Source organism: Paenibacillus mendelii (assembly GCF_024498075.1).
Classification (GTDB): Bacteria; Bacillota; Bacilli; order Paenibacillales; family Paenibacillaceae; genus Paenibacillus_Z; species Paenibacillus_Z mendelii.
Genome location: NZ_JANHOF010000003.1, coordinates 173,015 through 230,685 on the forward strand (window position 1 = coordinate 173,015; position 57,671 = coordinate 230,685).

The 57,671-nt window shown below is 51.4% G+C and carries 35 protein-coding genes (2 of these 35 running past the window's edge); 23 read left to right on the top strand and 12 right to left on the bottom strand.

Annotated elements, in window-relative coordinates; genetic code table 11:
* Nucleotides 1-753: the 3' portion of a Gfo/Idh/MocA family protein gene (locus NNL21_RS11615; RefSeq protein WP_204819142.1), read on the top strand. The gene continues 231 nt to the left of window position 1, outside the view; only the last 753 of its 984 coding nucleotides appear in the window; its start codon lies beyond the left edge, outside the window; the stop codon is at nucleotides 751-753.
* 401 nt (nucleotides 754-1,154) lie between these two features.
* Here the strand turns inward: NNL21_RS11615 and NNL21_RS11620 are convergent, their stop codons facing one another.
* Complete coding sequence (locus NNL21_RS11620) at nucleotides 1,155-2,264, bottom strand: GntR family transcriptional regulator (protein ID WP_204819143.1); 1,110 nt, start codon at nucleotides 2,262-2,264, stop codon at nucleotides 1,155-1,157.
* A gap of 243 nt (nucleotides 2,265-2,507) precedes the next feature.
* Here NNL21_RS11620 and NNL21_RS11625 point away from each other — a divergent pair, with 243 nt between their 5' ends.
* The 7 genes from NNL21_RS11625 (at nucleotide 2,508) to NNL21_RS11655 (ending at nucleotide 17,824) form a co-directional block, all read left to right on the top strand.
* Nucleotides 2,508-3,398, top strand: coding sequence for an ABC transporter permease (locus NNL21_RS11625; protein ID WP_256555178.1), 891 nt, complete (start codon nucleotides 2,508-2,510; stop codon nucleotides 3,396-3,398).
* A complete protein-coding gene (locus NNL21_RS11630) occupies nucleotides 3,392-4,336 on the top strand; it encodes a carbohydrate ABC transporter permease (RefSeq protein ID WP_204819144.1) in 945 nt (314 codons plus the stop codon). The genes NNL21_RS11625 and NNL21_RS11630 overlap by 7 nt, the downstream gene beginning before the upstream one ends.
* 65 nt (nucleotides 4,337-4,401) lie before the next feature.
* Nucleotides 4,402-6,012, top strand: a complete 1,611-nt coding sequence (locus NNL21_RS11635; RefSeq protein ID WP_204819145.1) for a type 2 periplasmic-binding domain-containing protein — start codon at nucleotides 4,402-4,404, stop codon at nucleotides 6,010-6,012.
* 122 nt (nucleotides 6,013-6,134) lie between these two features.
* Nucleotides 6,135-8,897 carry an alpha-mannosidase gene (locus NNL21_RS11640; RefSeq protein ID WP_204819146.1) on the top strand — a complete coding sequence of 921 codons (2,763 nt, stop codon included), beginning with the start codon at nucleotides 6,135-6,137 and terminating at the stop codon, nucleotides 8,895-8,897.
* Nucleotides 8,898-8,963: 66 nt separating this feature from the next.
* Nucleotides 8,964-11,570, top strand: a complete 2,607-nt coding sequence (locus NNL21_RS11645; RefSeq protein WP_204819147.1) for a glycoside hydrolase family 2 protein — start codon at nucleotides 8,964-8,966, stop codon at nucleotides 11,568-11,570.
* 151 nt (nucleotides 11,571-11,721) lie between these two features.
* Nucleotides 11,722-17,031 carry an S-layer homology domain-containing protein gene (locus tag NNL21_RS11650; protein ID WP_204819148.1) on the top strand — a complete coding sequence of 1,770 codons (5,310 nt, stop codon included), beginning with the start codon at nucleotides 11,722-11,724 and terminating at the stop codon, nucleotides 17,029-17,031.
* A 7-nt stretch (nucleotides 17,032-17,038) separates the two neighbouring features.
* On the top strand, nucleotides 17,039-17,824 hold the full coding sequence (locus NNL21_RS11655; protein ID WP_204819149.1) for a phytanoyl-CoA dioxygenase family protein: 786 nt from the start codon (nucleotides 17,039-17,041) through the stop codon (nucleotides 17,822-17,824).
* A 208-nt stretch (nucleotides 17,825-18,032) separates the two neighbouring features.
* On the opposite strand, the gene NNL21_RS11660 is transcribed toward NNL21_RS11655, so the two are convergent.
* On the bottom strand, nucleotides 18,033-20,804 hold the full coding sequence (locus NNL21_RS11660) for a CehA/McbA family metallohydrolase (RefSeq protein WP_204819152.1): 2,772 nt from the start codon (nucleotides 20,802-20,804) through the stop codon (nucleotides 18,033-18,035).
* A gap of 395 nt (nucleotides 20,805-21,199) precedes the next feature.
* Between NNL21_RS11660 and NNL21_RS11665 the strand changes: the two genes are divergently transcribed.
* On the top strand, nucleotides 21,200-22,513 hold the full coding sequence (locus NNL21_RS11665) for a neutral/alkaline non-lysosomal ceramidase N-terminal domain-containing protein (RefSeq protein ID WP_204819158.1): 1,314 nt from the start codon (nucleotides 21,200-21,202) through the stop codon (nucleotides 22,511-22,513).
* 112 nt (nucleotides 22,514-22,625) lie between these two features.
* Here NNL21_RS11665 and NNL21_RS11670 read toward each other — a convergent pair whose 3' ends face one another.
* The gene (locus NNL21_RS11670) at nucleotides 22,626-23,075 is read right to left on the bottom strand and encodes a hypothetical protein (protein WP_204819160.1); all 450 of its coding nucleotides are present in this window, start codon (nucleotides 23,073-23,075) and stop codon (nucleotides 22,626-22,628) included.
* A 166-nt stretch (nucleotides 23,076-23,241) separates the two neighbouring features.
* Between NNL21_RS11670 and NNL21_RS11675 the strand changes: the two genes are divergently transcribed.
* Nucleotides 23,242-24,405 carry a sensor histidine kinase gene (locus NNL21_RS11675; protein ID WP_204819162.1) on the top strand — a complete coding sequence of 388 codons (1,164 nt, stop codon included), beginning with the start codon at nucleotides 23,242-23,244 and terminating at the stop codon, nucleotides 24,403-24,405.
* An 11-nt stretch (nucleotides 24,406-24,416) separates the two neighbouring features.
* The gene (locus tag NNL21_RS11680; RefSeq protein ID WP_204819163.1) at nucleotides 24,417-25,088 is read left to right on the top strand and encodes a response regulator transcription factor; all 672 of its coding nucleotides are present in this window, start codon (nucleotides 24,417-24,419) and stop codon (nucleotides 25,086-25,088) included.
* Nucleotides 25,089-25,236: 148 nt separating this feature from the next.
* On the opposite strand, the gene NNL21_RS11685 is transcribed toward NNL21_RS11680, so the two are convergent.
* Both NNL21_RS11685 and NNL21_RS11690 read right to left on the bottom strand, forming a co-directional pair.
* Nucleotides 25,237-26,154 (bottom strand): DsbA family protein, encoded by a 918-nt coding sequence (locus NNL21_RS11685; protein WP_256555179.1) that lies wholly within the window; start codon nucleotides 26,152-26,154, stop codon nucleotides 25,237-25,239.
* Between the two features lie 37 nt (nucleotides 26,155-26,191).
* Entirely contained in the window at nucleotides 26,192-26,512 is a 321-nt protein-coding gene (locus tag NNL21_RS11690; protein WP_204819612.1) for a winged helix-turn-helix transcriptional regulator, read from the bottom strand.
* A gap of 365 nt (nucleotides 26,513-26,877) precedes the next feature.
* Here NNL21_RS11690 and NNL21_RS11695 point away from each other — a divergent pair, with 365 nt between their 5' ends.
* The 3 genes from NNL21_RS11695 to NNL21_RS11705 all read left to right on the top strand — a co-directional run bounded on the left by NNL21_RS11695 (nucleotide 26,878) and on the right by NNL21_RS11705 (nucleotide 30,062).
* Nucleotides 26,878-28,257 carry an ABC transporter substrate-binding protein gene (locus tag NNL21_RS11695; protein ID WP_204819165.1) on the top strand — a complete coding sequence of 460 codons (1,380 nt, stop codon included), beginning with the start codon at nucleotides 26,878-26,880 and terminating at the stop codon, nucleotides 28,255-28,257.
* Between the two features lie 70 nt (nucleotides 28,258-28,327).
* Entirely contained in the window at nucleotides 28,328-29,215 is an 888-nt protein-coding gene (locus NNL21_RS11700) for a carbohydrate ABC transporter permease (RefSeq protein WP_204819166.1), read from the top strand.
* A gap of 19 nt (nucleotides 29,216-29,234) precedes the next feature.
* Nucleotides 29,235-30,062, top strand: a complete 828-nt coding sequence (locus tag NNL21_RS11705; protein WP_204819167.1) for a carbohydrate ABC transporter permease — start codon at nucleotides 29,235-29,237, stop codon at nucleotides 30,060-30,062.
* A gap of 120 nt (nucleotides 30,063-30,182) precedes the next feature.
* Here the strand turns inward: NNL21_RS11705 and NNL21_RS11710 are convergent, their stop codons facing one another.
* Nucleotides 30,183-31,034: a helix-turn-helix transcriptional regulator gene (locus NNL21_RS11710; protein WP_204819168.1), complete on the bottom strand. Its 852-nt coding sequence runs from the start codon at nucleotides 31,032-31,034 to the stop codon at nucleotides 30,183-30,185.
* Between the two features lie 554 nt (nucleotides 31,035-31,588).
* Here NNL21_RS11710 and NNL21_RS11715 point away from each other — a divergent pair.
* Nucleotides 31,589-33,055, top strand: a complete 1,467-nt coding sequence (locus NNL21_RS11715; protein WP_204819169.1) for an arylsulfatase — start codon at nucleotides 31,589-31,591, stop codon at nucleotides 33,053-33,055.
* A 177-nt stretch (nucleotides 33,056-33,232) separates the two neighbouring features.
* Here NNL21_RS11715 and NNL21_RS11720 read toward each other — a convergent pair whose 3' ends face one another.
* From NNL21_RS11720 to NNL21_RS11730, 3 genes are all read right to left on the bottom strand, one after another.
* On the bottom strand, nucleotides 33,233-34,144 hold the full coding sequence (locus NNL21_RS11720) for an SDR family oxidoreductase (RefSeq protein WP_204819170.1): 912 nt from the start codon (nucleotides 34,142-34,144) through the stop codon (nucleotides 33,233-33,235).
* A gap of 185 nt (nucleotides 34,145-34,329) precedes the next feature.
* Nucleotides 34,330-35,112 carry a hypothetical protein gene (locus NNL21_RS11725; RefSeq protein ID WP_204819171.1) on the bottom strand — a complete coding sequence of 261 codons (783 nt, stop codon included), beginning with the start codon at nucleotides 35,110-35,112 and terminating at the stop codon, nucleotides 34,330-34,332.
* A gap of 216 nt (nucleotides 35,113-35,328) precedes the next feature.
* Complete coding sequence (locus tag NNL21_RS11730) at nucleotides 35,329-36,081, bottom strand: phosphotransferase family protein (RefSeq protein ID WP_204819172.1); 753 nt, start codon at nucleotides 36,079-36,081, stop codon at nucleotides 35,329-35,331.
* A 322-nt stretch (nucleotides 36,082-36,403) separates the two neighbouring features.
* Between NNL21_RS11730 and NNL21_RS11735 the strand changes: the two genes are divergently transcribed.
* The 6 genes from NNL21_RS11735 to NNL21_RS11760 all read left to right on the top strand — a co-directional run bounded on the left by NNL21_RS11735 (nucleotide 36,404) and on the right by NNL21_RS11760 (nucleotide 45,246).
* A complete protein-coding gene (locus NNL21_RS11735; RefSeq protein ID WP_204819173.1) occupies nucleotides 36,404-38,206 on the top strand; it encodes a sensor histidine kinase in 1,803 nt (600 codons plus the stop codon).
* Nucleotides 38,181-39,806, top strand: coding sequence for a response regulator (locus NNL21_RS11740; protein WP_204819174.1), 1,626 nt, complete (start codon nucleotides 38,181-38,183; stop codon nucleotides 39,804-39,806). The genes NNL21_RS11735 and NNL21_RS11740 overlap by 26 nt, the downstream gene beginning before the upstream one ends.
* A gap of 150 nt (nucleotides 39,807-39,956) precedes the next feature.
* Nucleotides 39,957-41,666: an extracellular solute-binding protein gene (locus tag NNL21_RS11745; RefSeq protein ID WP_204819175.1), complete on the top strand. Its 1,710-nt coding sequence runs from the start codon at nucleotides 39,957-39,959 to the stop codon at nucleotides 41,664-41,666.
* Nucleotides 41,667-41,804: 138 nt separating this feature from the next.
* Nucleotides 41,805-42,662 carry an ABC transporter permease gene (locus NNL21_RS11750; RefSeq protein WP_256555229.1) on the top strand — a complete coding sequence of 286 codons (858 nt, stop codon included), beginning with the start codon at nucleotides 41,805-41,807 and terminating at the stop codon, nucleotides 42,660-42,662.
* Nucleotides 42,663-42,679: 17 nt separating this feature from the next.
* Nucleotides 42,680-43,576 carry a carbohydrate ABC transporter permease gene (locus NNL21_RS11755; RefSeq protein ID WP_204819176.1) on the top strand — a complete coding sequence of 299 codons (897 nt, stop codon included), beginning with the start codon at nucleotides 42,680-42,682 and terminating at the stop codon, nucleotides 43,574-43,576.
* Nucleotides 43,577-43,641: 65 nt separating this feature from the next.
* Nucleotides 43,642-45,246: an ADP-ribosylglycohydrolase family protein gene (locus NNL21_RS11760; protein ID WP_204819177.1), complete on the top strand. Its 1,605-nt coding sequence runs from the start codon at nucleotides 43,642-43,644 to the stop codon at nucleotides 45,244-45,246.
* Nucleotides 45,247-45,687: 441 nt separating this feature from the next.
* Here NNL21_RS11760 and NNL21_RS11765 read toward each other — a convergent pair whose 3' ends face one another.
* Nucleotides 45,688-45,972: a hypothetical protein gene (locus NNL21_RS11765; protein WP_204819178.1), complete on the bottom strand. Its 285-nt coding sequence runs from the start codon at nucleotides 45,970-45,972 to the stop codon at nucleotides 45,688-45,690.
* Nucleotides 45,973-46,020: 48 nt separating this feature from the next.
* Nucleotides 46,021-47,955: a hypothetical protein gene (locus NNL21_RS11770; RefSeq protein ID WP_204819179.1), complete on the bottom strand. Its 1,935-nt coding sequence runs from the start codon at nucleotides 47,953-47,955 to the stop codon at nucleotides 46,021-46,023.
* Between the two features lie 806 nt (nucleotides 47,956-48,761).
* On the opposite strand from NNL21_RS11770, the gene NNL21_RS11775 reads away from it, so the two are divergent.
* Together NNL21_RS11775 and NNL21_RS11780 are read left to right on the top strand one after the other, a co-directional pair.
* Nucleotides 48,762-53,267, top strand: a complete 4,506-nt coding sequence (locus tag NNL21_RS11775; RefSeq protein ID WP_204819180.1) for a DUF5722 domain-containing protein — start codon at nucleotides 48,762-48,764, stop codon at nucleotides 53,265-53,267.
* 349 nt (nucleotides 53,268-53,616) lie between these two features.
* Nucleotides 53,617-57,312: a DUF5722 domain-containing protein gene (locus NNL21_RS11780; RefSeq protein WP_204819181.1), complete on the top strand. Its 3,696-nt coding sequence runs from the start codon at nucleotides 53,617-53,619 to the stop codon at nucleotides 57,310-57,312.
* A 161-nt stretch (nucleotides 57,313-57,473) separates the two neighbouring features.
* Here the strand turns inward: NNL21_RS11780 and NNL21_RS11785 are convergent, their stop codons facing one another.
* Nucleotides 57,474-57,671 carry the final stretch of a MarR family winged helix-turn-helix transcriptional regulator gene (locus NNL21_RS11785; protein WP_204819614.1) on the bottom strand. The gene runs 273 nt beyond the window's last position, so only the last 198 of its 471 coding nucleotides appear in the window; its start codon lies off the right edge, out of view; it ends in the stop codon at nucleotides 57,474-57,476.

Genomic DNA, 57,671 nt, shown 5'->3' on the forward strand with positions numbered 1-57,671 from the left:
AGCCACTATGAGGCAACGCTGCAAATCATTCAAGCCGGCATCCCGTTGTTTGTCGAGAAACCGTTGGTATTTGATATAAAAGAGGCGGACACACTTCTGAACGAGGCGGCCAAGCGCAATCTGTTCTTCGCCATTAATTTCAACCATCGGTATGCCAAACCGGTTCAGCTGGCGCGCGATGCAATTATGGCAGGCAGGCTTGGCGAGCTTACTTTGGCGACGTGGCGATTCGGCGGGGAAGGGGGAAGCGATCATTCGCACGCCAATCTGATCGAGACGCAATGCCATGGTATCGACATGCTGGAATATCTGTGCGGTCCGATCGAAGCTGTGATGGCCGAGATGACCGATAAGACAGGAGGCGGATTGCGGACAATCTCGCTCGCATTGCGATTCGCAAGCGGTGCCGTCGGCAGCCTGATCGGAACCTACGATTCCTCCTACGCTTATCCGGATACGCACCGGGTCGAGCTGGACGGTACGGCAGGCCGGGTCGTCATTCACGATACGGTCAAGCGGTACGCCTATCATCCCAAAGGAAGCGAGCTTGGCGAGGTATGGGAAGCCGGCTATTTTAATGATACAGACCGGGAATTCCACCGCACGTTCGATAAGCATTTCGATGCCCTGCTTGCGGCCTTCAAAGCTGGAGAACAACCCCCGGTTCACGCTGAAGCCGGGCATCGGGCTTTGAAGGTCGCGGATGCGGCTATTCGGTCGTGGAAGACGGGAACCAGGGTTATCGTTCAATAGGTCTGTTCCCTAATAATCAGAACTGACATCGAGAAAGCGAAAGGATCCGCCCGCGGCGGATCCTTTCGCTTTCTGCGCGGCTTTATTGCATTAGCGATATAGCTGAAAATGTATTTATTTCCTAAAATAGTATATTGTCTCTGCTTGCTGAGGATGGTTTTCCCGTTGACTTGCTTATTGGATCAACTGATCTGCCCATAGTAGAGTGTAGAGAAGCTGCTGGATCGAGTACCTCGGCTGAAGGCGATCGTCGATGAACTTGCGTTTCGGATTTTGGCGGAAAGGAACGGGAATCTTGGACCGAGCGAACGCGATCGATTGCCCGATTCGACCATACGGCCTGCAAGCTCTCGAGTATGGCAACAGGGTCCGTTTTTTCTGCAATCCTTGATCCGTATCCGTTAGGTCGTCCTTCCTTCAATTAAAGACACGGGAATGACGATTTTCCGGAGCAGGGCGGGGTCTTTAATCACCTCTAACAGCAGATTGATGGCTTCTTCGCCCAATTTGCCTTCCTGCTGTTGAATATGGCTGAACACATGGCCCTGATAATCACGGATATAAGGGGCGTCAAAGGAGAGAATGGCCAGATCCTCCGGTATTTTTTTGCCAATGGCCTGGGCCGCTTCCGCGGCGCGAACTGCCAGAATGTTGGAGAACGTGAAGACGGCTGTGATGTCCGGCTGAGCTTCCAGCCAGTCCTTGATCATAGTATGAGTGGTTGCGGCATCCATATAAGTGAATTCATCGGTTCTTGTTAACCAGTGGGCAGGCTCGATTCGGAGACCTGCTTCTTTTGCCATGTCCAGATACCCGGTGAAGCGGTCCTCGGAGCTGGATGTCTTGGATTTGCTCCCCGACAATATTCCGATCTTCTCATGGCCTTTATTGATCAGATACTCCGTCCCCAAATATCCACCCTGATAATTATCGGAATAGACGGCATTGGTATGAATCCCCGGCAAATAGCGGTCGATCAGCACAAATGGGATTTTGTCCGTCTTCAAATTCAGTATCGCTTCACTGTATGCCTCGCCATCGACGGGGAAAATCAGAAGGCCGTCAACGCCTGCAGCACACAGGAACCGGATCCCTTCTTTCTCTTCCTTCTGCGTCGTAGCCGTGCGGATGATCAAGGCGACATTCTGCTCCTTGCAGGCTTCTTCTACTCCCTGAAGCAAATGAAGGGAAAATTCGTCGTTGGTCAGGGGGCTTTGGTAGCCAATTTTTATCATCGGAACGGCGGAGTCGATCTCTTGTGCAAGCAGAGCATCTGAGCCCTGCGGGTCAGATACGAAGGTGCCTTTGCCGGCGATCCGATAGACAAGTCCTTCTTCGACGAGCAGCTTCAAAGCCCCTTTAATCGTTATGCGGCTAACGCCATACTGCTGGATCAATTCAGCCTCCGTAGGAATCTGATCACCGGGTTGAAGCAGGCCCTGTTCAATCTTTTCTTTGAGCATCCCTCTGATTTGAAGATATAGGGGGAGATTGCCTGATGTCTGCGACATAAGAATTCCTTTCATGATCAAAAGTTATAATTGTATTATAACATTATAAACGGATGACTATCAACAAACAATGTATAAAAAACAGTTTGAATAAGGAGAAAAGAAACTAATAGATAAAAGGTATAACTTTATACATTGACCTAATACAAATATAATAAATAGTTATTGACATATAACAAATGGTAATTTATTATAACCTTATTCAAGGAAGCGCATACATTTCTAAATTGGGGGAACCACATTTTGCGGAAAATTTGGCATTGGCGGTACTTTTATTTGTTACTCGCGCCCACTCTTCTTTATTTTCTGGTGTTCAATTACATTCCTTTCTATGGCATTGTCATCGCGTTCAAAAACTTCCAGCCGTTCAAGGGCGTCTGGGAAAGTCCATGGGTAGGCTGGAAAAATTTCGACACGATGTTCTCGTCGGTTAAATTTCCGGAGCTGATCCGCAATACGGTACTCATCAGCTTCTACCGCCTCCTGTTCGGGTTTCCGGTGCCCATCCTGTTTGCTCTGATGCTGAACGAGGTCCGGACCATGTGGTTTAAGCGGACGATTCAGACGATTACCTATTTCCCGCATTTTCTGTCCTGGGTTGTGTTCGGCGGCATTGTGTTCAATGTCATCGGTCCTTCGGGAATCGTAAATCTGGTTCTGGGCAATCTGGGTTTTGAACCGCTTAATCTGGCGGCAAATCCCGAGGTTTTCCGTTCTCTGGTTGTCGTGACGGGCATTCTGAAGGAATTCGGCTGGGCGGCAATCATTTACTTGGCGGCCTTAACTGGAATCGATCCGCATTTATACGAAGCGGTCAAGGTGGATGGAGGCGGCAAGCTAAGGCAAATCTGGCATATTACGCTGCCTGGAATCAGGCCGATGATCGCCATGCTGCTAATTCTGCAGCTGGCCAGCATCCTTGATGCCGGCTTCGAGCAGATTCTCATCCTCTCCAATCCCGTTGTTTACAGCGTGGGCGATATTATCGATACCTACGTGTATCGGGTCGGCTTGCTGGAAGCGAATTATGGCCTGGCTACCGCGGTTGGGTTGTTTAAAGGCGTGATCGCTGCGGTCTTGATCGTATCGGCCAATCATATTATCCGCCGGACAGGAGAGAAATCATTATGGTAACCACACAGGAACAGGTTGAAGCAAATGACCTGAGGCTGATCAACAAGCCCAAAGCGTTGGACCGCAATCCGGTCTGGGTGCAGGCCATCATTACGCTGGTCCTGACCGCGCTTGCGCTGATTACGCTGCTCCCGATTCTGAACGTGCTGGCGATGTCGCTGAGCGAAGCGCATGCCATCTATGAGCATCCTCTGATGCTTGTCCCATACAGCGTAACGCTGGATGCCTACAAATATATATTTTCGACCTCTGTACTGCTCAAGTCATTTGGCGTGACGGTCTTCGCCACGGTAGTAGGCACCTTCTTTAATCTGCTGGTCACGATTACCGGCGCTTACGCCCTGTCCAAGACGAAAATGCCTGGCAGCCGGATGCTGCTGTGGTTCTGTATTTTCCCGATGCTGTTTGGTCCAGGACTGATTCCGACTTATATTTTGCTGAAAAATCTGCATCTGCTGAACAGCGTCTGGGTACTGGTCGTGTCCGGTCTGGTTGTGCCCTTCAATCTGATTCTGATGCGCAATTTCTTCTGGAGCATCCCCGAGGAGCTGGAGGAGGCGATGCGGATCGACGGCGCAAGTGAAATGGGCATTTTATGGTGGATGATCATTCCGCTCTCCAAACCGGCAATCGCAACCATCGGCCTGTTCTATGCGGTCGGCCACTGGAATGATTTTTTTACCGGACTCTTCTTCATCACCGACAACACGAAGTGGCCGCTGCAGGTGCTGCTCCGTTCCATCGTTATCGATATGAATGCGCTCAATATGCGGGGCGTATCAACTACCATCAGCCAGGATGCCAGCAAAATTATGCTGACGCCGGAAAATATCAAAGCTGCGAGCATCATATTCGCCGTCGTGCCGATCCTGCTCGTTTATCCGTTCCTGCAGAAATATTTCGTGAAAGGCATTATGCTCGGCTCCGTGAAAGGCTAAACGAGTTGGGAGATCCGTCAAGGATTGCTCATAGAAAACAAATCCGTATAAGAGGTGAAAGAAACATGCGAAGAACAACGAAACAAAAAAGGGGAATCATTCTGCTCGTCTTTCTCATGATGGTGATGCTGCTGGCCGCCTGTTCGAGCAATAAAGACAATGCTCCGAGCAATGAAGGCGGAGGAGGCAGCTCTGCCACGGAAGGAAATGACGGCGGAGCGGCGGCAAAGCCGGTCAAGTTCAGCTATGTACGGCCTGTTTGGGGGGCGGCGACCTATACGAAGGGAGGCCCGTACGAGAAGGAATTGTTCAAGCAGGGGAATGTGGAAATCGATGCGCAGATCATTCCGGTTACGGAGTATGACACGAAGATCATGACGATCATCTCCTCCGGAGACATTCCCGACGTATTCTGGGCGGCGGGTCCTACGGATAAGAAGTTCAAGGAAATGCAAGACCAGGGCGCTTTCATGAAAATCAATGAATATCTGGATAAATACCCGGCGGTGAAAGAAGCGGTGCCGCAATCCGTCTGGGACACGCTAACCGACGAGAAAGGCGATATCTATTTCATTCCGAACGTGTCCAATCCGCTAGTGCCGATATTTACGTACTACCGGCAGGACATCTTCGAGAAGCTCGGCATAGCCGAACCCAAGACGGTCAAGGAATTGGAAGCGGCGCTGGCCAAAATTAAAGAAAACGATCCGAAAATGATTCCGATTACGGCGCAGGATACGATCTGGGGATTCGGCGGGCTGTCTACCTCCTTCGGATTCTCCCATTACGCCTGGGGCCCGGCAAACGGCGATAACCGGGATAATCCGGAAAAAATCGTTCCCTGGTATTTGACCGATGGCGGCAAAAGCTATTATTTCTGGCTCAAAAACCTGAAAAAAGAAGGATTGCTGGACAATGAATTCCTGATTGCCAAGAACTGGGATCATGCCAAACAAAAATTCACTTCCGGCAAAGCGGCTGTTCTGGGCATCAACTGGGGGTACGGTCCGGAAATTATCTCGACGATGAAAAAAACGGACCCGTCTGCCAAAGTTGGCATTCTGCCTCCATTGGAAGGCCCTGATGGTTCGATGGGCGGCATACGTCCTTTCGGGGCATGGGACCGCGGCATGTATATTTCCGCTAAAATGAAGGATCCCGACGGGTATTTCGGTTATCTGAACTGGCTGTTTACGGATGGCAGCGATTTTAGAAGATATGGTATTGAAGGCAAAACCTACAAAATCGAGGATGGCAAAAAGCTGCTGCTTGCGGATGACGACAAGGAAGCGGACTATAAGAACGGTCAAATCGAACCGCTGCAGATGATCACCCCTATGTCCGAAGCGCTGAACTGGGAATCAGAGGAAGCAAAATACGAAGGCGCGGGCGTCGGCGAATATTTTGCGGAGGCGAAAACGAAATTCGATGCCTATAACAAGGTGCAGTACCCGGAATACCGCAATCCTACAATCTTTTCGCCGCTTGAAGTGGAGCAGGGAGCCCAGCTCTATAACGATTATTTGCAGTCTGTGATAGACGGAGCCATTATTAACGACAAAATTACGGAGCAGGATTGGGATGCGGCAATCGACAAATATTTGAAGGCAGGCGGCCAGAAAATCATTGACGAAGTAAACGAGCTGCAGACAAACAAAGTCAAACCGCAATATTAAATGAATGCAGCTAAATAACAGACATGGAGGGCAGAGAAGGGAACATCGGTCCGTTCTCTGCCTTTGCTTATGATTCACAGGGTATTATAGAGGCGCGTAAAGAACAGGAGGTTTATTAAATAATGACACAGCAGACAGAGAGAAGGATATTAAAGAAAATAGTCGTTGTTTCACATACGCACTGGGACCGGGAATGGTATGAGGATTTTCAGAATTACCGCACGAGATTGGTGTATTTCATGGATGAGCTGCTTGACCACTTAAAGGCAGACGCTTCATACCGCCATTTTATGCTGGATGGGCAGACGGTGGTGCTGGGGGATTACACGGCGATAAGACCGGAACGCCAGGAGGAGCTGAAGGCGTATTTGCAGGAGGGGAGACTCGCCGCAGGGCCGTGGTATGTCATGCCGGATGAATTTCTGGTCAGCGGGGAATCGCTCGTCCGCAACCTCTTGACCGGCTTCAGGCAGTCCAGGGCGATGGGGGCCGAGCCGATGAAATCCGGTTATGTAACCGATATATTCGGCCATAACAGTCAGATGCCGCAGATATTCAGCGGCTTCGGCATCGATAATGCCGTGCTGTTCCGGGGATTTCACGGTGACGGCGACCCGTCAGAGCTGTGGTGGGAGGGCGCCGACGGCAGCAGGGTGCTGGCCTTGAAGCTGGATGAAGACAGAGCTTACAGCGACTTCTATTTCTTCCTCCGCTGGCCTTTTGTCGAGCGGGATTTTCAGTACGATGAGGAAGAGCTTCTCAGGCGGGCCAAGGAGATGATCGCATATAAGACCGAGCGGATTACGACCGACATTGCGCTTGGCCTCGACGGCTGCGATCATGTCGAGATCGAGCCGCGCCTTGGCTGGATGCTGGAGCTGCTTAACAACATGGATGCCGGTGTGGAGTGGGTCCACAGCAGTTTGGAAGAATATTTGAACGAACTGCGGGGCAAAGTCGGCGGCATTGAGGTTCTGCGCGGCGAACAGCGGATCCCCGGGTATAACGGTGTCAATAACATGGTGCTGTCGAACGTGCTTTCTTCGCGGATTCATCTGAAGCAGCTGAACCAGTCAGGCGAATATTTACTGACAGGCTGGGCGGAGCCATGGAGCGCTTTTGCTGAGCATGACGGACGGGCATATCCGAAGCCTTTTCTCGGTGAAGCCTGGAGACATCTGCTGGAAAATCATCCCCATGATTCCATCTGCGGCTGCTCCATCACACCGGTGCATGAGGACATGCTGTACCGCTTTGCGCAGAGCCGTTCAATCGGCGAGCGGATGACTGGCGAAGCGCTCGCGTTCATCAGCGGCCATATCGATGAGTCGGCTCTGCAGGGGCGTCATGCGGCGATTCTGTTTAATTCGTCCCAGCGTTCTGTGAACGGTGTTATCCATTTCGAGCTGGAGCTGCCTGCGGGCACGACGAACCCGTCGCAGTTCCCGGAAGTGGCCGGGACCAATTTCAAGCTTCTGGATCATGAAGGGCGCGAGGTGCCGTTCCAAATCGTCGGCCTGCAGAAAAACAGCATCAAACGCTGGCGTCCCTATCGCGATATCCCGCGCGGACGGGCGGTCGACCGGTACACCATCGCCCTCTCAGCAGATATTCCCGCTTTCGGATACACGGCCTATACCGTAGAGATGCATCTGTCCGAGGCGCCGGGAGCTGGCGAATATGCGTTTCGCAAGGCGGCGGAGCCTGTGCGTTACCCCGGTGCGCAGCAGACGTCTCCGACAAGCTGGGAGAATGGGAGAGTACGTATCGATATTGCGGCAAACGGAACCCTTGCCCTGCGCGATTTGACTACAGGCTATGAAACAAGCGGCCTATTGACCTTCGAGGACGAAGCGGATATCGGCGACGGCTGGAAATTCATTGCTCCAGTCAGCAATGAAACGGTCAATTCCGCAGCTGGTCCGGCCTCGGTATCCGTCATGTATGACGGGCCGCTGGAGACCTGCCTGCGCATCGCCCTCCGGCTTGATGTACCGGAATCCGCTGCGGCCGATCAGACGCGGCGCTCCGCAGTCCGGACCAGCCTGCCGATAACGACTTTCGTGACTCTCCGTAAGGATGATCCCATTATCCGCTGCCGGACGGTCGTGGACAATCATGTGCGGGACCATCGTCTTCGAGTGCTGCTGCCTACCGGAATAGACAGCGGTGAATTCACAACCAGCACACCTTTCGATTTGGTCCGGAGGAATGTCGTGAAGCCGGATTACAGCCGGCATATCGAGAAGGACAGCGGTATCGTTCCTTACAACGGTCTGCTTTCCATCGATAATGGGCAGCATGGACTCGCCATATTCAGCAAAGGGCTTTATGAAGTGCAGGTCAGGGAAGACAGGGCGAGAACGGCAGGGCTCACTTTATTCCGCAGTACTCGCAGCGAGGTGTTGAGCGATGGTGGCGACGGCGGAAATCTGCTCCAAACGCTAGAATTCGAATATGCTTTCCGGCCATTCGATCCCGCTGCTGTCTCAGGCGGAGATTTAATGATCGAGAAGCTGCAGGTTGCGCTGGATATCCGCAGCATTAACCGCCCGGTGGGCAGGGTTGCTCATGAAACGCTGCACAGAAGGCCAGCCGATCTGCCGGCGCGGCGTTCTTACCTTGACATCCAAGGCAGCGGGCTGGTTGTCAGTTCCTACAAGCAGGCTGAGGACGATGCGGATGCCTGGATTGTTCGTCTGTGGAACTGCTTGGAGACAGCGGAAACCGGAGAGATCAGACCGCTGGCTCAGGTTAGCCGGGCGGAGCGGGTGAACCTGGATGAACAGACGCTCGAGCTCCTGGAAGCGGGAGTAGACAATAAATGGACGGTTACGGTGCAACCGAAGGAGATTGTAACACTCAAGTTCTGGTACTCGTCGTAAGAAAAGCTGTGAAGCGCAAGACTGTCCTTGCAGGCTTTAAACATGATGGCGGGAGATGAGCAAGGAATGGAGAAAGGAAGAGAAGCATACCTGGAATTGAACGAGAAGTGGGAGCTCAGCGGTTTTTACCCCGGCTTCTGGGCATTTGGAAAAAGCATGGAGCTGGGACTGGAATTAAAAGGCGTCGTGCCGTGGATTCCCGCTTCCGTGCCGGGTAGCATTCATTGGGATCTGCACCGCGCGGGATATTTGCCGGATCCCTATTTCGGTGCCAATGCGGCGGCTTGCGAATGGGTGAACGCCAGGGACTGGATGTACAGGACCTCGTTCCAGGCGGATCCATCGTGGGCGGGCAAACGGATACGCCTTGTTTTGGAAGGGGTCGATCATTCCGCGAGAGTTCTGCTCAACGGTAAAGAATGCGGGGGTCATACCGGCATGTTCAAGCCCGGTCTGATTGAACTGCCGCAGGACAGCCTCCGGCTCGGGGAATCCAACACGCTCGCCATTGTGCTGGAGCGCTCGCCGGAAGGCGTAGCGCAGCTGGGCCGGACGGATGAAGTCGACCATCTCAAGAGCCGTTTCGGCTACAAATGGGACTTCTGTCCGCGGCTTGTCCATATCGGACTGTGGAAGAAGGTAGGGCTGAAGATTTCGGACTGGTGCTCCTTGGACCATGTCGGGTATGAAGCGGTGCCGACCGCAGACGGGGCGGGGCTGCTGAAGGTAAATGCCGTTGTGGAAAGCATTAATAGCGGCCTTGTCCGGCTGGAAGCCGAGCTGTATGACCCGGATGGAAAACCTGTCGGCTCGGAGTTGTATGAGGGCACCGTCAACCCCGGACTGCAGACCATCCGGCTGCATCTGCCGGTGGAAGCGGTCCGGTTGTGGTGGCCTAACGGGTACGGGGATCAGCCGCTGTACCGGGTGGTGGTGAAGCTGCATCATCCGGACTCCACCAGCAATATAAGTGATAAGGATACGGCGTCGGTCGGTTTTCGGATGTTATCCTTCCATGCCAATCCGGGAGCGCCTGCCGACGCCCTGGCATATACGGTCGCGGTCAACGGGAAGGCGATTTATATGAAAGGCTGGAACTGGGTTCCCGCCGATCAGTTATATGGAAGAGATACAGCGGATAAGCTGCGCCGGCTTATTTCCCTGGCGAAACAAGCCAATGTCAATCTACTCCGTATCTGGGGAGGCGGACTGATTGAAACGGAGCTGTTCTACAGCCTGTGTGATCAGGCTGGCATTCTTATCTGGCAGGAAATGATGCAATCCAGCTCCGGCTTCAATAACGAACCTTCTGCTGCACCGGCGTTCCTTCACACCTTATACGATACGATGCGCCATGTGATCCGCGAACGAAGCAGCCATCCTTCGCTGGCTATATGGTGCGGGGGCAATGAATTAACCGAAGGCGGTCATCTGGACAGCCGGATGAAACCATTAACGGACCGCCATCCCAATATGCAGCTGCTGCGGAATCTGGTCTCCGATCTTGATGACACCCGGTATTTTCTTCCGACTTCTCCGTCGGGCCCGACATTCTTCCTCAGCGCGGAAGATGCCGGGAAAGGGATCATGTACGATGTACACGGGCCGTGGAAACATTCAGGAGAGGAAGGGCACTACAAGCTCTATAATGCCAGCGATGCGCTGCTGCACAGCGAATATGGCGGAGACGGCTTCGCTTCGCCGGAGAGCCTGCGCCGCTTTCTTCCGCCGGAGCGGTTGAGCCCGGAGCAGTCCGGTTCCATCGAATGGCAGCAGCACGGGTATGAGTACTGGAACATGGATGACCAGCTGCAGTCCCTGTTCGGGGGGCCGTTCGATACGCTTGCGCGCATGTCGGAAGCGGCGCAGTGGCTGCAGGCGGAAGGGATCCGCTATGCGGTCGAAGCGAACCGGCGGCGCGCTCCGCACTGCAGCGGCAGCTTGCTGTGGCAGTTTAATGAGCCTTATCCCAATGTGTCCTGCACCAGCTCCGTCGACTACTATGGCGATCCGAAGCTTGCTTACAGCTGGGTCGCACGGGCGAACCGCAACCGGCATATTTTGCTCCGGTATGAAGCCGTTGCTTATCTTCCCGGAGAGGATTTTACAGGATCGGTGTTTCTGACGCGCGATGGAGAAGGGGCCGATGGTTCCATACAGGTTGAATGGATCGCTTTAGATGCATCGGGAAGGGGCCTGGCAGCCGGGGATTTCACCGTGGGAGAAGCGCCGGAGGCGGAAGCAGTCCTGGCAGGAGAGATGGTTTTCAAGGTACCGGCGGCAGATGTGTTTGTTGTGCGGCTGAAGGCAAGAGACGCGAAAAACTGTCAGCTTGTGGCGGATAATGAGTATACATTTGCCGTAAAGGCCGATGAGAAAGCTCCTCCTCTGGAGGCTTTCCGTTCGCTTGCGGCAACGGCTTTACGCTGGGAGACCGCGGTGGAGAATGGCGGAACCCGGGTTACCGTAACCAACACGGGCGATACAGCTGCGCTTTTTGTAAGAGTGCGGGGATTGGAAGTGGAGGCGGAAGCTGATGGAGCTTCGCAAACCACGCCGTCAAGGCCTTTGAACGACGGTTTTGTGGTATTGCCCGGCGAAACGGACTCGTGCCATGTGGAAGGCGTCCTGCCGGAAGAACGCAGATGGCTCGTGACTTACCTGAATGGCTGAAGCCGGCTGCATTATTTTTTCAATCCATCTGAAAAAGCCTGAATAATTCTAAGGAAGCGTCGAAGGAACATGGAAAGTCGATTTTTCGCCGCTTCTCCTTGTGTTTTTATTTTATATTCCCGGGTTATCCAAAAGGAGGAATGATTATATTATGAAAACTAAACTTATTCCCTGTCTGCTCGCCGCAGTGATGCTGTTCTCTGTTCCGACATACGCGCAGGGAGAGCCTGTGGTGAACGATGTGGTCCGCACGACATTTCAGACGGCGGCTGCCGGGGAAGATGAGACCTCGCATGTGCTGGCGGATTCCGTCATGGTATATATAAGCAATCCGGCATCACTTGAGTCGAAAATTGGCGCTTGGACAGGCAAAGGTTATCAGGTGGATGTGATGATGGCCGTGAACCGGGACATGAACGATTATGTGCCCGGCAATTTCGATGGACAGAATCATGAGGACGAAATCCAGCTGGATAAAGACGGCAACCGCTTTACGCATCCGACCGATGTTCATGTGCCTTATATGGTGCCGACCGAAAATTGGAACAAATATGTATATGAGCTGTCCCGCCGCAGTATCGAGGCAGGCGCCAAACGCATCGTCTTCGAGGAGCCCGATGTATTCCTCAAATCGGGGTATTCCGAAGCGTTCAAAAGAGAATGGCAGACCTATTACGGGCAGCCATGGGTGGCGCCGGATTCCTCCCGGGACGCGGAGTATAAGGCGCAGAAGCTCAAGGTCTATTTAAGCTACCGGACGTTCAAGGAAGTGTCGGAAAAAATCAAAACCCATTCTCCCGGAACCGAGGTGCTGATTGCTGCCCATACGGGGATCAGTTATCTGATGTACGGCATCACGACTTCCAATTACGATTATTACAACATTCCGACGATCGACGGCTATATCGGTCAAGTATGGAGCGATACCGCATTGGTGCCGGTCCCTTACGCTGGGAAAAGCGAACGGAGGATGTTTGAATCCGCTTACATTGATTATTCCTCGTTTGCCAACTTAAAGCTGGGCAATGACGGCAAACAGCTGTATGCGCTGGCCGATCCCAAAGCTGACAGCGGCTCATATGGCTGGCAGGAATATGAAGATTTCTACAAAACAACGATCGCGGCGCAGCTGATGCAGCCGCAGTTCAAGCAGTTTGAAGTGGTCCCGTGGGCGGAACGCGGCTTTGCTCAGGCGCCGGGCTCTTACAAAACGGTGCAAACGAACGTTTTTCGCGCTCTGCAGGACATGTACGATAAACCGGCAAGCGTTGAAGCAGGGACTTCGGGAATCGGAGTGCTGTATTCGGATACCATTTCGCAAATGGCTTCGTCTGGAAGCGTAAATTCCTTCTATGGTCCGATGGTGCCGCTTGTGGCCAAGGGGCTTCCGATTCAGGTTATTCCAGTGGAGAATTTAACCAAAACGGGTGCATTGTCCGATACAAAGGTGCTGTTCGCCAGTTACGACGTCTGGAAAGCGGTTGATGGAAACGGCAGCCCGCAAACCGGTATTAAAGTGAATGAAGCGATCCGTGATTGGGTAAACGGAGGCGGCGTTCTTGTTTACACTGGCGGATCGGGCGCCAGCGACAGCCTGTCCGAATGGTGGCAGGACCAGAATATGCCGTCGCCGAAGCAGGATCTGTGGAATAAGCTCGGATTGGCCGTCACCAAAGAGAAAACCTCCACGGGTACCGCGGATGTGGAGCTGCAGGCTGCATCCGCCGCAAACGGAGCTTTCGGCGGACGCGGATCGGTTGTCATTCCCCGTCATTTCACCGTCACATCGGCTGATCTCGGAGCCGGAGCGGTTCCGTTATATACAGCGGGTGGGAAAGCTGCCGCCTACGAACAGCCTGTCGGCAGCGGAAAAGTGATTGTGGTGGGCGTTACGCCTGCGTATTTCGCAGCCAGTCAGACTGCTTCCCAGCTTATCCGCGATATTGCCAAGTATGCGGTGGAGCAGGCAGGGGAGACATATACGGAAACGAATGTGATGAAGGCCGTCCGCGGCCCCTATACCGCGATTCAAACGCTTGAGCAGCCGGCGCAGATTCAGCTTCAGGGCTCGTATATCGACCTGTTCGACGATCGGCTCCCGGTCGTCGGGGGCATGACGGAAATGATGGCGGAATCCAATATGCTGGTGCTGGATATCTCCGGCAAAGCGGCGGTAAAACCGGAAATCCTGTTCGCCAGCGGCAGCTTGACAGATGTCGGGGAAATGCCGGACACAACGGAATATACGCTTTCCGGAACGCCGAACTCCCGGGCCAGCACGAGAATTGGTGCACCCGCCGGTGTGTATCCGCAGGCCGTGGGGGGAACCGATAAAAACGGCAGCCCGGTAACCGTGTCCTGGGAATGGGAAAATAGCTCAAAAACGCTGCTTATCAGGCATGACCACCGGAAGGACGGTGTTAAAATCAGCGTGCAATGGTCCGATGAGCCGCTCGCTGATTCAATTCCGGTCGACTTCATGGACAAAATCGTCAAAACGAACCAGGACAATCTGGATGCCGCTTATGTGGTGAAAAATACCGGCGGCGCGATTGCGGATTTCCGGTTTATGGATCATGACGCAGAGCTTGTCTATGGATTCGACTTAAACCAGAACGCGAAAGCGCGGGTTTCGCTTGATGTGGCCAATAATTATATCATCAGCGTCTCCCCGGATAATGTGAACTGGACGGAGCTGTACAGAGCGCCGGACGAACGGGGCCGAGCGATAAAAACCATCGATTTGTCCGCCTATGCCGCTGAGGGCGGCAAAGTGTACGTCAAGATGGAGAATGCTGACAAAACGACCGGCAACGGGCCGGTTATCTATGGCTTTATCCTTAGTCATGAACAGCGCATTGCGCCGTTTACTGTACGTTCCAATCGCTCTCTGGAGCTCGGGCCCGGTCAGACGGGGTCGCTGCAGCTAGCCATTACGAACCGCGATCCAGAGCCGCGGAATGTGGACATGACCTTATCGCTGAATGCAGAAGCGCAGCAGTTGTCCTTTAAGACGGGGACGGAAGGAGAAACCCCGTATTTGTTTGCCAATAGTGGATCGGAGCTGACCGGTGACGGAAGCAGATATGCCGATTCGGACCATTATTTTGTCTATCGGCTGCCTGTTACGCAGGATATGATCGAGCCGTCAGTGAAGTTAACGCTGGCTAACCGCTTCGAGGTCTCCATCTCTGCGGATGGGGAGAACTGGATAGTTGCCGATGTCGAGGGCCAGCCGGTCGAGGGGCAAAGCAACAAAGCGGAACGCAGCTATCCGCTTGAGCCTTACGTCAATGACAGCGGATATGTTTACGTGAAGATCGGAAACAGCCAAAAGACGGGTGGCTGGGGCGGCATGTTGCAGAAGCTTGTGCTGACCGCGCAAAGCGAGGGGGAATTATCGGCTGCATTCCCGGACAACAACATCGCCTTGCTCCCGCACCAGACGCGGCTGATCCGAGTCGAGGTGACAGCAGATGCCGGTATTCAGACCGCGCAGCCCGCTCAGATGATCCGGTTCTCATCCGGGGAGGCGGTCACGGAATTTATGATGCCTGTGAAGATCAGCTTTACCAAGCCGGAATACAAGGCTGCCTGGGCTTCCACACCTGTTACGATCAACGGGCAGGAAGGCGGGAATGAATGGAGCGATGCGCAGATTATCGAGATAAGCGGATCTGCACCTGAAATTCTGCGTTACGGCATGATTTGGGGCGACTCCAGCAGCTTGAAAGCAAAGTACCGGATGAAATGGGACGCTCAAAATCTGTACGTACTTGAAGAGCGCGAAGACAGCGCCTTCGCTTTTACGGAGACGGGAGCCACAATGTATGCGTCGACTGCCTCGATGCTCTTCCTGGATATCGATCACAACAAGAACGGGGCGACGTATGGCTCGGGGGATTATGCCCTCTTCTTTACGCCGAGCGGTCCGGATTCCCAGCCACATGTCTTTATGCGACGGGGCAGGGACTCCGGCAAAGAGGAGGAGGCACTGACCAGTGCCGTCATCCAATCATCCGTTGATCAGGAAGCGCATAAATATACCGTGGAAATGGCGATTCCCTGGAGCGCGCTGCAAACGATCCCATTCGTACCCGCCAATGGCACAAAGGTAGGGATGACGGTTGCCGCTACCCGTAATGCCGGACCCGGGGTCTGGGGCCAGGTCATGTGGGTCGGAGACGGTGACGATCAGGCCAAATGGGCCGATATGAAGTTTACAGGCAAGCCCGACGGCGGAGACGGCGGTTCGGGTGGGGGCGGAGGAACAGTCGGCCCCGGAGGTTCCGGAGTTCCTGAGGGGAACGGCAGTACAGGAAATGCAGATGCAGGAGCGGACGGATCCTCTTCCGTGCTGAAGATGAGCCTAGAAGAAATACGGAGCAAGCTAGGGAAAAGCAGTCTTGTTCTAACGATGAAGGAAGCCGGCGGCACGGTTGAGCTGCCGCTGCAGGCCGGCAGTATCCTTGAGAATCAGGACGTGCAGCTGAATGCCGGCAGATTCTCCGCTTCATTCCCGGCAGCCCTGCTCCGGGCATTAACCTCACAGCATGAATCGGCAGCGGAGGGTACGGTTGCTCTATTATTCAACCGGATCAGTGATGAACTGACGGCTGAGACTATGAAGCAGGCGGTTGTTCCAAAACATGTTCAATTGAAGCTCCGGTCTCCGTTATTTGAAGTGGGGGCGCAGGTCACAACCGGTGACCGTACATCGTCAGCGGAGCATTTTGCCGAGCCGGTGAAGCTTGCGTTCGAGCAGATATCAACAGACAAGGTTGGACCGGTCTATCTGTACCGGATTTTGCCGGATGGCAAATTAACGTATATCCCGGCTCATAAGGAAAACGGCAAGTATACGGCAGAGATTATCGAACCGGGCATGTATGCGCTTCTTGAATATGACATCCGCTATGAAGATGTGCCTTCCGGGCACTGGGCTTATGAAGTGCTGCGCGATCTGAGCGCCCGCCAGATTGTGGAAGGCATGCCAAGCGGCCGATTTGAACCGAAGGCGGATGTGACCCGGGCGGAATTTGCCGCCATGCTGGTACGGGTGTTCCGTCTAGAAGCCGGAACGAATGCGGGATTTGCCGACGTGCAAGAAGACAGCTGGTATGCCGGACCGGTAGCGGCTGCGTTTAAAGCGGGTATCATTACGGGAATAACGACTGAGGAATTTGGCCCCAATCAAGTCATAACCCGCGAACAGATGGCCGTCATGCTGGTAAGGGCACTGCTCCACAATACACCCGACGGAATGGCGGGAGACGGGCATGCCGTGTTCAGGGATATGAAGAAGGTCAGCGGCTGGGCTAGCGAATCTGTGAACGAAGCGATTCGGCTTCAGCTTATACAGGGAAGGGCTGATGGAAGCATCGCGCCGCTCGACTCGGCTACCCGGGCCGAAAGCGCCCAGCTGATCTACAACGGGCTAAACAGAATGATGGGCGGATGATGAAGGTATGAATGAATCAGGTCTGAAAACCTTGAAAAAACAATACGATGAAGAAGGTTATGCCGTATTTGAAAATGTGCTGGACGCCGGGTTAATGGCGGAAGCCAAAGAACATATCGAATGGCTGATGCGCAAAAATCCGGGCGTCCGTCCCGAGCAATTGGGCAATATGTTTATTACGGACGATCCGTTCTGGGTGAGGCTGATCGGCGATGACCGTCTGCTCGATATTGCGGAGCAGTTTATCGGACCGGATATTGCGCTGTTCGCTTCGCATTATATCAGTAAGCCGCCTTTTGACGGCAAGCCGGTTCTGTGGCATCAGGACGGGAGCTACTGGCCGCTCGAGCCGATGAATGTTATTACGCTGTGGCTTGCGGTTGACGATTCACTGCCGGAAAATGGCTGTATGCGCGTTATTCCGGGCACACAGACGATGAATCTGCATGAAATGAAGCGGTACACGGATGTCGACAGTGTACTGGAATCGGAGGTGGATCCCGCTCTGATCGATGAGTCCAAAGCGGTGGATCTTGTGCTGAAGTCGGGAAGCGTCTCGGTGCATCATCCCAATATTATTCATGGGTCGGAAGCCAATCTCTCTCCCTTGCGCCGCTGCGGCTTAACGATTCGCTACATTCCGACCTGCACGAGGATCAAAGCGGAAACGTGGCCTAGCGCTTTTCTGCTTCGAGGTGAGGCTGTTCCGGGGGTTAATGAATATCTGCCGAAACCGAGGTACATCGAGGGCGTTCACATGCCCTTTAAGGGCAAAAATAATATAATTCGTTAAAGTGGTAAAATCTAACAACACGTGTGAATAGAATAATCATCCGCAACAGCAGCACAACAAATCAAAAAAACAGTCCGTCAACCGCGAATACCTGGATGACAGACTGTTTTTTTATATATTACTTCCAAAACGGCAGCAAGTGCACGAATCTCTTCTATTTACTGGAGGTATGAATTAAATACAGACCCAGAATGCAACACGTGTTCAGCTAGCTGATGGGATCACCGTCATCGTGAGCGCTAGAATCTTGTCCATGGCTGTGGTGTTCATGATGTTCATGTCCGTCGCCATGATCGTGCTTGTGCCCGCCATGTCTATGAATGCTGTTATTCTTAATGCCGTAACCGGAAATCCGTCTGATCCGGCTGCGCTGCGAAGCATGATGATTCATTGTGCGGCCTATCGCATGATGGTGATGGTCATGCTGGTCAACGGCGGAGTGCTGGTGCAGGATCCCGTGCTGGTGCATCCGGTTGTGCAGTGCCCGGTGGGCGCTTGTCAGCGTCATGAGCATCCGTTTGTACGTTTGCTCGTCGGCTCGGGTAGCTAGCGTTTTGATATAGGCGGTGGAGCCTTCGATCTGCTCTAGAATGGTGACGGCGTCGGTCGATTTGAAGCAGGATTTGCCATCGACGATAACGGTTATCGCGCTGGAATGAGCGGCGATCATCTCCGATTGGTCATGGTACTTGCCGCGAATGCGCAGGGCGAGCCAGCAGCTTTCTTTCACCGGAATGGACCAATGGCCGGCGTATTGGCCGACCTCCGGATCGACGGTGATTTCCTCGCGCAGCAGGCCGCTTACGACAAGCTCAATCTTCGTCACCGGAACGGTAACGGATGAGACTTGCCAGACGATATCGAGCGTACCGCCGGAACCAGGAAGCTGCATCAGCGAGCCCATTACGCAGCCGCCGATCTGGAACTCGAGCAGGGGCCCTAGCGTGACGAACGTATGACCGCTGCGGATAGAGCTCATCCACGTGTCGTACGTGAACGACACGCTGCGGACAAGCGAATAGGTACGGATCGTCCCGACAGCGGTTTGCTGCGACATTTTGTCGGTACCGCCGACCGCAGGAGAATGATAACCGCAATTCAAATACCGGTACCAATCGGATAACGAATACGGATTAATGCCAACATTCTCGAAGGAGCACATTTCCACCGCATCGATTTCCCCGAGTACGAGCGCGGCAGCGCCCTCCGCCCGCGGATTGGGCAGATGGGGCATGACAACGAGCCCGTTCTGCTCGCGGCATTGCCTGGCCCATTCCGTGATTGTCGCTTCCAGCGGATCGCCCAGGCCCGACTCGTCAGGACCTCCTGTGCATAAAGGCACGATCATTTTGCCTTCATAGCCGAGCAAGGAAATATGCCCGAGCACGTGCTGGCGGTTTTCCGTTCCGACACGCACCAAATATTCGCCAGATCCGCCGTTTTCCCGGCTGCCGATCGTCGTTTTGCCATCAAAATCGCCCAGGTTGCTGAACATCTCCCCCCACTGGCTTGTTAGCAGGTTGACGACGTTGACACCCTCGGCGTTGCCTTCCAGCAGCGCCGTCTGGGGCGAGAGGAAATGGACATGCGTATCTGCAGTCACCCAGCCTTTGTGCCTCCAGTTCAGCACGCGTTCGAGCTCGATCGTAATCACATTCGTTTCCGAGGTAATCGTGAAGTGCTTGCGCACCGGTCTGATCTCGAAGCCCTTCGTCACCTCGATATATACACTGCCGAGCGGCAGCTTGTATTCGGCTTCTCCATCGATGTAAGCACTGTAGTGAAAGTCCTGCACATATTCCGTCCCGTAATCCTCGAACCAGTGGGCATTCGGGAGCCGGTGTCCGTTCAAGGGGGCGATATATTCGCCGAACGCCCCATGTACATGAATTTTTGCAGCCACCTTGCTGCCGGAGGATTGTTCCGTAATGCGTACAGTCACCCTGCGCAGCGTATGCTCCATCAGACTCCATTCAGAGCTGGCGGACAACTCACGCAGCGGAATCGCCGCCGGCGATTCGCCGCGAATGAGAAGATGGGCGTCGGGATGGGCGGTATATTCCACAATCCATTCATGTTGTTTGGGAGCAGGCAGCGGTGGATTCGGATTATCCAGCCAACTGGCGTGATTGTACTCAAGCGCAGGTGCTGCGGAAATAATCGCGCCTAGATCGATGCCGATGTTGGCGTTATCCCCGAATGGCTGCGGCACGAATCCGGGTGCGGATACATATCGCGCTTTGCGGCGGGCATCCCAGCGAAATGGATTCGTGGCAAGCGATGTTCGGGTAATGCCAAAAATGAACGCCGTACCGTCGGCCGGGCGCATGACCAGGCGTATGAGCTCTTTATCCGGATGCGGATTGTTCAGCGCGTACAACCAATGATGCATGCCGCTGCCGAAGCCGGGGAACGTGGTGCGAAGCTGGCTCTGGCCCCAAGGAATCGCTGGAGCTTCCTTATGCAGAACATCGGAGTTTGTGACCATCGTGCGGGGCTTGATGTGTGGGAACGATTCGAAGCTGTTTTCTCCCCATTTGAGCTGAAATTCACTAATCTGGTACCGGCGGCGGATGGGAAACGCGGCCTCGGTGCCGTCCGAATAATGCAGCACATACTCGCATACGGTTTCTCCGAGACGCGGAGTGCCCATCATCGGATTGATTATTCCATCAGGAGACGTGAAGCTTTCCTTGAAATCCGCAGCATGCACGAACAACAGCTGGCGGTCGTGAAGCGGCTGCGGGAGGATGAGCTCTACCTCCTGATCCTTTAGCAAAATGACGTTGTTTGCGCCGTCCTGGGGGCCAAGCATAAAAGGTACTCCCCATAGCTCCTGCCTTCCGGTAAGCAGCTTATCCTTATGCGTGAGCACAGCGTCCGAGCAATCGCCGTGTCCAAGGCTGGCGATTGTCCAATTGTACGCGGCCTGTATGGGGAGCGGAACGAAACGGTGATCGTGGGGCGTCATCGAATTCATGGTTTTATCCTCCTCAAAGCATTCCGAAGGAATGCTAGCTTCGAAAGCATGGGCAAAGCATTCCGAAGGAATGCTAGCTTCGAAATCGTAGGCAGAGCCGCGGGCCGCGAGTATTTGTGTGTAAAATCTATTAATAAGAGTAAAATTATACCATTATCATACTTTTAATTAATGATTAAGTAAATACCCATGCAAGGGAAAACGGACTAGAAGAAAGGCATTCTTGGAAGGGCAGGTGCAAGCAGCATGGTGAGGACAGATTGTGCTCTTCGTTGTCCAGATAATGGCCTATTAAGAAGTGCAAATTAAAAGATCGAAGAGACAAATACTCTCTTTTATATACAAGCTATAATGGAGTATAACCATATTATCCCAAGATAAGAGACGAGAGAGGAATGACGAGGATGATCCAATGCGGTGTTAGTGAACTGAACATCACGCCTCCCCTGGGCAGCTCGATCCCGGGATATTTTGAGGACAGAACATCTACGGGGATTAAAGACGAGCTGTTCGCTAAATCGCTTATCATCGAATCAGCGGGAAAGACGCTTGCTATCCTTGCAATAGACTGCATTGATTTGGATAGCGACATCGTGAAACGGATTCGCGATCGTGTATATGCTTATACCGGTATTCCTCCGTCCTGTGTCATGGTCTCGGCTACTCATACGCACACAGGTCCGCCTGTACAGGCAGGATTTGTTGACAGCTACGACGCATCTTATATTTCGTTCATGGTGCAAAAAGCGGCAGATGCCGCCATATTAGCCTTCAACAGCCGGCGGGAGGCAAGAATCGGCTTCGGGTCTGGACAAGAGGGGAGTATCGCCTTTAACCGGCGTTACTTCATGAAGGATGGCCGCTTTGCAACGAATCCTGGTGTTCTTAATCCACTCATTGACCGTGCCGCAGGTCCGATCGACCCTGAGGTTGCGGTCATCCGGATCGATGACATGGCGGGAAATCCGATTGGCATCGTGACCAATTATGCATGCCATACAGACGCAGTTGGCGGTACCGAATACAGTGCGGACTATCCTGGCAAGCTGGCAGCTGTGTTAAAGCAGCTGTTGGGAATAAATACGGCCAGCTTGTTCCTGATGGGCGCCTCGGGGAACATCAATCACATCGATGTCAGCGGACAATTCCCTATCGTACCAAACCATTACCTTACAATGGGCACCATTCTCGCAGGGGAAGTCATGAAGGTACGTGAAGCGGTTATCCCTTCCGGGCAGGCCATAACTTTGGCAGCCAAACAAGTCTTTTTCTCTGTAGCACACAGGAAACCTTCCCAGCCGGATATCCAAGCCGCCCAAGAGCTGCTAAAGGCAGGAACAGAAACACGGATTGAACAAATTTTCGCCCAGTTAGCACTTGAGGTGGATGCAAGCGAAGAAACCTGCTCTGAGGTCGAGCTCCAACTATTACGGATCGGCGAGCTTGCCGTAGTGGGCCTTCCTGGTGAGCTGTTTGTTGAATTCGGGCTTGAGATCAAACGAAAATCTCCATTCAAATACACCATCGTCAATGAATTATGTAACGGTTCTGCTACCGGCTACGTCTCTACCCGCGAGGCTTACGAACAGGGCGGATACGAGCCGCGAATAACGAAGCGAAGCAAGCTCGCCGTAGAAGCCGGGGAGCAATTCGTCCAGCAGGCAATGAAGGCGCTGCATGAGCTTAGAGGTATCAGACACTCAACTTAGCAAAGGGATACTTGAACAGCTTCAACGACGCAGGCTGCCAGCATCAACGGCAGCCTGTTCTGCTAACGTGCAGCATAGCTCAATTGTGTCAGAAGGGCAGCCTCTGCGCGTGTTACATGAATATCGGTGCGAGCAAAAAGGCTGCAACAAACAAATCAAACACCGCACAAAATTCCGCATACCCTCGCCAGACGATCTTTCCGGAGCGAAAGTGGGCAATGTCCCAGATCGTATGGCCAATATAACCTGCCGCAAGCAGTATCAGTCCTGCTTCTCTGTTGACGTAGATGGACACTAATGAGATAACGCCGAATAAGACTAATGCGGTCGCCTGTATGAGGATGGTGCGAACCCCGCGGAGATGCCCGCGAATGGCACCTGATATCGGGTAGAAAAGCGCTGCAAGAAACAAGATCAATGACATGGGGTCCGTTGAAGCGGGAAGTCCAGAGGCTGCCACGGCCAGCGCGACCAAAGACGGCCATCGTTTCTTAACCAACTCTACAACAAAAAACTTCTTTCTTCCTTTCGCTTTGACTTCTTCTTTTTCGGCCAATTCCATATCAATCACTCCTCGTTTTTCTTTTGCACACCAAAAATATCACAAGGCCATTTCTTTTACGTCTATCTGTGGTTGATTTTTATGGAGCGTCTATATCGAACGATTGATGAGGAAGACGGATTGATCTGTTATGATGAAGTAAACCAACCGATTGAAGGAACAAAGAATGAATAAAAACGTATTTCGGTATCTTGATACACGCGCCGCGCATATCACGTTTATCGTTGCCTTTTTCATATTGATCTTGCCTGAGTCCCCGTTGCTGCTTATCCACGTACTTTTCGTTTACGCTGCCTTCGCGGCTTGTTACATTTGGATGGCGGCAGCGCCTAAAGGATGGTGGGATGCTAAGAGGTACGCAATTGCGGTTTGTGTTCTTGCCGGCATAACCGTCATCATTCGCACCGTTCATTTCGATTACCCTGATCACCGCATTTTCTGGCCGTTGTTGTATATGCTGGGTGTAGCTGATGCGAGATGGAATCGTTGGACCGTTGTTCTTGCTGCCGTTACCGTTTGCATGATTTTTGGTATGATGATGGTCGACGGTGTTTCTTATGGCGCTCTTATAGCAGCTGTACTGATGTATATCGCGGTCAGAAACCAGAACCTGCTTCGCGAAGCGGATCGAACGAACCGAAAACAGCTAGAACAATTGAATGCGGCGTATTCCGAATTGCAGCAAACGACCGTCCAGGCTATGGGTTATGCGGCGTTGACGGAACGCACAAGGCTGGCACGCGACATTCATGACGGACTCGGACATCAGATGACCTCGCTTATTGTTCAACTTCAAGCCTTGAAACTGATGATTCCGAAAGATACGCTTGTAGCGTCTAATAGCGTAGATGAAATTCTGAAGGTGGCTAGGAAAGGGATTGATGAGGTAAGGTTTGCAGTTAAGGAATGGTCGGACGATGAGAAGGGCCTGGGACCGATCGCATTGAAAGGCCTAATCTCCCAGATCGAAGCCAATTCTCTGGTGAGAATACAATACAAGGAAATAGGACCTATCGGGGAGTGGCCGGTTGAATGCAGCGTAATCCTCTACAGGATTTTGCAAGAAGCGTTAACGAACATCCTCAAGCACGCTGATGCAAGCCAGGTTGACGTTTCGGTGGAAGAAGAGAATGAACATGTAAAGCTCCTCATCACGGATGACGGCAATTTCCGCAGTGAGAAACCTTTAAATTTCGGATTCGGCTTAAGCGGTATGATCGAAAGATGTGAAACAGCCGGAGGAAGCATCGCTTTCTCCTCAAATTCGCCGAAGGGTTTAAAGATACAAGCGGTGGTTCCGCTTGATATTTCATCAAGTACGCCGGATTAAGGAGACATGTCATGCAGACCGGAAAAAAGATTCGAATCTTGATTGCGGATGACCAGCCTTTCATCCGAAAAGGGCTGCGTTACATTTTGGATATTCAACAGGATATGCAAGTGATCGGCGAGGCCTCAACCGGTGAAGAAGCGATTGACGTTGTTATGCAAACGGTTCCGGATATTGTCTTGATGGATATCCGGATGCCCGGTGGAACGGGGATCATGGCGACAAAAGCAATCGTTGAAGCTTTGCCCGATACAAAAGTCGTCCTATTAACGACATTCGATGTTGAAAAATATGTGTTTGACGGCATTCGGGCGGGGGCGGCCGGCTATTTGCTGAAAGATACGGATACCGATGAATTACTGAGCGGCATACGTGCGATGCACCGGGGAGCAACCCTCTTCAATAGCAGCACAGCCAAACGCGCCCTGGACCAATTACTGACTTCAGGCAAGGAAGAAACCGATTTATCCGGGAAAGAACGGCTACTTGGCACCTTGACGGAGCGTGAAACGGAAGTTTTACAGCTGCTGGCTTACGGTAAGCGAAATCATGAAATATCTGCGATTCTATGTATTTCCGAAGGCACAACAAAAACGCACATACACCATATCATTCAAAAGCTTGGGGCGCAGGACCGCACTCAGGCCGTGGTTACTGCAATTCGAATGAAGCTTGTAAAATAAAGGACAATCAGAAACCCTTTGTTTGCTGGATCACGGCATATGCCTTAGGCACCGCATGAGCTTCTATAACCTCAATTGAAAACAGAAATCCCCGCAATCATGAGAAAAGCCAATGACTGCGGGGATTTCTTCGATTGTACAGCCTGCCTTATTGTTTCACAAAATAAACTTCATCCATGATTTCCTTCTGTACATATTCATAGGTCGAGAGCTTGGCATGAATATAAGCTGGAATATCCTCTTGCTTCAGATCGTACATGACCTCGACTTCTTTGGAGAATAAAAGGCCTTCTTGGACAAGCAGCTTGGAGAGGGCAGGCTGCGGCTTTGGCTCAAGCTCTTCTGTGGTAGGGAGAACCTGCTTGAGTCCATTCACATAATTATCGAGTGAGAGAGCTCCCGCGATTCGCGTACCTTTATGATTGGAATTGAGCATAATGACGGTTGGGAATCCTCTAACTCCGAGTTTCCCCGCAAGCGCGAAGTCCTGATCGAGAAGCTCTTGGCTGCTAGGAAGACCGGCTTCTTTCACGATTCGATCTCCATCAAGCCCCATATGGTTTACAATTACCTGCAGCACTTCATCATCCCCAATGTTCTGGTTAAAGGCGAAGACAGCTTCCCGTGCCCGGCGTAAGAAAGCAGCTGCCAGAGGCTCACTCTCTTTCTGAATGACCTTGAAGACGCGGGATGGAATATAGGAGGATTGGATGGGATTATCAAGCCACAGGGAGCCGTCGATTGGCATGCGGGAATGGACACCAACCTCTCTCCAGTGAGCCGCTACATCGGAGGGCTGGCTAATGCCATTCTTCACGTCGGCGAAGCCATCCCAATTCTTGAGAAGTCCACCCATTACGGTATGGAAGTTAACGTATTGACCATACTGTTCCACAAACCTCCGAAGGACCGGTTCAAGTGCCCAACAGTGCGAACAGATCGGATCCGTTACGTAATAAAGGTCGATCATCTCTTGAGGTTTACTGAGATCAATGAGCTCCATCGCTTCATCTCCGCCAACTCCGCAAACGCCTGTCTCTAGGTCGCAGATCATCTTGTTATTCATGCTTATTCTCCTCCTCGTTTCTGTTCTTGCTGGATCCTCAGGAGTCCGTATTTACATAGGACTGTGCCCATGTCTGCAGAGGCTGAAAGGAAGCCACAAGCGTACGTCCCTTCTCTGTTAATTCATAGGAAATCGATACTGGTGTTCCTCCGGAAACCTTCTTCACAATCAATGCGTGCTCGAGCAACTCGGACAGCTTAGATGAGAGAGCTTTAGGCGTAATATTCGGAAGATCCCGCTTGAGCTCCGAGAAGTGGGACGAGCCATTCTCACAAAGCGATAAATAGTGGAGAATCAATCCGTTCCATTTCCTTCCGAGGATTTGGAGCGCATATTCCATGTAGGGACAAACGTTCAGATGAATCACCTCATATCTATAACATAATTATATCTACTATAAAAAATAAATCAAGTATAATAAATATACTGAAAACGAAAAGGTTCACTCCCGCTTCCCTCATCATTTTACTCTTGATGGTCATTTTGATTACCGGTCAGTTGATCGCCAGCGAGATTACAGCGGAGAAGAGCCCAGCGTTATGGGAATTCCGATCACAAGCGTTTCCAAAATCCTCAGTATGTTCGATCGCGCATGATTCGAATTAATGCTTATTAAATCAATTTCAGATATCAAATGGATAGACTGGTGCATTTTATTTTGTAAGCGAATTCAATACAATGGTCAGTATTACAAATCTATCATTCGAAGAAAGGCGGATCGCATTGAAAAACCGACGTGCTATGTTTCTCTTAATGCTTGTTCTTATGTTAGCGGCAACCGCATGTACGCCAAATATGGGGGGTGGAGCCGGAAGCAACCAAAGCGAGGGCAATATTAAAAGCGGTGCCAATAACGGCGTAACCGGGGAAACGGACAACAAGAAATTGACGATCTGGGTATTTGCCGATCCGCATAAACGGTTTCTCGAGGCCGTTAACGAAGAATTCAAGAAGACCCATCCCGATGTCACTGTGGACGTCAACTTGATGGATGCGAATGCTATGACCGATAAGTATATGATTCTCTCCCGATCCGGAGGAGATGGCGCTCCCGACTTGTTCGATATGGAGCAAGGTCAATTTCCGAACTTTATTCGCGGAGACGTTCCTTTCGAACCGCTGGATCAATACTTGGAGGTTGACGGTTTGAAAGAGGCAATGTCCAAGGGCCGGCAGGCGTTATATACAGTGAATAACAAGCAGTACGGAATCGAACACGCGGCGACCGCCTCAGCGCTTTATTATCGTAAAGATATATTCGATGAAGCGGGGATCAATGTTGCTGAACTGAAAACATGGGATGCGTTCACCGAGGCGGCAAAAAAGCTTACTGGTAAAGACAAATATATTTTCCCGGCAGATTCGGAAACGAGAACAGGTAGTGACCGCACATACTTCGAACTGCTCATTAAGCAGGAAGGCGGTGACGTCGTAACCACTGACGGCGGTATCGGCCTTGACTCCCCAGAAGCAATTGCGGCTTTAAAACGGATGCACGACTGGAAGAAGGAAGGCATCATGGACACGCGATATTTTGAGGGACCGAGTTTTTGGGATCGCTTCAAGAACGGTACGTATGTCGCCGCTTTCGGGCCTGACTGGTGGGTGAATTTGCTTGTCGACAACGTTCCTGAGCTTAGTGGCAAATGGGCCGCTGTGCCGATGCCGCTCGGGGGGCCGAGCTCGGTGCCGACAACGGTCATGGGCGGAACTGGAATGATGATATCCAAATTTTCCAAAAATAAAGATTTGGCATGGGAATATCTCAAGACGGCCCAACTGACGCCGGCCATGTCGGTCAAACGATTCGAGATCATTAACCTGTTTCCGGCGCTGCTAACTTCCGTCAACGAAGCCGGACTGCATGAGACTAGCAAGTATACGGAATACTTCGCAGATCAAGACCTCGGCGATTTGTATGGAAAGCTGGTAGCGGACGCTCCGAATCAGAATCAGGCTTGGTGGCGCCCTCTTATTACGCAGGCATGGGACAAACACCAATTCGATTATGCGGAAGGCAAACTGACGCCGGAGCAATTTTTACAAAAAGTTCGGGAAGAGCTTGAGCGGTTGATAGAGAAGGAGAAAAAAGTAGCGGAATAATAAATAATCTCTAAAAATGAGCTTACAAGGAGAGAGTCTTGAATTTTCTTCAGCAGCTGGGGGAGTGTTCATGCCTTTTAAATCATCTACTGGGATAAAAATTGCGCCTTTTTTATTCATTCTGCCATTCTTTTTGCATCAGGCTGTTTTCAATTTGTATCCGACAATATACGGGTTCTGGATCAGTCTCTATTCGGGGGTCTCAAAGCTGACCTTCGTATGGTTCCAAAACTATGCTTACGTGCTGGAGGACGAAAGGTTCTGGAAGTCGATGTTGAACGGCGTGAAGCTTACCTGCGGAAGCCTGTTCATCGTCCTGCCGATTGCGCTTGGCGTGGCGCTTTTGATCAATCAGCCTTTTGTCGAGCGGAGGAAGGGCATGTTCGCAACCTTCTTCTTTACGCCTAACATTACGTCCGCTGTTGCCGTAGCAATTGTCTTCAGTTTTATTTATAACCGGGAAATCGGCATTCTGAATTCGTTTCTCGGCCTGTTCGGGGTTGAATCCATCGCTTGGCTAGAGAGTCCGAAGTGGACGATTCCGGCGCTCATCATTATGGTGACATGGCGGTATCTGGGCATCAATATCCTGTATTTTCTGGCTGGGCTGCAAAATATACCGCATGAGCTAATCGAGGCGGCGAAGATCGACGGAGCAAATGCGATTCAGCGTTTGTGGCACATTACACTCCCGCTGCTGCGTCCGATCATGACCTTTATCGTGTTCCAGGCTATCATCGGCTCCTTCAGTATGTTCGCGGAAGCTTATCTGCTTGCGAACAACGGAGGGGGACCCAACGACTCGCTGTTGTTCCCGACAATGTATATGTATGAGCAAGCTTTCCGGTTCCAGAAGTTCGGATATTCATCGGCAATTGGCTATGTATTCACTTTGATTCTGCTGATCGTCGGCCTAATCCAGATCAAGCTATTCCAAGAGCAAGACGACCGACGGTAAAGGGGGGGGCTGCAATCCAATGACAGGAAGAATGTTTCACAGGTTTTTCATTTATGCATCTTTGGCTATACTGAGCTTCTTGTTCTGCGTTCCTTTCCTGTTTATGGTAGGTACCTCCTTCAAGAAGTACGACGATATCGTGAGAGCGCCGCTGAATCCGCTGCCTCTGGCGCCGACGCTGGACAATTTTATACTGTTGTTTCAGAAGCTGCCCTTCTGGACGCAGTTTTTCAACGGAATGTTCATTGCGGTATCCGTCGCCGTGCTTGCCATGGTGCTTAATGCGCTGGTGGCCTTCGGGTTCTCTCGGTACGATTTTAAGTTTAAAAATGTGCTTTTTACGATTGTAATCGCCACTATTCTGATTCCCGCCCAGATGACGCTGGTTCCGGCGTTCGTCATGTTCCGCAATTGGGGTTGGTTGGACACGTTTTATCCGGTCATCCTGCCGGGGGCTGTATCGGCTATTAACATTTTTCTGATTCGGCAGGTGATGGGTTCCGTTCCCAGGGAGCTGTATGAAAGCGCCCGGGTCGACGGAAGCTCAGAGCTTGGAACGTTTCTGCGCATCGCTGTTCCACTGTCGATGAGCGGAATCGGCATTGTCGGCCTGCTCAGCTTTATGGCTTCTTGGAACGATTACCTCGGACCACTCATCTTTTTGACGTCTGAGCATAAAATGACGCTAGCCGTCGGCATCACCACTATGAACAATCCCTATAAAGAGGATTACGCCTCGCCGATCACAGGCGCGTGCCTTATGGCGATTCCCGTACTTATTCTGTTAAGCGTCGTCGGGCAAAAGTATTTCGTCAGCGGACTCTCGGCAGGCGCAGTGAAAGGGTAACAGCATACGTCTACAGGAAAAATAAGCGGTAAACAAACAGTCCGTACATGCAGCCAGATGCTGATGTACGGACTGTTTGTTCCGGTGCCGGCATTCGCCGACCGGCCAAGGCGGGAAAGGCTACAGAGTTCTCCAGCTTTCCTTACGGATTTCACTTGGTGTTCTTCCGGTGTAAAGCTTGATCGTCCTCGAGAAATGGTATGACGTTTTAAACCCTACCTGGTCGGCAATTTCGCCAATGCTTAAACCCGTCCCCCGCAGCAGATCCAAGCCTTGGCTCAACCGATAACGCCATAAATATTGAGTAGGCGTCATGCCCTCATCACGCCGGAACAATCGAATTAAATGCTCCGGCGTATTGTTCGTCATCGACGAAATCATTTTCAAATTGATCGATTCGCCGTATCGTTGATGAATTTCCTCTTTCGCGATCATGACGGCTGGATGCTTCCTTCGCTCGGTACTCATATGGATGCACTCCGTAAGAAACAGCAAAATCGCCGAGCGGCCAAGTGCTGCTCCAACGTTGCCATATATGTCGGAATCATCCGATTTTTGCACAGCCAACATCAGGTCGGTAAGCTGATTCATCCTATTCGAAAGGGGGATGAAGGTCGGAAGCCGTTCAAAATACTGTTGTGCCTGCTCGCACAGCGGTTCCGTCGTGACATCGATCCAGCGATGCCACGTTTCCTGCTTCTCATCAAAAGTAAAGTGCTCCTGATGGCCTGGTAGAAGGAGTGCAACATGACCGGGCGGAACCGAATGCTTGACGTCGTCTATTTTTACTGTCATGGAGCCGATATGGAGCATGACCAACTGCAATTGCAGTTGAACCCGGGGACCGAACGAACCGCCGGGAGGATAGACAACTGAGCCCGATTCGGAATCGCTTACAACAAATGGCGGAATCGCTTCCGCCCTTAACGAAGTGTCCATATCCGTACCCACGTCCCTGAAGTTTCTTGTCATTGCTCCAGAGAAATTATGCGTTATAAATCATCCCTCCTTGAATACCGTGTAACCGTTCCTTTGATACTGGCTGGCTGGTTGGTTTGTTCGTCCGTCCGATAGTGGTTTCAATAGTCAGTATTGCTGCCGAATACTCATGACCGTATCTTCTTGTGCGTGTTTCTTATCATCAGTGTAGAGGAACGAAAGCGAAATAAAAATGCTTACACATAATCATTTTGTGTCTGTAGTTGATAATTCCTAAAATGGACTACCTTGCGCTAAGATTGCAAAACGGAGAAAAAACGAGCTGTCAGCCATGTATTTAGGAAAACGGCGCCTGGTATTGGGCGGAATCGAGCGAGTACAGACAGGTGGCAAACGGGTAAATAGTCGTGCCTGACAAGAAGAGTACATTGCGATCGTTTCCTCTGGATCAGAGGAATATTCAAGTGGATATGATGATACTTGATTCTAACGTAATAGATATTACTGGAGATAATTGATATTATAATATCGATTCTAATCGTAAATTAGTAGATTCATTACCCGGCAAGCCGTAAAGGAGATCTAACATGAAACCGAACGTTCTATTGATTACCGTCGACCAGATGAGGGCGGACTGTCTTCACTTCCTGGGGCATCCCGTCATTGAAACGCCGAACCTGGACAATTTGGCTAGAGGCGGGGTTGCCTTTACAAGCGCCTATACGGCGACTCCTTCCTGTATTCCAGCCAGGGCGGCTATTCTGACCGGAATGGGTCAGCGCAATCATGGCAGAGTAGGTTATGAGGATAAGGTGCCCTGGAATTACGAGCACACGATGCCCGGCGAGTTCGCGAAGGCTGGATATCATACGCAATGTGTAGGCAAAATGCATGTTTACCCTACCCGGAATCTGTGCGGATTCCATAACATTGTGCTGCATGATGGCTATATGCATTACAACCGCGATCGCTCCCATTCGACCGCACTGGAGTGGTGGGATCAATGCGACGATTATTTAGTCTGGCTTAGGGAGAGAGCGGGATCGCAGCAGGACATCATGGACCATGGCCTGGATTGCAATGCTTCGACAGTTGCAAGACCGTGGCACTTGGACGAATCGCTCCATCCGACCAACTGGGCGGTTACCCAATCCATTGATTTCTTGCGGCGGAGAGATCCGAGCAAGCCGTTCTTCCTGTGGACGTCCTTCGTTAGACCGCATGCCCCTCTGGATCCTCCGCAAGCTTTCCTGGATCTGTATGAAGGGATCGATTTGCCGGAGCCGCCAGTCGGAGAGTGGGCGCGGCGGGACGATCCGAATCGGGAAGGCCTGAATCCGACGACCGGGGGAGGGATCGTGCATGAGCGGATGCGCAAGAAAGCGCTCGCGGCCTACTATGCGCTCATTACCCATATCGATAACCAAATCGGACGGCTGCGGAATGCCTTGTTTGAATTCGGGGTAAGCAGCAATACGATCATTCTCTTCACATCCGATCATGGCGACTTGATGGGCGACCATAACTTGTATAAGAAGATATTGGCCTATGAAGGCAGCGCCAAAGTACCGTTTATTCTGAATGATCCGACAGGCACTGTAGGCCTTGTTCCCGGGAAGCGGGTAGAGCAGGTCGTGGAGCTTCGGGATATTATGCCGACCCTGCTGGATGCTTCCGGGATTCCGATTCCAGACTCCGTTGATGGTACAAGCATCGTTCCACTCGGCGGGCGCGGAAGCCAAGCTGAGTGGAGGGATTACATCCACGGCGAGCATGCCTACGGGGTGCTTTCCTCTCATTACGTAACAGACGGCAAGCAAAAATATATATGGTATTCTCAGACGGGTGAGGAGCAATTATTCGATCTTCAGACCGATCCTCAGGAGTGCTGTAACCTGTCGAATTTGGCGGAGTACGCGGAAACGTTGGGGAGCTGGCGAGAGCGTCTGGTGCAGGAGCTTACGGGCAGGGAGGAAGGCTACACGGATGGCGTCAGCCTTGTCGTGGGAAGGCCTCCGCAATCATGTCTCCAGCATATCCGAACGACGCATTAACAAGTAGTCTGCGATTTATTTACTAGGGACTACCTGTATGAAAATCAAAAACCATTAAGGGTTCCACATAGTAGTCATGCCTAAGTCGTGGAACCCTTTATGGTTTGTTATCGTTCTTCGGTAATTGCATCGTTTAAACGCTATAGAACGCTTGAATTCCGTCTTTCTTATTGAAGATTAGCGGTAACCAGAAGCATTCGCCGGCTTGCCTGTATCCTGCACTTCTACAAGATACCGCCAGCAGTCTGGCTGTGAGCCGTCAATATCATTAAAACCATACACTTGTGCGAGCTCACCGCTTGAAACAGAATGACCGTTCCATCGGGCAGCTTCCGGGTCTCCAGCTAGCGCGGCAACGGCACGCGCTACATAACGGGGCGATTCGGAAATGATGAAATGAGGCTCCTTCACAGCAGCATCACGCCAATTCTCTTCCGTAACACCGTAGTGATCAAGCATGATTTCAGAACGCATCCAACCCGGAGTCACTGCTACCGCGGTACATTTATAGGGTGAAAGTTCTTGGGCCAGAGACTTAGCCATACGAATGACGGACGTCTTGGCTAGGTCGTAGAATAGGGATAAACGGTAGTTTGTATCGTTGTATTCAGCCGTGCCGTCTGTGATCTCAATGACCAGCCCATTCGGGTTTCGGATTAATAGGGCGAGTGCAAAGTGGCTGGTAATAATATGTGTGTCAATCGCAAGTCTAAGCTGGCGAAACCCCCGTTCAAGGGAATGCTCCCACACAGGCACGTTCCACTGTGTCAAATATTCCCCACCCCACACATCGTTAACCAGGATGTCTAGTCTCCCCTGTTCATTCTCAATCCGAGCCATTAGAGACTGAACCTGATCCGGATCCAGATGATCCACTTGAACCGCTATTCCTTGGCCCCCCGCATCACTTACAAGCTCAGCGGTTTCTTCAATCGTTTCAGGACGATTGTACTCAGAGCGTTGTGTTCGTGTCGTGCGTCCTGTCACATAAACAGTAGCTCCAGCCGCTCCTAATTCGATTGCTATTCCTCGACCAGCGCCGCGTGTTGCACCTGCCACCAAAGCCACTTTTCCATCTAGAGGTTTCATGATCGGTTACTCCTTTCGTTGATCTACCTCCCATTATAGACCTTTAACATGACAACCTATGTCATATAGAAACAACAAAGGTGTATTTTTACTAGTGGCTGAGGCGGCAGTTACAGGTCTTTGTCTAATTCAGCAACAATCATAAGGATATCTTGCAGAACTCATAGCTATGGCCTCATGTTTTATTACCTACGCCATGCCGCGCGTTTGCGGCGGACTACGTCCGGTTTCGCAGATTTCATTTTAGCGGCAATGACTTTATTAAGTCTTTTCACCATTTGCGGATTACTTTTCAATCGATTTCGATTTCTACGGGCGCGGGCAACATTTACCATAACCAACTTGCTTTGTCTAGCTACTGAACATTGATCGGAGTTAATAATCGGATTCCTTGCAGGAACGAAACTATTCATAAGATTCTGAGGATTATCGCTGTGTATATCTCCAGGGTTTGATGGGTCATCCGTTGTAAAACTGATCGTATCGTTGAAAGTTACAAAGCGGCCGAATAAGCCATGCCCGGCTTCATGCGCAAATATATACGAATTGAGGGCTCCGCCCGCCAACGCAACTTGTCCGTATAATTCGTAATCGGTCGTGCTCCGGAAATTTTTAAATAAGGCTCCGCCCTCACCGTCGGCGCCGTCGGCAAAGTTATTTCCGCTTACATAAACGACATAGATGGCTGTAGCATTGTTTGTCGCTCTTCTGGCAGCATTCACTAAATTGCTAATTTGTGGATCGTCAAAGCGATCCACCGTACTGGCGTCTATGGTTAAATTCGATTGATAAAACCGTCTCAAGAAAACAAAGTTCAAGCCGCAGGCAACTCCCGGAAAAAAGCCGCTCCCCCAAGCTTGGTTTGCCCGGGCGATATCGTCATTAAATCTTGCGGTGCGTTGGGCTCTCGTAGCGCTTGATACTGCGCCGTTTGTGAAAATGCCGACGACAGGAACTGTAAAAGACAATTCTCAACATCTCCTATTCAATGGATTTGGTTTCACTGTATAGGAAATGCGGCTTGCGGCCGGTTGGCGACGGCACACACTGCGTGTGGGAGCACTGATTTTCTGGATGAAATAGTAGTCTCCGCCAATGGGTGATGACGGATGGCATCATTCTGAATAAACCGGTGACCTGGCCGGAATGGCAGCATCTCCGTTCTTCGTTAGGCTGATCCCTCACTAGAAAAATTCGTAGAGACCATCCTTAAAATATGTATATTCCTGCTCACCTATCAACTTTGTGCCATATCCTTCAAAGAAGATGTCAATCTCCGAGTCGATTTCAAAAGCGTTAGGCTTTGGACGAATCGCTAATGCAGCATCGTATCTGGGGTCACCGAACGCTCCGTCGCTCCAATCGATAATGGCTGTTATTTTTCCATCCCGAACTAACACGTTATCTATCGTGAAATCACCGTGGATAAATGTATTTTTGATTGGCGATGGTTTGTTGTTCTTTATAAACGCCAATAAATCCGCTGTCCCTTCAGCCGAGTAATGGTGAAGGTTAAATTCCGCGCGGCGCAGCATTTCATCCAACCAATCCGAATCGCCGATTAATTCAGGGGGACACGGAGTTGCATGTATTCTTGACAGAATCACTCCGAAATTGAATATCATTTCATGCCTTTTATCTGTATTCGTTTCATTAGAAAGTGATTGTCTTAAGGTCTCACCTTCAAAATAGTGCATTAACGCCCAGTTCTGATTGTCATGTTTTTGTTCTACAGCTTGATAAACGATAGGGACAGGTAACTTTGTGTGGCGTAAAGCATTCAGAACCCGCACTTCTTGCGATAGCCAGGAGCAATACTGCTCGCCCCTTGTCCGTTTTATAACATAACGACCTGCTGTGCTCGCAATGATTGCTACATCAGAGGTATGACCTTGCCTTGGAAATGTTATGTCCTTGATGGTACCTACATGGTCCATTATTTCGCAGGGTATTTCTTTCAAATGAATTGGATGAACGGCAAGTCACCTCCATACTAACCTAACCTTATCAGTTGTCTGCACTCTTGAAAAGGCTCGCTTATTCGACATAACTGTACAGGGAAACGACAGCAAATAAATGGGATTATAAGGAAAATAATGTGAGGAAACAAGGCTTCTCAAGCCCTAATATGACGTTTCACAAGCCCGATTCCAACCGATTCGCCAAAATAAACAAAATTATTTATGTTGCTTTTGAGAGCCGTCTTATAAATAATGAGGAGATGTATGCGATGAAAGCGCATAACAGGCAATTCTCTTAATGAAGACGGAGGTGGGATCTATCCGTACCGGGCTTGGCAAGATGAAGAGCTCCCTATTGTTTCGTTTCGCCCTGATGCTGGCTTTCATGCTCATACCGATCGTGTTGATCGGCAATAATTTCTACTCCGGGGGGAGAGAGTCGCTGCGCCGGGAAATATCCAACTCTATGGAATCGCGTGTCGAAGCGAATATACGGGCAATGGAGAAGGAAGTCGAACGGATTCAGCTGCTGCAGTTTGAAATGATTAATGACGAGTCGCTGAACAAGCTGGCGGTTATTCCCGACTATATGAACAATTTCGACAAAAGCCAAGCTCTTCTGCTGCTGCAGGACCGGCTGTTTGCGCTGAAGAACAGCAGTCTATACATCTCGGATGTGTCGGTTCATATCCCATCCATCAATCGCACGCTGTCCGCTATGCAGGGGACCGGATTGATGGCGCAGGATCAATTCGATCAAACCCGCGAGCTGGCCGGGAACAATCCGGGAGAGGCCATTTATTTCCTAGGCAATATTCCCTACATTGTGCTCGTTCACGAGGTGCGGGGTCTGTATGAAGGGGATAATGCGCTCTATTCGATTATTGTGGAGCTTTCTCCCAGTGAGCTGATCAAATCATTTGCCGCCCTCGAAAGCAGCGAGAACAGCGGCTCCGTTCTAAGAGATCCCAGCGGCGAATTTATCATTCGCAGCCATCATTACGAGAATCCGTATCTGGACCAGTATATCAATCAATATCAGTCCGGTGTGCCTCATACCTACGAGAATATTAGCAGTGTAGGGAAAGGAGAAGACCGCGTGCTCGTGTCTTCCCGGTTCTCAGAGCTGCTCGGCTTCTCGCTGATACATTACGTTCCCGAGAAGCATCTGTTCAATAATCTGCATCGTTATCAGCAGTTGTTCTGGGTGCTGATCGCCGTGTTTCTCGTCTTTATCATCGTGCTGTGGCTTTCCTTATACCGGATGATTCATCGGCCGCTGCTGGCTCTTCTGCGGGCATTCCGCAAGATGGAGAAGGGCGAGCTGGACGTCACCGTCGCCGCGAACAGCCGCAGCGAGTTCGGTTACTTGCTTCAGGGTTTTAATAAGATGTCCCGCAATATGCGGGAGCTGATCGAACAGGTGTATACGCACAAAATATTAGTTCAACGGGCGGAGCTCAAGCAGCTCCAGTCGCAGATCAATCCTCATTTTCTATACAACAGCTACTTTACCCTGTCGAATATGATTGCGGTGGAGGATCATGATAACGCCAAGCAGTTCGCTTCGCAGATGGGCAGCTATCTGCGCTATATTACCCGAAATTCTTCAGACGAAGCTCCTCTGTTCGAAGAGGCCAAGCATGCCACGATCTATGCGGAGATTCAAGGACGGCGGTTCCGGCTGCGCATGAAAGCCGAGTGCGGGGAGGTGCCGGTCTCTTACCGGGCGGTTATGGTCCCTCGCCTTATTCTTCAGCCGCTCATCGAGAACGCCTTCGAGCATGTGTTTGACCATATGGAGGAAGGCGGGCTCCTGTCGATTACATTCGAGGAGGCGGATGATTGTCTGCTCATTCGGGTGGAAGACAACGGTCCGCTTATGGATCAGGAACGGCTGGAGACGCTTGAGCGTCTGCTAAGAACGGATGAAAGCACGATTGAAACGACGGGCCTTCTGAATATTCATCGGCGGCTGCGCATGAAGTACGGAGATAAAGGCGGCATACATGTTGGACGCAGCCGACTCGGCGGTTTGGAAGTCCGGATCGCCATATGGAAGGGGGACAAGGAGTATGCTTCGATTGTTGATCGTGGATGATGAGCCCGATATTGCGGACGGTCTCCACACCATGCTGCAGGAGCGGTTTCCGATGGAGCTGGAATTATATAAGGCGTATTCCGGCAAGTTGGCACTCGAATGGTTGAGGAGGGGCAAGTTCGACATTGTCATGACCGATATTCGAATGCCTGCACTAAGCGGATTGGAGCTTCATAAGCATATTCGCCGTCTGTGGCCGAGGTGCAAGGTTGTCTTTCTGACGGGTCATAGCGAATTCGATTATGTGTATGAGGCGATCCATTATGACAATACCAGTTATCTGTTGAAGACCGAAGGCCATGAGACGATTCTGGATACAATCGGCAAGCTGATCGAGAATATTGCAGGCGAGCAGCAGATTGAAGGACTCGTGGCCAAAGCCATGGAGCAGATGGAACAAACATTGCCGCTGCTGCAGAACGAGCTGTTAGGTGAACTGCTCCATGGGGAGTTGTTCGATACGCGGGGCAGGTCCGAGCAGTTCGAGGAGCTGCGTATTCCGCTTAACCCGCAGCGTCCAGTCCTCTTGATGATGGGCAAGCTGATGGGAAGGGATTCCGGAGCGCGCCAGACCGGCAAGGCTCAGCTTCATGCAGGGATGCAGGCGATCGAGGAGCAGTATGGTTATGCGCACCTGCATATGAAGTATATATTTGTCGATAAGGATACAGTGGTCTGGTTCGTGCAGCCGGCAGCCGGCCATGCGGAAGAGCAACCAGGAGGGCAATCGGAAGAGTTTGCTCCTTGGAGCGGTATTCTGCTGGCCGTCCGCGAATATGCAGAGAATGCGGAGGCGGCTTGCCTGCGCTCCTTCGATATTTCGCTGTTCTGCCTGCTCGACCGGTCGCCCTGCGAGTGGGAAGACATCGCCGACCGCTGGGCGATGCTGCAGCATGAGTATCAGCGACAATCCGGCGTGCGGAACGGGGTTGTTCAGGTCGAATTCGATGAGACGGAGCTCGACCGGACGAGGATGCTGCGCAAATCGGATTTGCTTGGCGAATATTTAGCGACGGGTCAAACGGAAGCCTTCGATTCCGTCTGGAGGCTTCTCATCGCTGAGCCTATGCGGCTCGAATCGGTTCATGCTGCGATTTCGCTCGTATTCCTGCGCCATATCCATCGCTTCAATCTGCATGACCGGCTGTCGGGCCACATGGATTTGTCTGTATTAATGCAGCCTTCCGGCAGTCCGCTTGACCCGGCAGCTTGGATCGATTATTATGACCGGCTGGCAAGCGCGATCTTCGACCTGCAGCAGCAGGATCAGGCGGAACGCCAGGACCGGACAATTGATCTGGTAAAGCGTTACATTCATGACCATCTGGGAGAGGACCTTTCCCTAGTGCGGCTATCCGAAGTCGCCGAGTGGAATCCTTCTTATTTATCCAGGGCGTTCAAGAAGGTGACGGGTACGAATGTGCTTGCCTACATCCATGAGATGAAGCTGAAGGAAGCGATGCGGATGCTGCAGCAGCCGGAGCTGAAGATTCATGAAATCAGCGCGGAGCTGGGATTCATTTCACCGCCGCATTTTACGCGGTTTTTCAAGAAGGCAAGCGGTCAGACTCCGCAGGATTACCGGACGCTCGAAGAATGATAGCGGATGATGATCCGGCAGGGAGTTCATAAACAAAGGTAAAAAATAGGTAAGCCGAAGTAAAGAAATGGCCTGTTACGGAGTCGATGGTAACGGGCTTATACTTGATTCAAGCAAGTGATAGCGTTTACACATATGGGGGGATTGAACATGCATCACACGAGTCTGAAGCGGTATCTTATCTTTGCCGCAGCAGTCATGCTTCTCTTTATGACAGCATGCAGCAGTACGACGAATAACGGGAACACGGGAGGCAAAGAAAACACGACCGACAGCCAAGAGGCTGGGAATACCGGAGAAAAGCCGGCTGAGGCCGATCCGCTTGGCAAATATGAAACTCCGATTGAAGTGACAACCGTAAGGTCACTGCCGCCATCCATCAAGTTTGAGAAGGGTGACAGCATTGATAATAACATCTGGTACCGCTCCTATGAAGAGGAGCTGGGCATCAAGCTGATCAATAAGTGGAGCGTTCCGCAAACCCAGTTTCAGCAAAAAATGAATGTCACCATCGCATCCGGCGATATTCCGGATATTCTGACGGTGACAGCCAATGAGCTGAAGCGTCTGGTCGATGCCGATATGGTCGAGGACATGACGGACGTATTCGAGCAATATGCTTCGGATAAGACGAAGCAGGTCATTAACAATGATGGCGGCAATGGGATGAAGGCCTCCACCTTCGAAGGCAAGCTGCTAGCGCTGCCGGGCGTTACCTTCACGGGCACCGGAGCGCAGATGCTGTGGATCAGGCAGGATTGGCTGAAGAAGCTTAACTTGCCGGAGCCTAAGACGATGGAGGATGTATACAAGATCGCCGAGGCCTTCGCCAATCAGGATCCGGACGGCAACAATCAGAAGGACACGATCGGGCTGGGCGGAATCAATAAGGACATGAATTCACTGATGGGCTTCTTCGAGAGCTTCCATGCGTATCCGGGCCGCTGGGTCAAGGATGAATCCGGCCAGCTGGTCTCCGGGGATATTCAGCCCGGACTCAAGCCGGCGCTGCAGAAGCTGCAGGATATGTACAAAGCAGGTCTAATCGATTCGGAGTTTGCCGTCAAGGATCAGGCCAAAGCTTACGAGCTGATTGCCGGCAACAAAACAGGCATGTTCTATTCCGGTGAGGGCGCCGTCTGGTGGCCGCTGACGGATCACTACAAGAAGGACAAGTCGGATTGGAAGCCGTATCCGCTGATTTCCTTCGATGATCAGCCTGCCAGCACCTCCGGTGGTATCCCGGTCGGGAACTATTATGTCGTCCGCAAAGGCTTCGAGCATCCGGAAGCGCTCGTGAAGCTGCTTAATTTTGCGGTGGAGAAGCAGTATGGTCCGGAAGGGCGTCTGGACGCTTATTGGTACGGCGGGGAAAACAAGGAAATTAACGTATCCGCATTCGCGGCTGTCATCATTAGCGATCCGCTGGAGCTGATCAATATTCATCGGGGCGTTCAGGAATCCGTCGATGCCGGGAAGTATGTCGATAATCCGATTGCCGATGTTAAGCATCACTATGATCTCTACCAAATGTGGCTGTCGGGCAAATTTGCAGACAGCAATGAGGAAGGGCAAGCCTGGTCTTCCTATAAGTGGGCCGGTCCCGGCGGCGGCATGAATGTCGTCAGCGACTATGTGAAGGATAACAGGTACTTGGTCGACGAATATACGGGACCGAGCACGCCGACGATGACAGCGAAGAAAAGCACACTCGATAAGATGAAGCTGGAGAGCTTTACGAAAATTATTATGGGTCAATCCGATATTAGCGAGTTCGATAAGTTTGTTGCCGATTGGAAGAAATTTGGCGGGGATGCGATTACTGCCGAGGTCAATGAATGGTATAAGGCGAAGCAATAGACTGATGAATGGAGAGGAAGCGGGTCTAACGATTGGCTCGCTTCCTTCCTTACTCCATCTGCATAGAAAGGAATGATGACGGTGCAAGCAGCGACCGTTAAGAGAAGACCTTGGAAGAAGCATCTCCCCCTGCATCTGATGCTGGTGCCTGGAATCATCCTATTGATCATGTTTCATTATATCCCGATGGCCGGAATCGTCATTGCCTTCCAGAATTTCATTCCTACCAAAGGCTTCTTCGACTCCAAATGGGTAGGATGGGAAAACTTCGAAATGATGCTCCAGATGCCTGGGATTGGCCAGGTATTGTGGAACACGATCTATATTGCCTTTCTGAAAATCATCTTCGGTCAAATTGCGCCGATTGTGACGGCTCTGCTGCTGAATGAAGTGCGGAAATCATCTATCAAGCGATCGGTACAGACGCTTATCTATTTGCCGCATTTTCTCTCGTGGGTCATTCTCGGCGGGATTCTGATCGATATTCTCTCCCCCTCGCATGGCTTGCTCAATGAGGTGATGAGCTGGTTTGGCATGAAGCCGTTATTTTTTCTGGGCAATGATAAGCTGTTTCCTTATGTATTGGTCGTCACAGATGTATGGAAGGAATTCGGGTTCGGCACGATTGTGTATCTGGCTGCACTGACCAGCATCAATCCGACCCTCTACGAAGCAGCCGTAATGGATGGTGCGGGCAGATGGAAGCAGACGATCCATGTGACGCTGCCGGGCATGCTGCCGATCATTGTACTGCTTGCGACGCTGGGTCTCGGCGGCGTATTGAATGCGGGCTTCGATCAAGTGTTCAATCTGTATAACCCGCTGGTCTTCCGGACAGGGGATATTCTGGACACCTTCGTCTATCGGCTTGGTCTTATCGATGCCCAGTATGCGGTAGCAACAGCTGTCGGCCTGTTCAAATCGGTGGTCTCTTTAATCTTTGTTGGAGCCTCGTACTGGCTGGCTTACCGATTAGCCGGTTACCGTATTTTCTAAGGAAAGGAAAGGCCGCCATGGATATCAATATTTCATTTGGACGTAAAGTTTTTCTGATCTGCAATAATGTATTTCTGATCGCCTTGGCCATTGTTTGCTTGCTTCCTCTCATTAACATACTCGCGCTGTCGTTTAGCTCCAGCTCGGCGGCAACGGCGGGTGAGGTCAAGCTGTGGCCGGTTGATTTTACGCTGAGCTCCTATAAGTATGCACTGTCCAAACCGGAATTTCTCCAGTCGCTTCTCGTCTCCGTGGAGCGGGTTGTGCTGGGAACGGTCATCAGTTTAGTAGTGGTCATTATTTCGGCGTATCCGCTGTCGAAGGAGCGGACGGAGTTTCCGATGCGTACCTTCTATGTATGGTTCTTCTTCGTGACGATCCTGTTCAGCGGGGGATTAATTCCGACTTACATGGTGATTCGAAACTACCATATGCTCGATACGATCTGGGCGCTCGTGCTCCCAGGTGCCGTGGCGGTGTTTAATATCGTCCTGCTGCTCAATTTCTTTCGCGGTACGCCGAAGGAAATCCAGGAAGCTGCACTTGTTGACGGCTGCACCCATTGGAAGCTGTTGTGGAAAATCATGGTTCCGATATCGATGCCCGCACTCGCGACCATTCTGCTGTTTACCTGCGTAGGCCAGTGGAATTCCTGGTTCGATGGGCTGATCTATATGAACTCACCGACGAATTATCCGCTGCAGACGTATCTGCAGACGCTAGTTGTCAGTACGGAGCTGTTCACCGCTGGAGGCAACCTGACCGCGGAGGATATGAAGGCGCTGGCGGAGGTATCCGACCGTACAACCAAGGCTTCACAGATTTTCATGGCTGCGCTGCCTGTGCTCGTGCTCTATCCTTTTCTGCAAAAATATTTCATGAAGGGCATCGTGCTGGGCAGCGTGAAAGGCTAGCCTGACAGACCTTCTGCATGCCGGAAGGCTAACAAAAACCAGATCGAGAACAAGAGGTGCGACAAATGAAGCTTACATTGGATCAATATAAGAGTAAATTACGGGGATGTTGGATTGGCAAAAACGTTGGCGGGACGCTCGGAGCCCCTTTCGAGTGCAAACGCGGCGTGCTCGACGTGTCCTACTATACCCATGATCTGTCTCAAGGCGTTCTGCCGAACGACGACCTGGATTTGCAATTGGTATGGTTGAATGCGGTGGAGAAATACGGCAAGACGGTCAATTCCCGGATCCTGGGTGAATATTGGCTGTCGTACATTACGCCGAACTGGGCGGAATACGGCGCAGGGAAGAGCAACATGCGGATGGGGATCGTGCCTCCGCTCTCCGGCTATGTGAATAATAAATTCCGCGACAGCAACGGTGCCTATATCCGTTCGGAGATATGGGCTTGTCTCGCCCCCGGCCATCCGGATCTGGCCGTGAAATACGCCTTCGAGGATGCGGTCGTCGATCACAGCCACGAGGGTGTGTATGCCGAAGTATTCTTCGCGGCCATTCAAAGCGCTGCTTTCGTGGAGAGCGATACGTTTACGTTGATTGAGATCGGACTCTCGTATCTGCCGGATGATTGCGGAGCGGCGAGGGCGGTACGGCTGGTCATGGAATGCTACCGCTCAGGGCTGAGCTGGCAGGAGGCGCGCATCCGGCTGCTGACGGAGCTACCAGGCAGCTTCGGCATTATCGGGATGATGCCCGATCAGCTGACGGATGAAGTTCCCGTGGGAGATATGGGCTGGGATGCGCCAAGCAATGTCGGGATTACGATCATAGGCTGGCTGTACGGAGAAGGCGACTTTGGCAAAAGCATTTGCATCGCGAATAATTGCGGCGAAGACACAGACTGTACGGCTGCAACCGTCGGCGCCATTATGGGGATCATCGGCGAGACGGAGAGCATACCCTCGGAATGGCTGGAGCCGATCGGAGACGAGATCAAGACGTTGTGCATCAGCTTGACCGACCAAGGCGTGCGAATTCCGAAGACGGTGACGGAGCTGACGGATCGCATTCTGAAGGTGGCGCCGATTTTCCTGGGTAGCGAGCGTTGCGACTTTGTTCATGCGGAACGAGGGTACACGATCGAAACCAAGGAAGGCAAGGACCTCTATAATCATCCGAGCCGGGTGAATTGCTGGGTTTATCGGGAAACGTCCGATTTGCTCAAGCAAAGTCCGTTTATGGTCCATTACGACTTTCAAATCTTTTCCGTCTATCTGGATTATCTCAGCGAACCTTATGTATCGGAGGATCAACCGAGAAGGTTCCGCCTTGTGCTGGACAACCAACTGTTCATGCAGCAGTGGCTGAACGTCAAGTGGCATTTGCCCGAAGGATGGACCGTATCTCCGGGACAGAACATCAGTGTGCCGCTGGAGCAGTATCATTGCAACGTCGGCTATACCGAGCTTTTCTTCGAGCTGACGCCTCTTGCTCTGAAGGAACCGCGGTATGATCTGATTATCGAGATTACGTCGGCCGGGCGGCCGACGAAGGGACTCGTTCCCGTCGTGCTGTTGAATGTGCCACAGGCAGGAGGACAAGCAATATCCGCTGCGGAAGATCGTTCGAAGGCACCGGCAGCCCACATGATTCGTTCGATAATTTAGTACGGGGGCAAAAGCAATGGTGGTGCAGGGAATTATTCCTGCGCCACCATTTTTTCAATTAATCTCACGAATCGATACAGAAATGAGAGGATGTATCTCCTGAAGGAGCGACAGCGTTTGCCTTTGGAATCGTGAAATCTCCTTGTGGCGAGTTTACCTATTCCCATTTCACGAGTCCAACAGCAACCGGAGGGAGATACATCCCCCATACCATGATCGATATAGAATGTAAGAGGCTGGGTAGTTTTACTTTCACGAATCGATAAAGATAAGAGAGGGTGTATCTCCTGAAGGAGCGCCAGCGTTTGCCTTTGGAATCGTGAAATCTCCTTGCGGCGAGCTTACCTATCCAATTTCACGAGTCCAACAGCAACCGGAGGGAGATACATCCCCAATACCATGATCGATAGAGTCTGTTAAAAGGCTATCTTTGGCAATTGGCTACGGAGTATTCGATAACCGAATGTAGTCAACATTCATGGTTCCTGTCGTCGAGAACGGATCGAAGCGCAGCTGCTTGATCGTACCGGTCCATAAGGAATTCGCGCCCATATCAATCGTGTATTCGGTGTATCCGCTCATCGAAGCCCCTGTCGTGAAGGTAACGGACTTGGCTTCGTTCCATGCCGTATTCGAGGTCGTCGTGAAGAAAAACTTAGCGCCGGTATCACTCGTATTGTTCTTCAGCTTGATTTTCATGTAACGGTAGCTCGATGCCATATTCATCGTATCCGGTCCAATGGAATAGGGATCACCACCGCTGGAATTAATCGTCTAGGATCCTCCGGCCACGGTGCTGCTCATCTGATTCGTATTGGCCCAGCCCTCTCTGTAGCCGCTGGTATTGAAATCCCATTCCTTAGCGAGGTTAGTGGCAGTGGTATAAGCTACGGCCGGCGTCCAGCTGGTGTTGTCGTACTGATTAGCGCCAGCTGCGCCGCTCGTAATTTCGAAACGAATGAGATCGCCTGCACTAACCGTAATATTATTCAAACTGGATTCCACGCCGAACATGTTGTTATAATTCACGGTTTGCGATCCGCTTGCCGGCCAAATTTGGGTACCGTTCTTCGTAATCCGTGCCGCAACCCCATCTCCGCCTGTCGTGACCGACTTTAGAATACGCCCGCGGATACTGACCGTTCCCGTAACCGGTGCCTTCCACACGCGAGCTGTAATAGATGCTGTACCTGCATCCGGATGCATGCCAAATCGGCCGATCTGCGGTACATTAACCGTGCTTGACGGCATCCACAGTTCCTTCGTGCTGTCATAGTAGCCGAGGTTGTTCCAGGCTGTGCCGTTGTAGTGCTGATAGAACCAATTGTTCTCGCCTTGCGTGCCGGTGAATTGGTAGGAGGAATGATAGATGCTGGATGGAACCGCTATGGCGAGGTTGTTACTTTGTATAAAGCCGCTGTAATTCGCGCCGTCCTGATACAAGAAGTTTCTTGGCTCATAGTAGAAATTGTCGCGAATCACGCCTGTCGGCGTATCCGAAGTGCCTGCACGCCGGAAGGAGCCATCGCCGTTGTTTATGAAGGAGTTCCCGGCCGCTACACTGTTCGTTTCCAGCCCCAATCCGGGATGAATCGCCAGATACGATATCCCTGCTCCCGCATTGTTGGCGATGTAGTTATTATTGATTTGCAGGTTGTTCGTGCAGCATTCATAGTCGAAGGCGACCCGGTCGGGTGATAATTGGCTGGAATTGCTGGGATTTGTCGTGTACGGAACGCCGGTGAAGATGCTGTTCAGAATGTAGGTATCTTCAACGAACGCCATATAGAGGGCGGCTGTTCCGGTTGCGGAGAAGCAGGCTGCATTGTTATGGAAGTTGGAGTCGATTAAGGTAAGATATCGTACGGAGGTTAGTCTTACGTTGTCGTCGCAGCCCGTTGCCGTTCCGCCGCCTGCATCATTATCATAGAAATGGAGATTCTTCATGATAATATTCTCGGCTGCTTTATGCCCGGTTGCGACCATGTAGGCTGAATTGTACCAGTCAATCGAGATCGTATCGAGGTTACGCGTCCCAACGATACTATCGAACGTCACGTTATTGACAATATACGTGCTGGCGGGATGGCCGCTGTCGAAGGTCTTGGAGGTGAATTCAATGCCTGCCGAGTTCCAGATGGCATCGCCTGTCACATTATTGCCGCTCCCGGATCCCTGATGAATACCCTTGATGTCATGGAAGAACAAGTCGGTGAAAAATAAATTCGTATGGCCCGCCGTAGAGAACGTAACGAGTATGCCTGTACCAGCTTGGCCAATCTCAAGATTGTTAATTTTCCAAAAGCTTGGATTGCTCAGCTTAATGGCTCGATCCGATTCCAGGCCGTTACGTATAATCTTAGCTTTGTCCGATCCGCCATAGCTGCTGATTTCGATAAAGCTTGAAGCGGTGCCTTGACCGGTCACAGTCAGCTGTTGATTGCAGGTGACGCCGCTCTTAAGCAGCACCCGGTCTCCTGCGGATAGCGTCCCGATCGCATTAATATCGGCGAAGCCCTGATAAGGGGAGGCCAGAGTGCCTGTGCCGTTCACGGCTGCCGAGCAGTCTACATAATAATCCGCTGCTTTGGCCGTTGCGCTGGTGAATAGAAATGCACAAATAAAGGCGATCACAAGAAAAGAAGCTTTCAATACGAATAGGGACAAGCGTCCGTGCTGCTTGAATATCGGCAAGTCGTTTTCACGCATAACCGTTCCCTCTTTTCTATGATTGGTATGGGTGTGCGATGTGCGGCAAGCCTCCCGCTTGCCAGGCACCAAATCAGTGAAGCCCTCCCTCTCCTAAGTGAATGATTAGCAGGCAGCCTCCCTTCCCTATCCTTGATACACATGGAAGCGGTTACCATGTGCTCTCCTTTACTCTAGTCCTCTTTCATAAATACTTCAATAGAAAAAGATCCTCCGGACCGGATTCATCTTCTGGTCAGCGTGAAGCCGGCCGGCTGGCGCAATGTTCAGCGGTCTGTTATCGATTTCCTGATTTAGATATAGAAGAGTGAAGAAGTAAGCAAATAGAAGCAGGATATCCGTCCTATTTCATGTCGGAGAATGGTGTCGAAGATTGGTAAAATAATAATTTATATCTGTTTTTATGACGAAATATATCATTTAATTATCCATTTTTAGGAATAAAGATATGAAATAAAGAAGAATATGTAATTGATATAATTTGTCGATTCTCCAAGGTATATGCTGGGTCTGAAGGATGATTATCATGAATTAATGCTGAAATTCATAGAGTTTATCTGGTTTTTCGGGGATTCAATAGGAGGATAATGCTGCGAAAATACTTGAAAAATCAAAATTAATAGATTGTTTTAATATACCATTTATAATAATATGTATACGTAATAGTAAAATAATAGTAAAAGGGCGGTGATCCGCAGGATATAGAGCTTAATCATGATCTTAATCCCATTAAAGAATTCTTTGGCGGATTAAGTAACGCACAGCCAGTGGAAGTAAGAAAATGCGTGTAACGGAGGTTAGTAAGTATGAGACGACGTGTGAAGGTAACATCCGGAGCTCTTGCTGCGGCACTGCTGCTCCAGCTAATATTCAGTGCTGCAACCGCTTTCGCGGGAGCGTATGAGCCTGAATTAAAACAAACGAGCAATGTTTTCAACGCTCAGGATTTTTTCCCTAACCTCATCATTAACGATTTCAACACTGCGGCAGATGTGGCCACATGGCAGAATGGCGCCAACACGAAAGCAATTAACTATGTAACCAGCTTTCTGAACGGACCAGGCGGCCCATACGAGGGTGATGGAACTCTGGAGCAGACACCGGAGAAGGTAAAGGTATACACATGGAGAACGATCTACCGCGATTTCTCCACGCCGCTTGATTTATCTGGACAGCGTTACCTTGCTTTCGCGGCGAACTCATGGGGCTGGCAGCCTGTAGATTATTTCATGAAGGTTCGTCTTCATAGCGGAGATAACGTATACGAATCCGTCGCGAAGATCTTCAATGACCGATGGAATCGCGTCTTTGTCGATATATCCGGATGGGAGCAGCGCGGGGCTATCACCAAGATGGAGCTGTCGTTCATGCAGAACTTCGACTTGGCGGGAATCGCTCCCGGAGCACCCGGCTACGACAACTGGGACGGCAAGTTCCAGATCGATTACATTACGGCGACCAATACACTGGATATGAGATTCTCCCGTGACGGGGATTCGGAAGGCTTCACTGCCGGCCAAGGAGCCGTCTCCGTTGCAGGAGGCAAGGCGACCTTCGGAATCGGTGGAGCGGGCGATTATATCGAGTCGCCGATGATTCGAATCGACACCAATACCCGGAACGGAATGTCCGTAGCATTGGATAATATGACTTCTGGATCCCAGGTGAAGGTAGCCTGGATTACCGAAGAGGATCCGACATGGAATAATGCCAAGACGAAGCAATTCGACCTTGCGCCAAACACCAACGGACAAACCCTTGATTTTAATATGTCGGACGCGGCGGGCTGGGCGGGCACCATCAAGCAGTTCCGCATTCTGGCTCCGGCTGACAGCGGTTCGATTGCGATTGACGAGATCCGCTTCAAGAAGTTCGCGCCGATCGAGATCCCTTATGACGGCGATATTTCAGCCCAGCTGAATGACAGCGGCAGTATTACGGTCGCCGGTTCGGTGAAACCGGAATACGTGGCGGAGCATGGCGAAGAAGATCTCGTGCTCTTCGAGCTCCCAACCTATGCGAGCGCTAACGATCTGACTGGGTATACACCGCTGGCTGAGCAGGATATTGCGGCTGAATTCTCTTTTGATGCTAGTCTTAAGGACGGCAATCATAACCGGCTGTATTCCAAATTTGCCGTTGCGACGCGGAACGCGGATGGGGAATATAAGCTGATTGATGCGCCGAATTATATTACGAATGCCGAGAAGCTGGCAACGAATCATAAGCCGTTCCCGGAAGCGAAGAGCATTAAAGGGCTTCAAGTACAAATGACGGACGATGCTGAGGAGCTTGGCGTCAGCCATGCGGCGATCAACGTTTCCTATAATGCTATGCTATACCTCGCAAATAGCAATCCGGACAACACGATCCCATATGTGGTTGATGGCGAAACCTTCTATTTCAAGAAGAACTACGTCAGCCAGCTAGATTCGCAAATCAAGAGTTTGTCTGACAATGACACGATCGTCAATTTAATTCTGTTAATGTACCGGGACTTGTCAGCCGATACGCCTAACAAGTATCTTATCCACCCGGATTCGCAAGAGAACGGAATCGTTTACGCTTTGAATACACAGAATGAGATGGGTGTCAAATACGTCAAGGCCGTTACGGCATTTCTTGCAGACCGCTATTCGCAGCCAGATGAGGCGCATGGCCGGGCAGTCGGGTTCATCGTCGGCAACGAGGTTGGACAGAACCAAGTATGGAACAACATGGGGCCGAAGACGGTCGATAAATATGTACGGGAATACGCGCAAACGGTTCGGTTGGTTGACACGATTGTGAAGAGCCATTATGCGAACGCGAGGTCTTATATCTCTCTTGATCACTTCTGGAACGAAGAGCTTTCTGCGGATGCGCTCTGGAAGTACGACAATAAAGTCATTGTCGATATGCTGAACAAGCTGGCCAAGGAAGAAGGCAATTACAATTGGAATATGGCCTTCCATCCGTATCCGGAAAATCTGTTCGATGCGAGATTCTGGAATGATCAATCTCCTACGAACGACTTTAACACCGTACGGATTACGTTCAAGAATCTGCAGGTGCTTGTGGAATACTTGCAGCAGCAAGACTTTCTGTACGATGGGAATATGCGCCGGATCATTCTGTCCGAGCAGGGCTTGAACAGCATGACCGACTCTCAGCCGGATCAGCTTATTCAAGCGGCTGCTTACGCATACGCCTATTATAAGATCAAGTTCCTCGACGGCATCGATTCATTCATCCTGCACCGTCATGTCGACCATGAGCAGGAGGGCGGCTTGAATCTGGGGCTGTGGACAGCTGTGAAGAACAGCATTAGCTCGCCGAATCAGCATAAGCTGGTTTACGATGTGTTCAAATATATCGATACCGACAAATCGCTTGCGGCTACGGACTTCGCCAAGTCGGTCATCGGGATCGCAAATTGGGAAGACGTCATTCCGGGCTTCGATACATCGGCGCTGGCCGATCGTGTAGAGCCGTCCCAAAGCGGCGTTTCCTTCGTGAAGGAGGCAAGCGGCCCGCTGCAGCTGGAAGGCTTCGAGAATGGTATGAACGGTTGGCTGGCAGCGGACAATGCATCGTCGATAGCGGTTGTGAACCAAGATGCCTTTAAAGGCACTCATGCGCTTAAAGTGAATTTCAGCGACTATTCCGCAATGAACTGGAAGGGAACGGATGTGCGATTCCCTGAGCCAATCGATGCGACGCAATCGCCGAATTTAACGTTGGCTATGAAGGTTCCGGGAGCGGATGCCAGCAAAACCTACTATGCCAAAGTGAAAGTGTACAGCGGGAAGAACATTACGGAAGGAACGGTCGTTCTTGATCCGCTGCAGTATAATCATATCGCGTTGAACTTGGAAGGCTGGAACGGAGCAAGCGCCATCGACCGGATTAAAGTATGGGTCAGTTCTCCGATCCAGCAGCCATGGACGGGATCGTTCCTGATCGATGAAATCGGTTTCCATCAAACCGTCGTGAAGGATCCGACCAAAGGGAATATGGAAATCGTCACGAAGCTGCTGTCGCCGCAATTGGCTGATGGCGCACAGATTGAAGTCAACATTACGAACCGTGACAATCAGACGCTGAATGGCGAAGTTGCCGTCTCGGGGAAAGGGCATCTCGAATTCGATTCGTCTGCTCTGCAAGTCAGTGGGATCGAAGCCGGTGAAAGCCGGAAGTTCGTACTTACCGTAACGAAGTTTACCCCTCCTTCTTCAGGTTCGATCTCGGCTTCGTTCTCATATGGAGGCTGGACGATCGATAAAGTTCTGGGTACCGTGAAAGAAACGGGCGAAGGAAGCATTCCGGAGAATGAGAAATTGCTCTACAACTTTGAAGGTTCAACACAAGGATGGCAGGCTAAGACGAATTTAGTCAGCCCAACAGTCGTTGAATCATTCCCGAATGGTCCGACCAAGCCGATATTAGGCAGCTACTCGCTGAATGCGAGATCAAGCATTGTGGCCGCTACTGCTTGGAAGACGTTCGAGGTAACGCCGGCATCGCCGCTTGATCTGAGCGGTGCCGAACAATTCTTCTATCACATTAACTCCTATGGCGGCGTACCAAACGCTACGTATGAGACGAAGGTGACCTTGTACAGCGGGAATGAAAATATCACCTCTACTGCGCCGATGTCCTCGGACAAGTGGAATCGAATCAGCATGGGCGTAGCGGATTGGGAGCATCGCAATCAGGTGACCCGCATCGAAATCTCGTTCCGCGCCGTTGGCAATAATTTGGCTTGGAATCCTGAGATTCAGCTGGACTATATCGGCTATACCAAAGTAATGCCGAAAGTCGTAAGCTTGCGAACGGAAAAGAAATATTCCGTCCTGAAGACGGATCAATCGTTCGCGATGAAAGTGTATGCCCTGTATGATAACGGGCAAGAGAAGGAGATCAGCAGCGATGCCGGCGCCGTCTATCAGAGCAGTGATGCTACTGTCGTAACCGTCCAAGGGCAGTCGCTTCGTACGGTCAGCAAGGAAGGGACTTCGGTCGTCACCGTTACCTTCGGCGGCAAGCAAGCGAGCTTCCTGGCTGTGGTGGACAAGACGGATCTGAGAGCGATCAATGCATCGGCCTATAACGTGCAGCTGACGCCAGGCGCGTCCGCCACGGTTCAATTATCGGCCGCGTTCATGGATAACTCGAGCCAGGTTGTTACCGCTTATGCGGACTGGTCGTCGAACGTAAGCAAGCTGGCCACGGTTCAAGACGGCAGAATCACGGCACATGCGAAAGGAAACGTCATCATTACGGTGAAGTTTGCGGGCAAAGAAAAATTCATTATGGTGAATATCAAGTAACGACCGCTTCTGTGCGCGAGCGGTGGTGCCTGGCTTTGCCGGTACCGGGTTAGAAAGAAACGGCAGCTCCAAGGGGGTGACCTTGCGGGGCTGCCGTTTCCTTATTGACGGTATTCAACTAAGAGGATAAAAGAGTAATTAGAACCAGATAAAAGAAACTATAATATTGTTTTAATATACTGTTTATTATACGATGTATACGTAATGGAAAAATAATATAAATAGGGTGGTGAATGGTAGACAAATGATCTGTTGTTGTGATCTTTATTGTCGATAAGTATTCTTAGTGGATCGCATGAGCACCATGAATCGGACAAAAGGAGAAATTTGTTGCGGGAGGAATTCAAGTATGAAGAGACGTGTAAAGGTTATGTCGGGCGCTCTTGCAGCTGCTCTGCTGCTTCAGCTAATATTTAGTGCTGCAACCGCTTTCGCGGGTCCTTATGACCCGGATTTGCAGCAGTCCAGCCATGTGTCGGGCGGATCGGAATTTTACCCTGATGTCATTATCAATGATTTCAATACGGCATCTCAGGTGGCGATGTGGCAGAAAGGCGTCAACACCAATGCGATTGATTATACGACCTTCCTTCTGAACGGCCCTGGCGGGCCATTCGAAGGGTCAGGAACGTTGGAGCAGACACCGGATAAAGTGAAGGCCTACGAATGGAGAACGATTTACCGCGACTTCTCCACGCCGCTCGATCTGTCCGCCCAACGGTATCTCGCCTTCGCGGCCAACTCCTGGGGATGGCAGGCAACGGGATACTTTATGAAGGTGCGTCTCTACAGCGGGGAAGACGTCTATGAATCCATTGCCAAGACAAACAGCGACCGGTGGTCCCGCGTCTTTATCGACATATCACCTTGGGAGCAGCGCAATGCGATTACGAAGATGGAAATCTCCTTCGTGCTGAACTTCGATCTGGAAGGACTCAGCCCAGGCGCGCCCGGCTATGATTTCTGGGACGGCAAGTTCCAGATTGATTACATTATGGCGACCAACACGATGGATATGAGATTCTCGCGTGACGGAGATTCGGAAGGATTCATTGCCAGCGAAGGAACGTTATCCACTGCCGGAGGCAAAGCAACCTTTGGTATCGGCGGCGCGGGCGCATATGTTGAATCCCCCGTACTGCATATCGATACGGAAACCCGGAACGGCGTGTCGGTCAACCTCGATAACCATACTGCCGGCTCCAAGGTGAAGATGTCCTGGATTACCGAAACCGATCCGTCATGGGACGATGCGAAGTCCAAGGAATTCGATATTGAACCGGACGCAAGCGCGCAGACGATCGACTTCAATATGTCGGACATGGCGGGCTGGTCAGGCATGATCAAGCAGTTCCGTATCTATGCTCCGGCTGACAGCGGTTCGGTTGCGTTCGATGAAATCCGCTTCAAGAAGTTCCCGCCTGCCCAGAAGCCGTACGAAGGTAAAATTACGGCTTCCATTATCAATGACGGCGGCGGCATTACGATTTCCGGCACAGTGAAGCCGGAGTTCCTGGCCGCACATGCGGAAGACAAGCTCGCGATCTTCGAGCTTCCTACGTATGCGGATGCTGCTAACCTGACGGGCTATGCCCCGCTTGCCGAGCAGGATATCGCGGCGGAGTTCTCCTTCGATATCGCCCTCAAGGACGGCAATCATAACCGGCTCTACTCCAAGTTCGCTGTCGCTTCCCGTAACGCGGCGGGAGAGTACACGCTGGTTGATGCGCCTCACTATATTACGAACGCCGAGAAGCTGGCGCCGAACCAGGAGCCGTTCCCGGAAGCGAAGAGCATTAAAGGGCTTCAAGTGCAGATGACAGACGACGCCGAGGAGCTTGGCGTCAGCCATGCGGCCATCAACGTCTCTTATAATGCCATGCTCTACGCCGCGAACAGCAATCCTGGCAATACCATTCCGTATGTGGTCGATGGCGAAACGTTCTATTTCAAGAAAAATACGGTCAACAACTTGGATTCGCAAATCAAGAGCTTGTCCGACAATGATACGATTGTCAACTTGATTCTGATCATGTACCGCGACCTGTCAGGGGATACGCCTAACGCGCAGCTCATTCACCCCGATTCCCAGCCGGGCGGAATCGTGTATGCGCTGAATACGCAGAATGAGGTCGGCGTGAAATACGTCAAGGCAATCACGACGTTCCTTGCCGAGCGCTATTCACGGCCGGATGAAGCCTACGGCCGGGCAGTCGGTTTCATCGTTGGCAATGAGGTCGGCCAGAACCAGGTGTGGAACAATATGGGGCCCAAGACGGTCGATAAGTATGTGCGTGAATATACGCAAACGCTGCGTCTGATCGATACGATCGCGAAGAGCCGTTACGCCAATGCGCGGTCGTATATCTCTCTGGACCATTTCTGGAACGAAGAAATTTCCATGGAGGCGCTCTGGAAGTACGACAATAAAGTGATTGTCGATATGCTGAACGAGCTGGCGCAAGCCGAAGGCAACTTCAATTGGAACATGGCCTTCCATCCGTATCCGGAGAATCTGTTCGATGCGAGATTCTGGAATGATTCAACCCCGACGAACGACTTCAATACCGTGCGGATTACATTCAAGAACCTGCAGGTGCTCGTACAATACTTGCAGCAGAACAAATTGCTGTACGACGGGGAAATGCGCCGCATCATTCTGTCTGAGCAAGGCTTGAACAGCATGACGACCTCGGAGCAAGATCAGCTTATTCAGGCGGCGGCCTATGCGTATGCTTATTACAAAATCAAGTTTCTCGACGGCATCGATTCGTTCATCCTGCACCGTCATGTCGATCATGCGCAGGAGGGCGGCTTGAATCTGGGGCTGTGGACCGTCGTCCCGGGCACCGGTAATTCACCGTTTGAGCATAAAACCGTCTACGATGTGTTCAAATATATCGACACGGACAAATCCCTTGAAGCGACGGAATTTGCGAAGTCGGTCATCGGCATTGCAAACTGGGAGGATGTTATTCCCGGATTCGACCCTTCGATGCTGGCTGACCGGGACGAACCGTCGGTAAGCCCAGTAAGCGTAGGGAATGAAGCGAGTGATCCACTGCAGGTAGAGGGCTTCGAGAACGGCGTGGGCAGCTGGCTTGCGGCGGACAATGCGACCTCGATCGCAGTCACGGATCAAGATGCCAACACGGGCAAGCAGTCACTCAGAGTGAATTTCAGCGATTACTCCGCGTTGAAGTGGAAGGGAGCGGATGTGCGGTTCCCTGAGCCGATCGATGCGACCCAAGCGCCGAATTTGACGTTGGCCGTGAAGGTTCCGAATGCGGATGCGAGCAAGAAGTATTATGCCAAGGTGAAGCTGTACAGCGGCAAGAATATAACAGAAGGCACAGCAGAACTCAATCCGCAGAACTGGAACCAGATCGCATTGAATCTGCAGAATTGGAGCGGGGCAGGTGCTGTCGACCGGATCAAAGTATGGATCAGTACGCCGAGTCCGCAGCCGTGGACGGGTTCCTTCCTGATTGATGACATCGGCTTCCATGCATCCGTCACACCACCGAAGCAAGTTGTAAGCTTAAGGACAGAAAAGAATTACGCCGTTCTCAAGACGAATCAACCGGTTGCGATGAAGGTCTATGCTGTCTATGAGGATGGCAAAGAGAAGGAGATTACCAGCGACAAGGGTACATCTTATCAGAGCAGCAATGCCAGTGTCGTAGGAGTTACGGGTCAATCCCTCCAGACCGGCAGCACGGAAGGAACTTCGGTCATCACGGTGTCTTACGGCGGTAAGCAAGCAAGCTTCCTAGCCGTGGTAGACAAGACGGATCTGAGGTCGATTAATGCGTCCGCCTATAACGTGCAGCTGACGCCTGGTGCGTCTGCCTCGGTTCAATTATCGGCCGCGTTTATGGATAACTCGAGCCAGGTGGTAACCGCTTATGCGGACTGGTCGTCGAATGTGCCTAAGCTAGCCACGGTTCAAGGAGGCAAAATCACGGCGCTCGCGAAAGGAAACGTCATCATAACGGTGAAGTTTGCGGGCAAAGAGAAATTCATTCTAGTGAATATCAAGTAGACGTCTAATGTTCATTAATCTCGTTCGCATCACGTTCATAGCAAGCGGTCTGCATCAAGGTTTATTGACCTTCTGAGCTGCCGCTAAACGGAAGAAGTGTGCAGGCCTCATTGGCTTGCACACTTCTTTCGTTATGAGCGCTATAACTGGCTGCCCCGCGGCTAGGTTAATGATTCGCAAGGATCGGATAGATCCTTCTCCTCAATCAGAAGGAAGAATAAGTCAAGAAGCTGCTTGCGCTGCTCCGGAGATAGATTCTCGATTAGCTTCTCTGCAATTTCTGCTTGAATAGCAAGAGCCTGACTAATATTAGCTTGCGCTAGCTCGGTAAGCTGCAGCAGGGTGGCTCGACGATCAGT

What these genes read in the sequence shown, in the direction of transcription:
- NNL21_RS11760 (WP_204819177.1), top strand. Translation starts at nt 43,642, where the DNA reads ATGAAGCTTACATTGGATCAATATAAGAGTAAATTACGGGGATGTTGG.
- NNL21_RS11735 (WP_204819173.1), top strand. Translation starts at nt 36,404, where the DNA reads ATGAAGACGGAGGTGGGATCTATCCGTACCGGGCTTGGCAAGATGAAG.
- NNL21_RS11660 (WP_204819152.1), bottom strand. Translation starts at nt 20,804, where the DNA reads ATGAATTCGATGACGCCCCACGATCACCGTTTCGTTCCGCTCCCCATA.
- NNL21_RS11740 (WP_204819174.1), top strand. Translation starts at nt 38,181, where the DNA reads ATGCTTCGATTGTTGATCGTGGATGATGAGCCCGATATTGCGGACGGT.
- NNL21_RS11635 (WP_204819145.1), top strand. Translation starts at nt 4,402, where the DNA reads ATGCGAAGAACAACGAAACAAAAAAGGGGAATCATTCTGCTCGTCTTT.
- NNL21_RS11715 (WP_204819169.1), top strand. Translation starts at nt 31,589, where the DNA reads ATGAAACCGAACGTTCTATTGATTACCGTCGACCAGATGAGGGCGGAC.
- NNL21_RS11780 (WP_204819181.1), top strand. Translation starts at nt 53,617, where the DNA reads ATGAAGAGACGTGTAAAGGTTATGTCGGGCGCTCTTGCAGCTGCTCTG.
- NNL21_RS11675 (WP_204819162.1), top strand. Translation starts at nt 23,242, where the DNA reads ATGAATAAAAACGTATTTCGGTATCTTGATACACGCGCCGCGCATATC.
- NNL21_RS11710 (WP_204819168.1), bottom strand. Translation starts at nt 31,034, where the DNA reads ATGACAAGAAACTTCAGGGACGTGGGTACGGATATGGACACTTCGTTA.
- NNL21_RS11745 (WP_204819175.1), top strand. Translation starts at nt 39,957, where the DNA reads ATGCATCACACGAGTCTGAAGCGGTATCTTATCTTTGCCGCAGCAGTC.
- NNL21_RS11645 (WP_204819147.1), top strand. Translation starts at nt 8,964, where the DNA reads ATGGAGAAAGGAAGAGAAGCATACCTGGAATTGAACGAGAAGTGGGAG.
- NNL21_RS11640 (WP_204819146.1), top strand. Translation starts at nt 6,135, where the DNA reads ATGACACAGCAGACAGAGAGAAGGATATTAAAGAAAATAGTCGTTGTT.
- NNL21_RS11770 (WP_204819179.1), bottom strand. Translation starts at nt 47,955, where the DNA reads ATGCGTGAAAACGACTTGCCGATATTCAAGCAGCACGGACGCTTGTCC.
- NNL21_RS11655 (WP_204819149.1), top strand. Translation starts at nt 17,039, where the DNA reads ATGAATGAATCAGGTCTGAAAACCTTGAAAAAACAATACGATGAAGAA.
- NNL21_RS11755 (WP_204819176.1), top strand. Translation starts at nt 42,680, where the DNA reads ATGGATATCAATATTTCATTTGGACGTAAAGTTTTTCTGATCTGCAAT.
- NNL21_RS11700 (WP_204819166.1), top strand. Translation starts at nt 28,328, where the DNA reads ATGCCTTTTAAATCATCTACTGGGATAAAAATTGCGCCTTTTTTATTC.
- NNL21_RS11775 (WP_204819180.1), top strand. Translation starts at nt 48,762, where the DNA reads ATGAGACGACGTGTGAAGGTAACATCCGGAGCTCTTGCTGCGGCACTG.
- NNL21_RS11720 (WP_204819170.1), bottom strand. Translation starts at nt 34,144, where the DNA reads ATGAAACCTCTAGATGGAAAAGTGGCTTTGGTGGCAGGTGCAACACGC.
- NNL21_RS11670 (WP_204819160.1), bottom strand. Translation starts at nt 23,075, where the DNA reads ATGGAATTGGCCGAAAAAGAAGAAGTCAAAGCGAAAGGAAGAAAGAAG.
- NNL21_RS11630 (WP_204819144.1), top strand. Translation starts at nt 3,392, where the DNA reads ATGGTAACCACACAGGAACAGGTTGAAGCAAATGACCTGAGGCTGATC.
- NNL21_RS11730 (WP_204819172.1), bottom strand. Translation starts at nt 36,081, where the DNA reads ATGGACCATGTAGGTACCATCAAGGACATAACATTTCCAAGGCAAGGT.
- NNL21_RS11665 (WP_204819158.1), top strand. Translation starts at nt 21,200, where the DNA reads ATGACGAGGATGATCCAATGCGGTGTTAGTGAACTGAACATCACGCCT.
- NNL21_RS11750 (WP_256555229.1), top strand. Translation starts at nt 41,805, where the DNA reads ATGCTGGTGCCTGGAATCATCCTATTGATCATGTTTCATTATATCCCG.
- NNL21_RS11680 (WP_204819163.1), top strand. Translation starts at nt 24,417, where the DNA reads ATGCAGACCGGAAAAAAGATTCGAATCTTGATTGCGGATGACCAGCCT.
- NNL21_RS11765 (WP_204819178.1), bottom strand. Translation starts at nt 45,972, where the DNA reads ATGAATATGGCATCGAGCTACCGTTACATGAAAATCAAGCTGAAGAAC.
- NNL21_RS11650 (WP_204819148.1), top strand. Translation starts at nt 11,722, where the DNA reads ATGAAAACTAAACTTATTCCCTGTCTGCTCGCCGCAGTGATGCTGTTC.
- NNL21_RS11705 (WP_204819167.1), top strand. Translation starts at nt 29,235, where the DNA reads ATGACAGGAAGAATGTTTCACAGGTTTTTCATTTATGCATCTTTGGCT.
- NNL21_RS11685 (WP_256555179.1), bottom strand. Translation starts at nt 26,154, where the DNA reads ATGAATAACAAGATGATCTGCGACCTAGAGACAGGCGTTTGCGGAGTT.
- NNL21_RS11620 (WP_204819143.1), bottom strand. Translation starts at nt 2,264, where the DNA reads ATGTCGCAGACATCAGGCAATCTCCCCCTATATCTTCAAATCAGAGGG.